Origin of the sequence: Archangium primigenium, assembly GCF_016904885.1 — a bacterium.
Lineage (GTDB): Bacteria > Myxococcota > Myxococcia > Myxococcales > Myxococcaceae > Cystobacter > Cystobacter primigenius.
The window spans coordinates 6,353,590-6,410,383 of the sequence record NZ_JADWYI010000001.1 but is presented as its reverse complement, the minus strand read 5'-3'; the positions used below and the strand labels follow the sequence as shown (position 1 = coordinate 6,410,383).

The window sequence follows — 56,794 nt, the reverse complement described above, 5'->3', positions numbered from 1 at the left end:
GAAGGACATGCTCCAACGGCTCTTCGCCCACGCGGGCTGGGAGACGCCCCGGGTGCTGGCCGAGATGGAGCACTCGCCGGACTTCTACCTCCAGGGCATCACCCAGGTCCGCATGCCCTGCTGGTCGCGCGGGCGCGTGGCCGTGGTGGGGGATGCGGCCTACGCGCCCTCGGGGGTGACGGGCATGGGCACCACGCTGGCCCTGGTGGGCGCCTACATCCTCGCGGGAGAGCTGGCGCGCTACCGGGGCAGCCACCAGGCCGCGTTCGCCTCCTACGAGGCCCTGATGCGCCCCTACGTCACGCGGACCCAGCACCTGCCGCCGGGCATCCCGCGGCTCGCCAACCCGAGGACCCGGCTCGGCATCAAGGTGTTCCACTCCGTGCTGCGCTCCGCCACCCATCCGCTGGTCACCCGCGCGCTGGGCAAGGTGCTCCGGCCGCCCGCGGAGACGCTCCAACTGCCCGACTACTCCGCGCAGGAGCGCCGGGCCGCCGCCTTCGAGCGGGCCGAGGAAGCAGAGGGGCTCTCCGCGGGCGCCTGAGCCGGGGCGCTACCGGCTCACCCGCCACACGGTGTTGCCCGCGTCGTCCGCCACCAGCAGGGAGCCATCCGGCAGGAAGGCCACGCCCACGGGCCGGCCGTGGACCTCGCGCTCGGCGGTGTCCTGGACGAAGCCCGTGAGGAACGGCTCGGCGGGCGCGGTGGGCTGGCCCTCGGGGGAGAAGGGCACGAAGACCACCTGGTAGCCGGAGAGCGTCGAGCGGTTCCACGAGCCGTGCTGGCCGATGAAGGCCCCGTGGCGGAAGCGCTCGGGGAACATCGGCCCCTCGTTGAAGGCGAGCCCCAGGCTGGCGGTGTGCGCGCCCAGCGCCACGTCCGGCACCCGGGCGCGCCGCACGAGCTCGGGCCGTTGCGGCTTCACCCGGGGGTCCACGTTCGCGCCGAAGTAGCTGTAGGGCCAGCCGTAGAACGCCCCGTCCTCCACGTGGGTGAGGTAGTCGGGCACCAGGTCGTCGCCCAGCTCGTCCCGCTCGTTCACCGCGGTCCACAGCGCGCGCGAGCCCGGCGCGAAGGCCAGGCCCACGGGGTTGCGCAGGCCGCTGGCGAAGACGCGCTCGCCCGAGCCATCCGGGTTGATCTCCAGCACGTTGGCGCGGCGCACCTCGTTGTCGAGCCCGTGCTCGCCCACGTTGCTGCCCGAGCCCACCGACACGTAGATCTTCGTGCCGTCTGGGTGGGCCAGCAGGTTGCGCGTCCAGTGGTTGTTGTAGCCGCCCGCGGGCAGGTCGAGGATCTTCTCGCCCTTGCCGGTGAGGGTGGTGGCGCCGGGCGAGTAGGGGTAGCGCCAGACGGCGTCGGTGTTGGCCACGTAGAAGAAGTCGCCGAGCACCAGCATGCCGAAGGGCTGGTTCAGGCCCTCCAGGAACACCGTGCGCGTCTCGGGCACGCCGTCATGGTCCGCGTCGCGCAGCAGGGTGATGCGGTTGGCGCTGGGCTCCGTGCGCGCGGAGGCGGCATAGCCCACCAGCTTCGCGCCGAGCTTCATCACGCCCTTGAGCTCGGTGTTGGCCTCGGCCACCAGCACGTCGCCCTGGGGCGTGACGTAGAGGTTGCGCGGGCTCACCAGGTCGGTGGCGTAGCGCTTGACCGTGAAGCCCTCGGCCACGGGCGCCTGGTCCTGGGCCCAGCCGCGCACCTTGCTGAACCTGCGCACCGAGTCCGTGGCGTACGGCCCCGGCAACTCCACCGTCTCCGTGCGGGTCACCACCTGGGACGGGGGCGTCTTCTCCGCGTGGGAGCAACCGCCCAGAAGCCCCACGACGCCTGCTGCCAGCATCCTGTTCATGGGCGCGGAGCATTCTTCAACCCGCGGCCCATGGCGAGGAGAACTCCTCCGGGCGGAGCGCCTTCGGGGCGGTGGGGCGCTACGGGCACTCGCTGGGATCGAACGAGACGACCTTCGTGGCCGTCGCCGTGACGCCGCACGAGTCCGTGACGACCACCTTCAGCTCGAAGCGCTTGAGGAAGCACGAGGCGCGGATTTCATTCACCGCCTCGAACTCGCCGCCCTGGTGTGACGAGGAGGGGCCCCAGACGCTGCCGTAGCTCGTCGTGCTCGAGCGGTAGGACCACGTGTAGTAGAGCGCCGGGGTGATGGTGCCCCCCACGGTGAGCGCCTGATAGTACTGGACGCCCCCATAGCGGGAGATCTGCGAGGGGCCCTGGATCGATACGGACAGGTAGGGGCACCCCGCCTGGGCCTGGGCGGGCACGGTGGCGGCGGCCATCAGACCAAGCAGGGCGAGGGAGCGAGAGAACGTCGGCATCGGAATCTCCAGGAAATTGGGAATCCGGACTATACCTGATTCGTCGAGAGCAAGGTGGACAGGAGGTCACTGCCGCGCAGCGTGTGGTAGGCCTTCGCGAGGTCGGCGGGCGGGGCCTCGGGCCGGGCCGTGGCGAGCAGCGCGCCCTCGCTCTGGCCCCGCAACAGCGCGCGCAGGGCGGTGGTCGCCGCGGGCGTCATGTCGAATCCCAGGTCATGTCCCGCCACCGTGGAGAGGCGGGAGAGCAGGGCACAGGCCTTCTCCATCGGCTCGGCCTCGGGGAACCGCGACCGCAGGGCCTCGATGAACCGCGACCGGTGCGTGCAGAAGAAGAGCAGGGCGGTCAGGTAGCGCAGGTCCGGCTCCCGGGCGATCGCGTTCTTCAAGCCGTGGAGGCGGTTGATGCGCTTCACGTCACGCAGCACCGGCAGCAGGGCGTCGAGCACCTCCTCCTGCTCGGGGTAGACGTCGTTCAGGATGTCCGCGAAGCCCTGCCAGTCATTCTGGAACAGGGGCCTGGATTCGAACACCAGGTGCGCGAAGGTCAGGGGATCCGCGGTCCGCAGCCCCGCCCGCAGCTGCTCGCGCATCCGCGGGGGATCCACCCGGTCCATCATCCGCAGGAGTTGGACCCGGCGCCGCAGCGGCTGCTCGCAGAAGCCCAGGTGCAGATAGGACAGTCCCGGCATCGCGTAGCTGTGCTGCGGGCCCGACGCCGGGACATCGGCGCGGATCAACAGCGTCACGGTGGGGTAATCCAGATGCAGGACGCTGTGGAGGAAGTCCGCCCCGGCGGCGAGGGGCTGGATGTCCCCGGGCGTCATGAGCCGCAGTGATTCCAGCGCGAGCTGGCCCTGGATGAGGCGCGGATGGAGGACGCGGCCCTTCTCGAAGGCGTAGACGCCCTGGAGGCTCGTCCCCTGGAGCACGGTGAAGGCGCCGCAGAAGGCGTGCTGGTGGATGTCGGTGTCCCCCTCCAGCCAATAATAGACATCGATGTGGAAGCCCTGGCCACGGAACACCGTCACGGGCGGATTGCCGAACCGGGCGGCGATGTCCATCTGCGCCGGGAGCGCGTCCGTGCCATGCACCCACTCGACGATGTCCATCGCCGAGAGGTGCTCGGTGGGTCGGCACGTCCGCAGCGCCCGGACCGCGGTCTCCGGAAAGGCGGCGAGGTCGAACGCCGACCGGCTCCAATCGCGTTCGACCCATTCGCCGAGATGCTTCAGGAATTGAGCGACCTGTTCCATGGCGATTCCCCGTACGAACAACCCCCGCGAGGAAGCCCGTCCGTACGGGCCCTCTCGCGGGGGAGACGCCGCTCAGGCCTGAAGCCTTGGCGGCGCGGGTGCCCTCAGCGCGTGAGCGCTCCGGGAGGGCCCGGAGGTCCAGGAGGGCCCGGAGGTCCCGCGTGCATCGGGGACACATCGCCGCGAACATCGTCCGCGGTGATCACTTTCTTCCGGGACTCCTTCTGCGCTCCGGCCAGGTGCTGTGCTGCGTGCATCGGGGACCTCCAGGGACTGCGGGGGGGACTGCGGCGCTGCCCTGCGCGGGCTCGCGCCCGTCACACTCTAGCAGGCACCGGACCTGCTTCATTGACCTGTCATTGACACGTCAGCGAGGCCCCTGGCTTGTGGATCCCGAGGGCGAGCTCATGGCAAGAGGGGAGGGATGAATCCGGAATCGGCTCTCGAGAACCTGCGGCGGTTGCTCCTGGGACAGCGATGGCTCGAAGGGGCGCGGACCCTCGAGCCGTCCTCGCTCCTGTCCCTGCTCTACGGTGATCAGGCCCGGGCATGGGGCCTGCCGACGAAGGGGCTGAAGGCCCTGAAGCGCTTTGGCGAGGAATACGGTGAGGCCGCGCCGCTCGCCGAGCTGGTGTTCCGCTACCTGTCCCAGGTGCACAACGGGGGGCACGGCCAGTGGTTTGGCAATGGCTACGCGACCGACCCCTGGAACGGGACCGACGTCGTGAACGTCCACGTCCGGGATTGGATGATCGACCAGTTTCGCGCGAGTCCCTGGACGAACCTGCCCGCGCTGTCCGCGGCCCTGGACATCTGCGCGCGGGCCCATCCCACCATGCGCGCGGAGGAACTCTCGCGATGGGATGACGCCTTGTCGGAGGTGATCGCCGAGGCGCAAGCCGAGCTGGATCGCGCGCTCGAGGCCTGGCTGGATTTGAAGGTGGAGAAGGTGGCGGAGCTGGAGGAGCGCTTCGACCGGGGCTCCGCCTTCGTGAGTCAGATCCTCGATGTCGCGGACGCCCCGCGCATCCGGCTGAGTCTGGCGGACATCGAGCGCATGAACCAGGTGGACCGGGCCTTCGCGAAGCTCTTCCGCCTGCCGACGCTGGAGGAGGTCGCCCACGAATGCGGCCTGAAGCCGGAGGAGATCGCACGGTTCTACGCATCGACGAGGGCCTTCCACGGCGAGCGGATGGTGAAGCCGGAGGAAGACCCGCCGCACGGCGTGTAGCTCAGGGCCCGGGCGTGAACCGGATCGCGCCGCCTTCCGAGAGCAGCGGCTCCTGGAAGGAGAAGGACGCACCGAGATCGCCCTCGGCGGACTCGAGCCCGATCTCGGCGGCGGAGCCGAGCACCCGAGCGCGCAATTCCTGGCTCGCCCCCGGGCCTGGCTCCAACTGGCAATAGCGGAACTCGATGGCCTGACGCTCGCGCAGCAAGGCGACCTGGAAGGACAGCCGGACCTCGGGGTTGGGCACCGTCTCCGACGGGACGCGCAGCGTGAAGTGCTGGTAGCCGATCACCAGCCGCTCGGTGGCGCCGGTCCCCGTCCTCAGCACCCGCACGTCACTCCGTCTGGCATCCAGGGGGGTGAGCCGTGAATCCCAGAAGGGCGCCACCCAGCCGTTGGGTATCCGCGCGTCCGGGGGCCGCTGGGGCGCTGGGCTGGTGGCGACGAACAGGGAGGCGCCGCCGAGGAAGATCAAGCCCTGCGCGGAGGCCACGAACCGGGTCGCGGGCTGTCCGAACAAGGCGAAGGGAAAGGGCAGGTCCGTGTAATCCGTCACCTGGGTGAACGTGCCGAACTCGAGCACCTCGGCGGAAGACAGGTCGTCGCAGGCGCTCGTCACCCGTTCCGCCGAGTAGGAGGGCGTAGGCTGTCCGTCGGGAGGCGTGGGCGGTTCCCCGGGTGGCTCCACCCCGGGGGGGGAGCAACCGGTGGCCAGCAGGACCAGGAGCGGGAGTCGGGCTGTTCGTGACATGTGCGGTCCCTTCACGACGCCTTCACGGTGGGTCGGCGCGCGGCGGGCAAGGCGGGACGATCAGGTTGTCCCACCCAAGGATGAGGGGCGTCCCGTCGTCCTGCCACCCGATGAAGAGCGCGATGGGGATGAGCGCCAGCAGTCCCGTGTTGCTGTCGTCCCCCCGCCCATTCGAGTAGGCCTCCACCGCGCGTCCAGGCACGGACCACCCGCCGCGGCTGAGCAGGGCCATGCGCAGCCAGGGGCGTTCGAGCAGCACCCGCGTGAACGGGCGCTCCTCCTCTCCGGTGTCCTCCGCGTCGGGGCGAGGCGCCCAGAAGTGCGGCGGGAGGGCGTTGCAGACCAGGTAGGGCCCCGCTTCTCCCTGACGTTGTCCGGCGGCGAAGGCCTTCTGCGCGGAGGCGAAGGCCACGCTCACGTCGCCCTGGTGGAAGGAGGAGAGGGTCGCCAGGGCCGCCTCGATGCGGCCGGGCTGCGCCGTCTGGAGCTTCCTCCATTCGGCCTCTCCGGACCGTCCCGCGGCGCGGGCCGCGTCGTAGGCCTGCTTGTAGGTGAGATACGTCTGGTACGCGCGCGTGGGCACGTGCTCCGCCGCATCCGTGTAGAGGAACTCCCGCGCGGAGGCCACGTGCGGAGGGACCTCGCGGGGCGGCTCCACGACCGTGGCGCCGAGGATCTCCGCGTACAGCGCCGAGACGGTGCGCCCCGTGGCGCGCCGCTCGGGTTCGAAACGGGGCACTTCGTCCGCGGCGCGGGCGAGGGCCTCGGGGGCCTGGAGTTCCTCGGCCGGACGCGGGGGCACCTCGAGGGTGACGTAGCCCAGGCCGACCTCGGACAGCTGCTCGTAAAGCGTGTCAATGCTCGTCATCGCCGTGCTCCTCGTGCTCGCGCGTGCCCACGTCGGCCCCTACTTCGGGGGGCAGGCGGGAATGACACGGTTCAGGTACGCGACCATCTCCAGGTCCGGCGTGTACAGCTCCGTCTGGTTGGAGGCCGACCACGTCGAGGAGGTCGTCTGGGTCGAGCCGCCGCCGCCGCCGAACTGGAAGGGCCCGATGCGGATGCCGCCGCCGGCCTGGATCGTCTGCGAGAACGTCTGCTTGTCCACGGCGCTCCAACTGGCGGTGGCGCGGACCTGGCGCGCCACGATGAAGGCGACCGGGAGCAGGGGGAAGACGCCCGTGTTGGACGGATCGATCTTGCCGGTCGAGTAGGCGCTCTTGCCCCGGCCCTCCACCCGCCAGCCCGTGGTGGTCAGCAGGTTCTCCTTGAGCCAGGCGCGCCGGATGTCCACCCGGGCGAACTGGAACGAGAGGCGCAGGTTGGTGGTGTCCTTGTGGAGGGTGTGGTTCGACCAGGCCCGGCCGCCCCCGCCGCCGATGCTGAACAGGCCGAAGTTGAGGCTGCCGCCCGCGTTCCACTTGCCGAAGTTCGAGCTGCTCGACGTGTGCATCTCGCTCGAGTTCAGGTCGACGGTCGAGTAGGCCTGCGTGGTGGCCCAGTTGGCGGGGAAGACCTGCACCGGCAGGTACGAGCTGAACCCCTCGCCTCGGGGCGCCAGCTCGAAGTTGCGCCGCGCCTCGGCGAAGCGGCGCACGAGGCTGGTCTGCGACGCCTGACCGAGGATGCTCTCCTTTTCCTTGATGACGCCGGGCTTGCTGGTCTCGTACTCCGCGTAGGCCATCCGCACCTTCGTCTGGAGGATGGGGGCGATGATGGCCCAGGCCTGCATGTCCTTGGTGCTGGTCTGGTCGACCTGCTGCCACTGGGCGAGGTACGAGGTCAGCGCGGCCTCGTACAGGAGGAACTTGTTCTTGTAGTTGGTGTAGGCCGGCGAATCCACCGAGTTGGGCACGGTCACCGGCTGACCCGTCACCTCGTCGTACTGGACGCCATCATCGAAGAGGAAGTTCTCCGCCGCGGCCACCGCGGCCTCCTGCGCCGGATTGGGCGGGGAGGGATCGACCTCGGCGCGCACGATCTCCTCGTAGAAGTCCTCGACGCGGCCAATCGGCGTGTACATGGGGTTGAGCGACGGGGCCTGCGAGACCAGCTCCGCCAGCGCGCGTCCCGCGACGTCGCTGCCCTCGGGGTTGACCGGGCTCCAGGCATTCGCATACAGCATCGGCTCGATGCGCAGGCCAGGCTTGAGCATGGTGAGGAAGCCGCTGGTCGGCGGCACCGAGCGCGCCGTGGTGAAGCCTGGCACGTCCCCCGTCAACGAGCCGTACAGGGCGTCGTAGATGGACTGCAGCATCTTGTTGCTATCAATTGCCATGGTGTGGACTCCTCGGACTGCGGGGTACTGCGTGGGTCCGCCTGTCACCCGTCGAGCGGAGGGCAGGCGGGAATGAGCTGGCTCATCTGGCCAATGGCTTGCAGGTCCGGCGCGGAGATGGTCACGCCGTCGAAGGTGGCTCGGGCCAGGGTCGGAGCCCGGGCGCGAGGCCTTTGGTACTGACCCGAGAGGGCGAAGGGGCCGAAGGTCAGGTCCTTCTGTTGGAGGCGCTCGCGGATGAATGTGACGTCGGCCTGGGACCAGGCGGCGGAGACCCGCAGCTCCCGGGCGACGATGAGCGCGGTGGGCAGCAGCGGGAAGATGCCGGTGTTGCCCGTGAGCGAGCCGGTGGACAAGGCTAGGCGGGGCCTGCCCGCCATGGCCCAGCCCCCGAGGGAGAACAGGGACGCGTCGAGCCACGGCCGCCGGATGGCGACACGCGCGAACTTGAATTGGACCCGGATGTCGAGTGACTCGCGCGCGACGGGCCGACGCAAGCGTCTGCCCTGCGCCTGGTATCCCCACAGCCCGGAGTTCAGGGGCGTGCGCGCGGCGAAGGGCAGGCCGCGGCCAGGGCCGCGGAGGGGCAAGGTCCGGCTGGTCCTGAGATCCACCTCGAAGAAAGACGCCTCGGGGGTGAACCAGTTCTGAGGTTGGGCGAGGGTCATGTGCCACGTGAAGCCGGGCCCCCACATGCTTCCGAGCGTGCTGAGCTCGAAGTTGAGCCGGGCCGTGGAGAAGAGCGCGGCGACGCTGGCGTTCTGGCCCTCGGCCTGGCCCGAGCCCACGGCGGAGACTGCCCCCTCGGCCTTCAGGGCCTGGGCCGTCACCTGGAGCTGGGCCTTCAGGTCCGCCGCGCTCGCTTCCCAGCGCTGCTTCTCGGCGGGATCATTCATGTCCACCTGCAGCAGCCGTGACATGTAGCGGGTCACGGCCTCCTCGTGAGCCATTCTCAGATCGAGCGCGTGGAGAGACGCCGGAGTCTCGACGAGCGTCTGGAGGAACCGTCCCCGTGGGGCGCGCATCGGGAGCGGAGGCGTCGTGGGTGTGTTGGCCTGGACGAGCTGTCCATAGAGCGTCTCGATGGATTGGCCAGTGGGGGTGTAGACGGTGGACACCTCGGGGATGGCATCCACCAGCGCGGCGAAGTTCTCCGCCGTCACGGGGTTTCCCCCGGGATTCAGAGGCGTCCAGGGATTGGCGAACTCGGTGGGATCCAACGGCAGACCCGGGATGCTCAAGCTCAACACCGTGGAGGCGGGGTCCATCACGGGCTGGCCGCCGGGCGGCGCGGTGGTCAGGGCGTCATGGATGAGGTCATGAATCGCCTGCGAGAGCTGTTGTGGATCGGCGGCCATGGTTTCCCCGGGCACGTGCTGTTCTGTCCATGGGAATGGAGGGGCGTCCCCCGGAGTGTGACGCGCGGGGGCTGGACGCTTCGGGCTCGCCTGGGTGAGGCTCGGGGCATGAGGAATCGTGCGCGAGGCGTGGTGCTGGGGGTCTTGCTCGCGGCGGGTGGCGCGAGTGCCCAGGCGGTGGAGACGGACCCCTACGCGCGGCCCGCGAGCGTGCGCTCCCCGGTGGAGCTCCCACCCGACACCGGGCGGCAGACCCCGGAGGAACTGGTGGGCTGGCTCGTGAAAGAGGAGCCGGCCCAGCGCCTGGAAGCGCTCCTCCGGCTGCTGCCCTGGGCCGACAAGCTGCTGCCTCGACTCGAGCAGCAGGCGCGCACGGCGCGAGACGACGCGAGCCGCGCCCGTCTCCTGGAGGCCCTCCGGGAGCTGACGCGCCATTGGGTGTCCCTGGAGCGGCTCGAGGCCCACCCCCACCTGAGGGCCTGGATGGCCGCCGAGGTGAAGCGGGGTCTGCGGCTCGTGGAGCCCTGGACGCGGGTCACCACCACCGAGGCGCTGATCGCCGAGCGCAGGCCCCCTGAGGGGGGTGGCGACGAGACCGGCCCGTGGGCCACGCTGTTGCCCGAGCGCGAGGACTTCGCGCGGTTGAGGAACGAGCTCGCGACGCTCGGAGGCTTCGCACGACCAGCGGTCGACCGCTTGCTGGAGTCCCCGTCACCCGAGGCGAAGCTGCACGGCTTCGCGCTGGCCGGGCTCCTGGATCTGCACCCCCGCTCGAAGCTCTTCCCCCGGCTGCGCGAGGACACCCACGCGGTGGAGGTCGAGAGCTACCAGGCGTCCGACTCGCCGACCCGGAGGGACGTGCGGCGCCACACGGAGCGCATCTCCGAGCGGATGCTGCAGTTGGAGGAGCGGTCCGAGCACGTGAAGAAGTCACCCGCGCTGGGGACCCGCATGTCACCCGACGATGCCCAGGAGCGCATCGTCGAGGTCCTCTCCGTCCTGCCCCGGCCAGGGGGCGAGGAGAAGAAGGCGCGGTCGCGCGGCCCACTGCTCATGGAACTCACCCACACGCTGCGCCAGGCGGGCGCGTCCGGTGCCAGGGACGAGCAGGATTGTTGGAACCGCATCCGTCCGTCATGGCGTGCCTGGTGGGGGAGGGGTGGCCTCTGGGCGACCCAGTAGGACGATTCCGTTTCACATCACAATATCTCTCGGGACAACTCCTGGCACCAAGGCCGTCCCCCCCCCGCTGGCGTGACGCTCACGGCCGCTCCTGATAAAATGAGGGGCTGGCTGAACGTGTGTTGGAAGGTGGGGCGTGTCGCCGCGACCCATCGCGATGGCCGGAGGGAGTATGAGCAAGAGGCGATCGGCATCACAGGACTGGATGGCGCAACTCGTCACCGTCTCCGCGGACGCCATCATCGTCATCGACGACACACAACACATCACCGAGTTCAACCAGGGCGCGGAGAGGATTTTCGGCTACACGGCCGAGGAGACGATCGGTCAGGGCCTCGAGTTATTGCTGCCCGAACGTTTCCGGCACACCCATCGTCGGCTCATCCAACACTTCGCCGAGGGCCAGGAGCGCTCTCGTCGAATGGGGGAGCGTCGGCACCTCGCTGGAGTGCGCAAGGGGGGCGAGGAGTTCTCCGCGGAGGCCACCATCTCCAAACTCACGGTGGGGGAGGACAGGTACGTCCTGGCGATCATCCTCCGGGACGTCTCCGAGCAGACGCAGCGAGAGGAGTCCCAGCGCTACCTCATGCACGCCGGAGAACTGCTCTCCTCCACGTCGCTGGACTACGACCGGACGCTCTCGCGCGTGGCACAACTGGCGACGGAGTCGCTGGCGGATTGGTGTCTGGTCTATCTCGGAGAGCCGCCCCAGGTGCGCATCGTGGAGGTCGCCCACCGGCGCCCGGTTCACCCGTCCACGTTGGACTCGATGCGGGGCTTCCTGCTGGACGCAAGCCAGCCCTACCTCGCACGGCAGACCATGGAAGGCCGCCAGCCCGTGCTCGTCCCGCACGTCTCGCCGGAGATGCTGCCGCTCATGGCCCAAAGCCGCAAGCACCTGGAGCTGCTTCACCAGGTCGCACCGCGCTCCTTCATGGGGGTGCCCCTGGTGGTCAACGGCCAATTGCTGGGCGCGTTGATGTTCATCTCCTCCGAGTCCAACCGGGTCTATACCGCGAGGGATTTGCAGACCTCGGTGCAACTGGGGCGGCTCGCCGGCCTGGCACTCGAAAACGCCAGGCTGTACCAGAGCGCCCGTCAGGCCATCGAGGCCCGTGATGTGGTCTTGAGCATCGTGGCGCACGACCTGCGCAATCCGCTGAGCGCCATCCTCATGGCGACGCGGTTGATGAAGACCAAGGCGGGGGACGCCGGGCCGATGGGTCTGGCCGAGAACTTCGAGAAATGGCTGAGCCGCATCTCCTTGTCCGCGCATCGGATGAAGCGGCTCACGGAGGACCTGCTGGACGTGTCCCGGCTGCAAGCCGGGCAATCGCTGTCCATGAACATGGGCATTCATTCCGCGGAAGCGCTCCTCCGGGAGGCATTCGATACGCTGCTTCCCCTCGCGAGTGATGTCCAACTGCGCCTCGATGACGTGGAGCAACTGCCTCTCATCCGGGGAGACCGTGACCGCCTGCTTCAGGTGTTCTCCAACCTGGTGGGGAATGCGCTGAAGTTCACGCCCACCGGAAACAGCGTGCGCTTGGGAGGACGCGTGGCGGGAGGTCAGGTGGAGTTCCTGGTGGCGGACACGGGTCCCGGGCTCTCCGATGAGACCCGCGCGCATCTCTTCGAGCGCTTCTGGCAGGCCAACCCGAATGACTGCCGAGGGATTGGCCTGGGTCTGTTCATCGTCAAAAGCATCATCGAGGCGCATGGAGGACACGTCCACGTCGAGAGCGGACCCGGCCAGGGGACGACGTTTTTCTTCGCCGTGCCTGTCGTCACCGGGAGTGGGCCCGCCGACTGAGGCGGTGCGCGGACGTTGCGCCGCGTCACTGCGGTGAGCGAGAACTGGAAGCTCAACGCCCCGCGTCCCCACGCGGGCACGTGCGCACCGCCGGAAGGGCCTCAGGGCTCCCCGAGATCCCTCCAGCACAGCTCGGCCATGCGCTCCAGCAACCAGCGGGTGGCCGGCCCCTTGAGCAACTCCGGGCGGTGCACGATGGACAACGCCAGCAGCCAGGTGTCCTCCCCCCAGGCGGCGACCTCGAGGCGCACCAGCCGGCCACTGGCGAGGTCCTCCTTCACCATGTGCTCGGGCATGTTCCCCCAGCCGAGCCCTCCGCGCAGCAGGGCGTGCTTGGTGCCCAGGTCCGCGACGCGCCAGGTGTTGGAGCACAGGATGGCCTGATCGTCAGTGGGCTGGGTGTGATCGCGCTCGCTCAACACGATGTGCACGTGGTCGGCGAAAGCCGCGGCCTCGAGCCGACCCGGAAGGCGGGCGAGGGGATGCTCCCGGGACACCACCGGGACCATCCGCACCGAGGTGAGGTGCTTGCGCTCCAACCCGCGCGCCTGGGCCGCCGGGCCAATCACCCCCACCTGGCACGTCCCGTCGAGCACCCGGGCGGAGACCGCCGAGAGCGTGTCCAGGGACAAGCGCAACTGGACGGTGGGGAACTTCACGGCGAACTCCCGGCAGAGATCGACGATGGCGCGCATCGGGAGGATGGCGTCGACGATCAGCGAGACGCTCGTCTCCAGGCCCGTCGCGAACGACTCGGCCACCCGCTTGAGCGCGTCCACCTCGGCGCAGATGCGCCGGGCGCCGGTGAGCAGGACGCGGCCCTCCTCGGTGAGCGTGGGCACCTTGGTGGACCGGTCCCACAACCTCACCCCCAACTGGCTCTCGAGGTTGGCCATGGAATGGCTGACCGCGGACTGGACGCGCCTGAGCCGACGTCCCGCGGAGGAGAAGCTGCCCTCATCCACGACGGCGATGAAGGTGCGGAGTTGATCCAGGGTGAGGGCGTCGAGCATCCCCCCATCTTCGCATCCCTACTTCGCGCGGGCGTAGAGCCATCCGTAGAGCAGCTTCGTCAGGCGCGGCATCAACACCCAGGTGAGCATGGCCACGGGGATCGCCGTGGCGAGCGACACCCGCACCAGCACTGGCAGCCCCGAGGGGATGATCTGCCCGAGCAGCAGCGCCTGCGGCAGCAGCGCGAGCCACGTCACCAGCGCCATCTTCCAGCGTGGTGGCGGCATCGGAGGGGCGGGCCGACCCGGGACCGTGAACCAGGTCTCCAGGCCGCTGCGCACGTGGGCCTGCCCGGACGCGAGCGCGTGCTCATCGCCCCGGTGCAGCAACTCCGCCGTCCCGGCCGAGGCCTGCCAGCGCTCGAGATCCCCCTGGGTCGCGAAGCGCAGGAGGATGTAGAAGTCGTCCTCTCCCACGGTGAACACACTGGAGCCCTGATGGTTCGGGGCACTCGCCGCCGCGGCCATCAGCTCCTCGAGCCACCGGGTGAATGCGGGCCGCGCGCCCGGCCGCACGCGCCGCTCCAACACGATCTTGGCGGGCCGCGCACAGTCCGCGTGCACCTTCGTGCCCTCCATCACGACTTCCCTCACGTCCAGACCTCCTCAGAAGACGAAACAATCACAGCCCCGGTCCCACGGCCCCGTCAACAGCGACCCGTGCGGGTGGGGATGCGGGTGCGGATGGGCATGGACGTGCGCATGCCCGGAGGGGGCGGGCCCCGCCGCCGAGGCGCCTCTTCCCCCGAGCGTCACCGGCGACCAGCCCGGGCTCACCGGCGGCAGGGGCGGGGCGAGCGGCGCGAACCCGCCCGAGCCGTGCACCACCTTGCCATCCACGAGCGTCAACACCGACTCCAGGTGCTTGATCTCCTCCTCGGGCACCGAGAAGTAGTCGCCGGAGAGCACCGCGAGGTCGGCCAGCCGCCCCTCGGCGATGCGTCCCTTGTCCTTCTCCTCGCCGGAGAACCAGGCGCTCCCCTCGGTGTAGAGGCGCAAGGCCTCTTCCCGGCTCATGCGCTGGGTGGGGGGGCGCAACGCCTGGCCCCCCACGGTGGTCCCGGTGACGAGCCAGTACAGGGAGACCCAGGGGTTGTAGCTGGAGACGCGCGTGGCATCCGTTCCCGCGCCCACGGGGATGCCCAGCTCGAGCATGCCGCGAATGGGCGGGGCGTGGGCCGCGGCCTCCGCGCCGTAGCGCGCGAGGAAATGCTCGCCCTGGAAGGACATCCGGTTCTGGATGGCGATGCCGCCCCCGAGCGCCCGCGTGCGCTCCAGGTTGCGCGGGGAGATGGTCTCCGCGTGGTCGAACCACCACTTGAGCCCCTGGAAGGGCACGTCCCGGTTCACCCGCTCGAAGACGTCCAGGAAGCGCGTGATGGACTCGTCATAGGTGGCGTGCAGCCGGAAGGGCCAGCGGTGCTCGGCCAGATGGCGCACCACCGCCTCGAGCTCGTCCTCGAGCGTGGCGGGCAGGTCCGGCCTCGGCTCGAGGAAGTCCTCGAAGTCCGCCGCGGAGAAGACGAGCATCTCCCCCGCGCCATTGAGCCGGTAGAACGCGTCCCCCTGGCCGGGGGTCGTCGTCGCCGTCCACCGGCGGAAGTCCTCGAGTTCCCCCTGGGGCTTCTGGGTGAAGAGGTTGTAGGCGATGCGCACGGTGAGCAGCCCCTGGGCGTGCAGCTCCTCGATGACGCGGTAGTCGTCCGGATAGTTCTGGAACCCGCCGCCCGCGTCGATGACGCTCGTCAGTCCGAGCCGGTTGAGCTCGCGCATGAAGTGGCGCGTGGAGTTGACCTGGTCCTCGTAGGACAGCCGCGGTCCCTTGGCGAGGGTCGAGTACAGGATGGACGCGTTGGGCCGGGCGATGAGCAGCCCCGTGGGATGGCCTTGCTTGTCCCGTTGGATCTCCCCGCCGGGCGGATTGGGCGTGTCCTTCGTGTAGCCCACGGCCCGGAGCGCCGCCCCGTTGAGCAGCGCGAGGCCATAGAGATACAGGACGAAGACGGGCGTCTCGGGCGCCGCGGCGTTGAGTTCCTCGAGCGTGGGCAGTCGCTTCTCGGCGAACTGGAACTCGTTCCATCCGCCCACCACGCGCACCCACTGGGGGGGAGGGGTCCGCTGGGCCTGCGCGCGCAACCGACGCAGGGCATCCGCCAGGGACGGCACCCCATCCCAGCGCAGCTCCAGGTTGTAGTTCAGCCCCCCGCGGATGGTGTGGATGTGCGAGTCGATGAGTCCGGGAATGACGGTCCGGCCGCCCAGATCGATCACCCGGGTGTCCGCGCCCTTCCAGGCCATGACCTCGGCCTCCGTGCCCACGGCGCGGAAGCGGCCGTCCTGGATGGCCACCGCGTCCACACGCGGCCGGTGGGGGTCTCCCGTCGCGATGCGCCCCTGCTTCAAGATGAGCTCCGCGGTGGCCATGGCGCTTGTCTCCCTCGGGGTAATGTCGGATTCCGAAAAACCTTAGTCGAGGGGAGGGGATTGGGAACCCCCCCTGTCTTCATGCGTTCCATCGACGGATGCGATGGACGGAGGGGCTGATTCGCGGCGAGCCGCGGGATATTCCCGGACCCTGCCGGGCGGTCATCGGCCCGGCCCCATCTGGAGGACACCTTGGACTTCGAACGGAATCGTGGATGGCTGCTCATGGGGCTCGTGCTCACGCTGGCAATGCCCGCTCGGGGCCTGGCCGATGCGCCGCCGGAGAAGCGTTTCGAGACCCCGCTGGGCCTCACCGTCTCCGTCAAGCAGATCGGCCCCGTCACCCAGACCACCGACCTGCAAATCCTCTGCATCCTCAAGCACGACCCGGCGGGAGACCGCTACATCGAGGCGATGCAGGACTTCAACGACAAGCAGGGAGGCCTCCTATCGGCCCTGCGCGAGCGCGGTGAGTTCGTGGGTGAGCTGGGCGAGACGCTGCTCTACACGCCGCCGGCCCGCTCCATCACGCCCAAGCGGGTGCTGTTGATTGGCGTTGGCGCCGCGAAGGAGCTGTCGCTCGACCGCCTGCGCCTGGCGGGACGGATCGCCCTGCGGGAGGCCGTGCGCCTGGGCGCGCGCAACGTCTCGTTCGCCCCGACGCTGCGCGATCAGGGCAGCGACGTCATCGACGTGGGGGAGGGGGACGGGGCGGTGGTGGAGGAGGTGTTGCTCGCCTACGACACCGAGAAGCGGCTTCAGCAGCAAGGGCTGGCGCCCCGGTTCACGCTCGCCTCCTGGGTCATCGAGGCGGGACCGAAGTACTTCGAGAGCGCCAGCACCCAGGTCGCCGCGGCCATCCAGAAGGCCGGAGAAGCGCTGAAGCAGCGGGACGGCTCGCCCTACGTGCGCGTCAAGGCCGCCCCCTCGAGCAAGTAACGAGGACCGCCGCCTCCCGCTCCTCATCAGGCTCCAGGCGGATGCCGGGACGCGCTCGGTGCCCGCTTGGGCGGCGGCCGCGCGCCCGTGAGCACGAGGTCCACCAGGGCTTCCAGGTTCAGCGCCCGCGTGCCTGGGGGCTGCAATAGCGCGAAGTTGATCACCGCCCCGAAGAGCACGCCGTGCAGGAAGCGCGGGTCCACGTCGGGCGGCAGCTCGCCCCGCGCGATGCCCCGCTCATATAGCTGCATGGCCTGGGCGTCCTTCTGCGCGCGCAGCCCGTGGACGAGCGCCCCCAGGGGCTCGTCCTCCCGCGCGTCGAACAGCAGCCGGAAGAGCGCGCGCAGCGCCGGATTGACGACCGTGCGCAGCAGGACGTCGAAGTGCGCGATCAGGTCTCCGCGGAGCGTTCCGGTGTCGGGCTCCTCGGGGGTCACGTCCACGGCGCGCCGGATGGCCGCCTGGACCAATTCCTGTTTCGTGGGCCAGCGCCGGTAGAGCGTGACCTTGTTCACGCCCGCCCGCGCGGCGACCTGCTCGATGGCGAGCTTCTCGTAGCCCACCCGGCACACCTCGCCCAACACCACCTCGAGCACCTTCGCCTCCAGGTCCTCGCCCCGCAGCTGCTTGGCGCGGGGCGCGGGCCCGGCCCCTCCACTGTCTCCACGGCTCATGGGAGGAACGCTACCCGACCCGGGAAAAATCGCAACGGGACCGTTGCATTTGGAAGCGCCCGGGGTTATCCCTGCAATGCAACGCAACCGTTGCTTTCGCCCAGGAGCCCTCCATGACCTCGCCCTCGAAACTCGCCCACATCGTCCTGCGCACCGGCCGCTTCCAGCAGATGCGCGAGTGGTACCTCGCCGTGCTCGGCGCGAGGGTGTCGTACGAGAACGGGCAGATCTGCTTCCTGGCCTACGATGACGAGCACCACCGGGTGGGCATCGTCGACACGGGGGCCACGGAGCAGCCCGGTCCCAAGACGCGAGGCCTGGAGCACATCGCCTTCACCTACGTGGACCTGTCGGCGCTGCTGGACACGTACGAGCGCCTCGCGCGGGCCGACATCGTGCCCTTCTGGAGCGTCAACCACGGCCCGACGACGTCGCTCTATTACCGGGATCCGGATGGCAACCACATCGAGCTGCAGGTGGACAACTTCGCCACGATGGAGGACGCGGAGCACTTCATGAAGTCGGAGCGCTTCAACGCCAACCCCTTCGGGGCGGACATCGACCCGCGCGAGCTGGCGAGCCGGCTGCGCGCGGGGGAGTCCGCCGCGGAGCTCGCGCGGCCCCACACCCAGACCCAGCCGCGCGGCTTCGACTCGATTCCCGCGGAGTACTTCCGCTAGCGCGACCCTCAGGGGTCTGCCCATCGTGGCCTGCCTGGCGGTCCCTTGAGGGGTGGGCCTCTTCCTCAGCCGCGGACTTCGCGGAGATACACTTCAATCTCACAGCACGATTGTATTTCCCCGTTCCCATTAAGCTGCATTTCAAGAATTCATTGATGGGTTTATCACGCGTCGGTACCTTGGGTTTCCCTCTCATCCAGGAGCACCCGCATGGCCTTGCGCAACTCCCTGTCCGTCGCCGCGTCATCGTTCATCTTCGGTTTGTCCTTCGTGGGCTGTGACGCGGGTCCCGAGGCCTGGGAGGACGGAGCGCCGACGGAGGGCGCGGGCGTCGAGCAACGGGAGCTGTGCTCGCGCCCGTCGGACTATCCGTGGGAGGAGCCGGACTTCGCCAACGTCAAGAAGGCGATCACGGTGGCGCGCGACCAGCTGTGCAAGCCGTACGTGCGGGGGAGCGCGGGCCCGGACGGGTTCGACGCCCCGGGTCTGGTCTATTACGCCTACAGCCAGGCGGGCTTCAATGTGCCGCGGGTGGACACCTGGGCCATCGACACCTGGGGCCGCAGGGTAAGCCCCCTGGAGAAGCGCCCGGGGGATCTCATCATCTACCGCGCCTGCGCCGCGGGGAACATCTCGCACGTGTCGCTCTACGTCGGGCGCAACAAGAGCACCGGCGCGGCGCAGGAGATCAAGGCCTTCCACGTGGAAGACGGCGTGGGCCTGTATGAGAACCCCTCGCTGTGCACCATCCCCTCCACCGCCGTCCGGGTGCAGGGCTGATCATTCCCAAGCCGTGCCCCCTTGCAGGTGGGACAGTGTCCTGCTGCTGGACGGCAAGGTCCCGGCGCGGTTCGCGGCGGACATGTCGGCCAGGGACACCTTCTCCAAGGGTCGAAGTCCCGCTGTGATGCGGTTCATACGGGGGGGGTAAGCCGTCTCACAAGCGTTACCCCTCACGAGTGGCACCGTGGTCTCACCGGGGGCGCCAGAGCGCGCTCCCAGGTGTACGACCCTGGGATCAGAACTCATGAGAACACCCGCCGTTGCCTCACGTCACTCCACGCTGTTCGCGACGATCTTGTGCTGGTCGCTCGTCGCGTGTTCCGAGTCGCGCAAGCCCACCGAGGAACTCCCTCCCGAGGCTCCACCGCCCACCGGGACCACCACGCCTCCCCCGAACACGCCTCCCTCGTCGGACACACGCGAGCGGACCTTCGAGTCCACCCCGTCACCCGCCGAGATGATGGAGCTGATCAGGGCCCATCTCCGCGATCCGGTGGATACGCCCGAGGAGGAGCAGGCGCTCGCCAACGTCGAGGAGGCCCTGAAGTCCTACCAGTATGTCCCCGCCCCGGAGATGGAGTCCTCCGGAATCGAGACGGAGGAGCCGATCAATGGCTCGTTCGCCACGGACCTCTCCGTGATGCGCGACCGTATCAGCCAGCACTTCGGTGACAAGGTCCAGGTGGGTTGTCTGGCACGGCCGTGTGTTTCCTATGGCGACTTCGATGGAGACTCCCGGGGCGACATGGCCGTGCAGGTCATGGACGTGGACGGCTATCGTCCCGGTATTGCCTTCGTACTGTCCAATGGGAACTACGCGCTGCTCGGGGCGGGTGCCTCCAGTGCGATCGGCGAGGATCTGATCTGGATGCGGAGTTGGCGGGTGGTGCCGGAGAGCGCGCCCGGAGGCAAGGCGGCGGCCCTCGCGCTGCTGGGCCGTCCGCAGGAGGCTCTCGTCCAGCTGGGGCGACCCCAGGGAGATGGCTCGCTGGAGATTGTGGCGAACTGGACCGTCAGCCCTCCGGCCCCGTCCCCCGAGGAGTAGTACCCCCGCTTCGCCCGCCTTGCCGGTGCGGTGTGTGCCGCCTGGCCCTGATCATCCGTGAGACTGCCCATGTTCGACTATCACCTTCGCAGCCGCTTCTTCGTGCTCCTGTCCTGCTACCTTGTCCTGCTGTTGCCCGCTGCGGCCTGGGCCTGGAAGCCAATCACCCATGTGTATCTCGCGGAAGAGGCGCGAGAGGATCTGATCAAACGAGCGGGCCTGCTCCAACTGAATGAGGTGGACTTCGCCGGAGCGAGCATCCTGCGGAGCCTGGGGACCTTCCAGGCCAGCCCCGGGAACTACGAGGCCCTGCGGGACCACCCCGCGGAGTACCGCGCCGGAGTGCTCGGGCCCGATGCATACCCGGACCTCATCTTCGGGCAGCAGACCATCCACCCCGACACGAATGATGAGAAGCTCAATGGGACCAGGGCCTGGCTCGAACTGCTGGCGTCCGAGGTCCAATCGCCCGCGGAGCGCTCCTTCTACCTGGGCTTCCTCGCGCACGCCGCCGGAGACATGTTCGGACACACCTTCGTCAACCATTACTCCGGAGGACCCTTCACCCTGTTGCCGCTGAACAATGCCACCCGGCATATCGCGGTCGAGGGGTACGTCGGCAATCATACGCCCCCGCTGCGAGGCCCAGGCTCGTATGTGATTGATACGGCACGGGTCAACGACTTCATCTACCGGACGATGATCGACGCGCGGAGGCCCCGCGACGGCCAGCTGAACAACAAGACCCTCCCGAAAGATCAGCGGCGCCAGATCCAGATTTGGCAGATGACGGCAAGCACCTATTACAAGAGCCTGCCTGGCATCTTCTCCCGCCTCCGGGCGGGGCTCGAGGACAAGGTGAGTGCCTATTATACCCACAAGCGCTGGTTGCAGGATCAGGTCGAAGATCGCAAAGCCCGTTGCATCTCGGCGCAGCTCATTGCCTGCATGGAGGTAGCGTACTACCGTACGGCACTCCTGAACCACCAGATCAGTGGGATCGGCATCGACTATATCGAGGCCTGGACCTTGGACATCGATCGGGGGCTGCGAGCTTGGCCCGCGACGAGCACAGAGGTGGCGCGAGTGCTCTTCATGAAGTCTGACCGCAGTATGGACCTGAGCGCCGCTCGCGAGGTGTTGCGAGGCTACCAGCGTCGATACCTCTGTTCGATGATTGGCTCGCCAGACATTGCCTGTACCCTCGGCTCGACGTTCACAAGTGTGATCGAGGAGATCACAGGCGCGCTTGGGCTGGATTTCATCAAGAAGCTCAAGGATGCGATCCTTGATCACCTCGTCAAATCCGCCACGGGGCACACGCCGGACGAGTGGAAGGAAGTGTTCAAGGCGACCGCGACGGATGTGGATCGCCAGCTGCCAGCCGCGCCCAGCACTAGCTCCCAGCTCAATGGACTGATGGGCCTGAAGGGTTCTCCGATGCTGTTCGACGTGGACCGCTTCGCACCGGCCTACAACACCCGAGCGGCCATCCAGTTCTCATTCCTGGACAACAAGACGTGGAAGCCCGTGTTGGGTGCGGTGGGTTGGGCTCATCCCGAGCCTGACATACAGCTGGCGCGCTATCTGCCGCAGGGCCAGTTCCTCCTGGGCTACATCGGCTCACTGGACGACTCCAACCAGTGGATCGTCTCGAGTCAGCAGCGAATGTTCCTCACGCGGGACTGTGGGCTCTTCTCCCGCTTCTTCATGCGCCAGAAGGGAGACCTCTGGGATGAACCCAAGCAAACCGCCATGGAGGCGGAGTGCGGCGAGGTGGCGAGACTCCGGGCCCAGGACGTCCAGAACGCGTGTGGCAACGTCGAGCTCGAGGTCACCCTGAGTCAGCCAGCGGGCGATCTGGGAGCTCTGGTGCGGCTGGACGGAGTGCCTGGCGTGGGTCACCCCAGGGCCACGAAGCCCTGGCATGTCTGGTTGCCCAAGGACGTGTCCCAGACGAAGCTCCGCTTCCCGCTGGAACCCGGAGCATCCCCTCAGCTCTCGGGCGTCCGTGCGCTTCAATCCATGCCGCTCGCGGTGGCCCAGACCGGCGCGTGCGAGGAGTGCTCGGGGGGGGCCTGTGGCCCGCCGCCCTGCGCGACGGGCTTCGCGCTGAACGCGGCCAACCAGTGTGTCCCGGTCAGCCCCCTTGAGTGTGGAGCGGACGAAGTGATGGTCGGAGTCTATGGGAAGAGCTTCGCCTGGGTGGATTCGCTGGGCATCCAGTGCGCGCGCAGGCAGGAGGACATGGCCGTGGGACCTGTGCGTGACGTGGGCCCGCTCGGGGGAACGGGCGGCGAGCCGTTCTCCTTGAGCTGCAATCCCGGAGAGGTGCTCTACCGGGTGAGTGCGAGCAATGGCTGGTCCACCTCCACGCCAAACGCCAGTTGGTGCAGCGCGACCGGCCTCTCGAAGCTCAGGATTTGGTGCAGAGAACCCGGCACGGGCGTGGTTCGAGAGCGAGGGCAACTGGAGGGAAAGGACGTTCAATGCGCTCAGCCACTCAGTCCCGAATTCGCTCTGCAGTGCGCCGCGGGCCAGTCGCTCCACGGGCTGATGGTGAGCAGCGTGAACACGGGAACGTACGTGGGGCACCTCCTCGATCGCACGTGCCGCTGAGCGGATAGGGAGAAGGACGAAGGGCCCGGAATCGCTCGATTCCGGGCCCTTTTCTCATCTGCGGGTCCGTTCCGAGGGGCGAGGGGGTCGGCGGGATTGAGCCGCGAACTGGCCATCCGGGTTCGGGTACAACTCGAGCCTGGAGGGGTGTTACCCCGCGAAGACGGAGCGGCGCTCCTTGAGCAGGGCCTGGAGCATGCCCTGGATGGACTCGCGGGTGCGCTCGGTGAGCCGCTGCACCTGGGACATGTCTTCGGCGGCCTCGGGGGGCAACTCGCCCATGCCGATGGGCTCGCCGAAGCGCAGCATCCAGCGCACGGGCAGGGGCGGCGACGTCACCGGCAGGTAGGGCAGGCCCAGGAAGCCCGCCGGGATGCGGCCCAGTAGCGGTGTCGTCTCCTCGGCGCCGACGATGGCCACCGGCACGATGGGCGCCCCCGTGCGCAGGGCGAGCTTCACGAAGCCGCCTCGGCCAAAGCGCTTGAGCTGGTAGCGCTGGGCGAAGGGCTTGCCCATGCCCTGGCTGCCCTCGGGGAAGACGATGACCGGGCGCAATTCGTCGAGCAGCCGCAGCGCGTTCTCCGGGCAGGCCCGCACCGCGCCCAGCCGGTTCATCAGCGTGCCCATCATGGGCGCGTGGAACACCTGGTCCTCGGCGAGCCAGCGCGCCTCCTGGAGGTCCGGCCGCTCGCGCGAGAGCGCCTGCTGGAGCATGGGCCCGTCGAAGGGCAGCGCCCCCGAGTGGTTGGCCACCAGCAGCACCGGGCCCGCGGGCACGTGGCTCGCGCCCTGGACCGACACCCGCCAGTAGCGCTCGTAGAGGAAGTCCAGCACCGGCCGCAGCACGTTGGCCAGCGTGGCGTCCTTGCCGTACTCGTCCACGGCGGTGCTGCCCGTGCCCAGGCCCAGGCTCGTGAGCGTCGCGCCCACCAAGCCTCGCGCCGAGCCCACCGTGCGGCTCAGCCGCTCGCTCGTGAAGGTCTGGAACGCCACGTCCCGCGCGAGCGACAGGAGGCCCGACATCTGGTCCCCCACGCGCGCGGGCTCGGCCCCGGGCGAGTCCGAGGTGAAGAAGATGTCCGAGGCGCTGTGCGTGGGCGTGGGCTCGGGCGGCGCCTCGAAGCCCGGCACGTCCACGCTCCCCGGGACGGCGATGGGCTCGCCCAACGTCTCCTCGAGCTCCCGCAGGGCCTCGTCCGCCACGCCGGCCTGGGTGGCCTCTTCCAGCAGGGAGGCCTGTTCCGCCACGGCCTCGGCGACCGCCACGGCCTCGGCGGCGGGGGACTCGACGACGGGGGCGGGGGCTTCTCCCGCCTGGGGCGCCGGGACGGGCGTGACGACGGGCTCGGCGGCCGGGGCGGGAATGCCCATCTCGGCGCTCGCGGCGAGCACCGCGGCGGGCGGCGGCGGCGTGGACTTCCGGTCGCGCGGGGGGGGCTTCGCGGACTTCGCGGCGGCCTTGGTCTTCGGCTCGGGCTTCGGGGGCGCGGCCCTGGCCTTCGGCTCGGGCTTCGGAGCGGCGGCCTTCGGGGGCGTCTTCTTCGCGGGGGGCTCGGACCGGGCCGGGGGTGGGGCGGCCTTCTTGCCGGCGTCCTTCTTCTTCACCGGGGCTTTCCCCGAGGCCTTGTCGGTCGCGGACTCCGGGGAGCGGGCGGCGGCGCCTCGCTGGAAGGGATCATTTCCGAGCACACCCTTGGCCATGATCAACTCCTCCGCATCGCCGCCACGGCATCCCGGGCGTGGAACATGGGAATGAAGCCGAGCTCTTCTTCCGCGCGCTCGCCGTTGGCCACCCAGCCGTAGTGCATGTAGTCGAGCAGGGCCACGGGGAAGCCCGGCCCTCCCAAGGTGATCATCGTCTGGAGCGCGGCCCGGAGCAGGGGGCCCGGCAGGGGCAGGGGCTGGCCGCCGGCCTGGCGGATGAGCGCGGAGAGGGGCAGCACGCCCCGGCCGACGATGTTGAACTCGCCCTCGGCGTTGGCGCTCAGGGCCTGGATGAGGGCGCGCGCGGCGTCCTCCTCGTGCAGGGCCTGCCAGAGCGGATCGTAGCCGAACAGGGTGGGCACCACGCCAAAGGCCAGCAGGCGCGTGGCGGGGTTGTCCATGCGCGGGCCGAACAGGGGCGCGAAGCGCAGGACGATGACGCGCGTCTCCGGGTGGCGCTCGCGAAAGGCGCGCACCTGCCGCTCCACCTCGACCTTGTCGGAGATGTAGCGGCTGCCGGGGCAGCCCGCGAGCGGCGTCTCCTCGGAGAGCAGGGCGGGGTGCTCGCCGCGCGCGCCATAGAGCGCGGTGAGCGAGGGCACGATGAGGCGGGGCACCCGGGCGCGGCCGACAGCGCTCAGCACGTGCATGGTGCCGATGACCTCCAGCTCGTGGGCGAGCGAGCCGTCGCGCACGGGGCCGTGGAGGAAGGCCAGGTGGTAGAAGACGTCCACGGGGTGCTCGGCGAGCGCCTCGCTCAGCTCGCCCTCGGCGTCGTGGCGCGTGAGGTCCACGCGGTGGAACTCCACCTTGTCGCCGGCGGGCTTGGCCACGTCCAGCACCAGGATGCTCTCCACGTCCGCGTCCTGCTCCAGCAGCGGCAGCAGCAGCTGGCCCAGCTCGCCGGCCGCCCCCGTCACCGCGACGCGCAGGCCGCCCTTGCTCGCTTGAGTGGCTTCCATAGGGGAGTGGGCGTGATAGCGCATCCGCCCGGCGCTTGTCAGCCGCGATGCGTCGGGTTTACTGGCCAACGTGCCGGGTCCCGCGCAGGATATGACCTCCCATGGCACGTATCGCCCGGCTCAGTGACGTCCTCATCAACAAGATCGCCGCGGGCGAGGTGGTGGAGCGCCCCGCCTCGGTCGTGAAGGAGTTGGTGGAGAACTCCATCGACGCGGGCTCGCGCACCATCCGGGTGTCCCTGGAGCGGGGGGGCCTCGGGCGCATCACCGTCTCGGATGACGGACAGGGGATGAACCCCGAGGACGCGCGGCTGTGCCTGGAGCGCCACGCCACGAGCAAGCTGCGCGAGCTGGACGACCTCTTCACCTTGAATACCAAGGGCTTCCGGGGCGAGGCGCTGCCGGCCATCGCCTCCGTGTCGCGCTTCACGCTCACCACGGCCGAGCGCGAGTCCTACGTGGGCACGCGCATCCTGGTGGAGGGGGGCGGCGAGCCGCTGGTGGAGGAGGCGCCGCCGCGGGTGGGCACGGTCATCCAGGTGGAGGACCTGTTCTACAACACCCCGGCGCGGCGCAAGTTCATGCGGCGCGAGTCCACGGAGCTGCAGCACGCCGAGGAGGCCGTCATCCGGCTGGCGCTCGCGCACCCGGACGTGGCGTTCTTCGTGGAGCACGGGGGCCAGGCGCTCTTCACCAGCCCCTCGGCGGGGGCGGACCCGCGCGAGCGCATCGCCGCGGCGCTGGGGCCCGGGGTGCACCCGCACCTGGTGGCGGTGGAGGAGCGGCGCCTGGGGGTGAACGTCACGGGCTACATCGCCTCGCCCGAGTACACGCTGCCCAACGCCCGGGGCATCTACACCTTCGTCAACCGCCGCTACATCCGCGACCGGGGGCTCAACAGCGCCATCCAGCGCGCCTTCCAGGAGTTCCTCGCCGCGGGGCGCCAGCCGGTGGTGGTGCTGTTCATCGACATGGACCCCCGGGCGGTGGACGTGAACGTGCATCCGCAGAAGCAGGAGGTGCGCTTCGCGGACGCCAAGGGGGTGGGGGACACGCTCAACGCGGCCATCTCCCGGGCGCTCCGGGCGGCGCCCTGGCTCGGGCCGCCGACGGCGGAGGGCGCGGCGGAGCAGCCCCGGCAGGCCGCGCACTACGCCATGGCGGTGGAGCGCTTCCTCACCCGGGCCCAGGACGCCGCCTGGGGCGCGCCGCTGCCCACGCTGCCCGGCACCCAGGACGCCGCGCTCCCGCCGCGCTCGACCGAGTCGCTCTTCGCCTCCCAGGATCCGGCGGTGGCCCTGCCCGGACGCGCGCCCGCCTTCGGCCAGGCCCAGCCCCAGCTCAACGAGGCCCCGCCCCCGGGCTACTTCGGCGCGCTCAAGCCCCTGGGGCTGCTCGGCGAGCGCTTCCACGTGTGCGAGGGCCCCGGCGGCACGCTGGTGGTGCTGGACGCGCACGCGGCGCTGGAGCGGGCGCGGCTCGTGGACTTCCTCAAGGCGCTCAAGCGCGAGGAGCCCCCCGTGCCCACGCTGTTTGGCGCCACCGTGGAGCTGACGGTGTCCCAGGCCCGCGCGCTGGTGGAGGGGCAGGAGGCGCTCGCCCGGCTCGGGCTGGAGGTGGAGCCCTTTGGGGGCACCACGCTCGCGCTCAAGGCCGTGCCCCCGGCCCTGGTGGGCGCGGAGGCCAAGGCGCTGCTCGAGGCCCTGGCGCGCGCGCTGCCGCCGCCGGGCTCGGCGCTGGATGCCGTGGCGCTCGCCGAGCCCCTGCGGGTGCTGGCCTGTCATGCCGCGCGCCACGCCGAGGGACAGCTGTCCGGGGGCAAGCTCCGGGCGCTCCTGGGGGAGCTGGACGCGGCGGACTTCCACGCGCCGTGCCTGCATGGGGTGGTGGTGGTGCTGGAGGTGCCGCTCCTGGAGCTGGAGCGGCGCGCGCTCCGGCCCGTGGGGACGCGGCTCTGACGGTCGGAAAGTTGACGCTCGGGATCCCGCTGCTACGGTGTGCCACGCCCCTGTAGCACCGGGGCGTGAGGAGACGCGGGATGCTCGGTGTCATCACCCTGAGGGACGTGCTGGATCACCTGGGCCTCATCCGTCGGGAGTTCGGCTCGCGGGGCGTGGTGTGGTGCCTGCTCGCCGCCCTGTCGCGCCGCCGCACCACGTTCCTCGAAGTCGCCTTGCGCCTGAAGGAATCCTGAACGATGTCGCGCCGTCTCGCCCTGTTGGCCCTCTTGCTGGCCGCTCCGGTGGCGTCCGCCCAGGAGGAGGATGACTCCGGCTCGGTCCCCCTGGAGGGCGTGGGGCGCATCTCCGTCCAGGCCGGCTGGCGGCTGACGTCCAACAACACCTTCTACAACAGCTTCTACGCGCTGCCCGCCTACGCCTGTGCCCAGAACTGCGCGCGCTCGTCCCCGGGCGGGCCCTTCTTCGCGGGCTCGTTCGGCTACGCCATCATGGAGTACCTGGAGCTGGGGATCGATCTGTTCGCCACCGGCGAGCGGCTCCAGCTGACCAACGCCCCGACGCTCACCAACTACACCTATGGCGCGCTCGTGGGCGTGCGCTTCCAGACCCTGCTGGACGTCCTCACCCCCCAGGGGGTGGTGCCCTTCATCGGCATCCAGAGCGGCCCCTCGCTCGTGTTCTCCCAGGCCGACGGCAAGGACGTGGGCCAGAAGGAGCTCATCCAGCAGCCCTGGGTGGGCACCGTGGGGGCGACCTTCCGCCTGACGCCCCGCTGGGGCTTCACCACGGAATACCGGCTGGCGTTCGCCCGGGGGCAGAGCCCCTACGCGGAGAAGAACAAGGGTCTGGCGTCCTACAACGCGGGGGGCAACTGGTTCGCCCTGGGGCTGACGTACTCGTTCCCGCCGGATCCCTCTCGGCCATTCCGTCCCTTGTAGTGTAAAGGCGCCCTCGACAGGCGCTCGTCCCCCTGGTCCCCGGGCTCCCCCGGAGGGGCGATGGAAATTCACCGGGGTGCACGGCCTGTTGGTCCGGCCGATGTCACACGACCGGGGGTCGTCAAGGCCGCCCGAGGGAGCCCTTAACGATGCGCGAAGAGGCCGAGAGCACCACCGGGCCCAACAGGAAGATGTCCATGGCTGCTGGCGACATGAAGTCCGATCACGACTCCAAGGAACTGAGTGAGATCCGCAAGGAGGTCATCGAGGCGCGCAACCTCGTGATCAAGACGGACAATCTGCTCAAGAACCTCCACGCGGAGGTGAAGGCGATTGGCAAGCGTCACGAGGATCTCCAGAAGCGGCAGTGGATCTCCTCGGGCGTGGCGTACGTGCTCTTCGCGGCGCTGTGCATCGGTGGGGCGGTGCTCGTGGGCTCCGCGCGCAGCTCCAACACGACGGCCGAGCGCGAGCGCCTGGAGAAGACCGTGGCGGAGCTGTCCGGCCAGCTGGAGAAGCAGCGCGCGGACCAGACCGCGGTGCAGACCTCCCAGCGCTCGGCCAACGAGGTCTACCGGCTCATGACGAACCTGCCCGGGGACGAGCGGCTCAAGGGCGTGGACGAGCTCGTCAAGCTGGACACCTCGCGCCTGACGCCCCTGGAGCGCGCGGCCCTCAACGACAAGGCGGCGGCGCTGCGCCGGGAGATCGGCGACTCGGCCTTCGAGCGCGGCAAGGCGGCCTTCCGGCGCAACGAGATGAAGACGACCATCGAGGAGATCTCGCGCTTCGTGGCGATGAACCCGCCCCCCGAGCAGTTGCTGGATGCCTCCTTCTTCCTGGGCGTGGCCTACAACAACGAGCGCAAGCACGAGCAGGCGGTGCCGCTGCTGGCGCGCTTCGTCGAGGGGGACCGCAAGTCCAAGACGCGCGACTACGCCATGCTGCTGCTCTCCCAGTCGTACCAGGAGACCAACCAGCTGGACAAGGCGCTGTCCACGGTGCAGGAGGCGCTCAACACCTACCCGAACAGCGAGTTCGCCCCGGCCATGCGCAGCCGCCAGTCGTCGGTGCGCCGGCAGCGCTCCGGGGCCACCGAGGCCGCCGCGGCCCCCGCCGCCCCCAAGCCCGCGCTGGTCCCGGTGCCGGTGCCCGCGCCCGCTCCGGCCCAGTGAATGTCCGCGAGGCCTCCTCCGGGAGGCCTCGCCCGGCGCGCGCCTGTTGCCAGGGGTCTCGGGGGTGACTAAGACACGGCCCGCGTGTCCGCTCCCGATCCCCGCTACCGTCCCTTCCGTATCGCTTCCTACGCGCTCTACATGACCGTCGTGGTCGCCTTCTGCATGGCGATCATCGTCGGCGTGACGCGCTCGGTGGTGGCGATGTCGCCGCCCCGGCAGCCCGTGGTGGAGCCCGTGCTCAGCTACCGCGAGTGCCTGGACGCGGCCAGCGCCCTGTGGACGGAGCTGGAGTCCGAGCGCGAGAAGCTGGTGCGGGCCTCCGAGCAGGCGCGCTCGGTGGACAAGCGCTGGATGGACTTCCGCACCCAGTGGCTGTCGCGGCTGCGCGAGCGCGAGGCGCACTGCGCGCTCGAGTCGCGCGCCAACGTGAGCCTCCAGCAGGTGTTCCGCCGCCTGGAGGACGTGCTCAACCTCTACACCATCCACGCCGTGCAGTACGCGGGGGAGATGGGCGGCTCGGTGGACGCGCTCCAGGGCGCCTTCTCCGCCGCGCGCAAGAACCCCGCCGCGGGCACGCTGCCCTGAGCCTCTAGCGCCGGGGCGAGCGCAGCCGCGCGTGCAGCGTGTCCGTCATCAGGAACCAGAACTGCACGTTGCCAAAGCTCAGGATGTCCCCGTCCTTGAGCACCGCCTCACGCGTGGCCAGCGAGTGGGCGTTGAGGAAGGTGCCGTTGGTGGAGCCCAGGTCGCGCACCGTGCAGCGCGCGGGCGTGTCGCTCCAGCGCAGCACCGCGTGGCGCTTGGACACCGACGCGTCGTCGATGAACACGTCGCAGTCGGGCAGCCGACCCACCCCCAGCTCCTCCGCGCGCGCCAGGGGCGGCAGCGTGGTGACGAGCAGGTCCTCGAACTCGAAGAGCAGCGTCAGCATGCCCTTCTCGATGGCGTCCGCGGAGGCCACGCGCGTGGGCTCGAGCACCGCGGACGCGGGCCGACCCGGCGGGCGCTGCACGAGCACGAAGGGGCCGAGTTGACGCCGAAACGCCCCGGGGGTCAGTGACGCGCCAAGCGCGCGCAGTTCCTGGATGGACAGCACGGCGCGTCAGCATGACAGAGATGTGCCGGAGGCTGGGCGGCTTTCGTTGACCGGGCACAAGCTCCTTCCTACAGTTGCCCTTTCGGCCCGGGTCGCCGGCCCCAAAGGAGGAGGGGCGGGCCTGGCGCCTGGACGTTCACCTCTTTGCGAGAGCAGTAAAGGAGTTGTGATGAGCGGCAGCGGGAACATTCCGATGACGCCCTCGGGGTTGCGGAAGCTCAAGGACGAGCTCAAGCACCTCCAGTCCGTGGAGCGCGGCAAGATCTCCCGGGAGATCGAGGTGGCGCGGGCCCACGGCGATCTGCGCGAGAACGCCGAGTACCACGCGGCCAAGGAGAAGCAGTCCCACATCGAGGGACGCATCCTGAACCTCAACGACTGGATCGCCCGCGCCGAGGTGATCGACACGGCCAAGCTGGGCGGTGACAAGGTCGTCTTCGGGGCCACGGTGGAGCTGCTGGACCTGGAGACCGACAAGACGGTCACCTACCGGCTGGTGGGCGAGCTGGAGGCCGATCTCAAGAAGCGGTGGATCGCCGTGACGTCGCCGGTGGCCAGCGCCCTCATCGGCAAGAAGAAGGGCGACACCGTGACGGTGCGCAGCCCGGGCGGCGAGCGCGAGTACGACGTGCAGGACATCCGCTTCGAGGACCCCGACGAGGGCGCGTCCGAGGGCTGAGACCCCGGACGACGAGCCGTCGAGCAGGGGAGCGCGCTCACGCCCGCTCCCCTGTGTCGTTTGAGTGGGCGGCAGGGGAGCGGCTCTTTAGGATGAACGCCTGGACCCGACCGTGAACCATCCGCTCGCCAGTCTCGTGGGACCCCTGCGCTACGCCTGCCGGGGCGACTTCGCCCACCTCTCCACCGTGAAGGATCTGCGCGGCCTGTTGGAGCGCACCCTGGCCGGTGCGACCGGGGTGAACGCGGAGGCGCTCAAGCACCTGCGCGCGGCGCTGCCGCATGTGGACGATGCCACCGTGGAGCGGCGCAAGGCGGCGCTCCGAGGCGTGGTGGCCGGCCTGCGGCTGAGTGGGGTGCCCCTGCCCGAGGAGCTCGCCCAGGTGGCCTCCACGGCGCCGTCGCCCACGTCCCGCCCGGCCCCGGCCCCCGCGGCATCCCCCCCGCTCGTGCCCGCGTGGCGCTCCTCCGAGCCCCTGCGGCCCGCCGCGCCGCGCCCCGCGCCCGCCCCGACGGCCCCCGCCGCGCCCCGTGCCGCGCCCGTCCGGGCGGCCCCGCCACGTCCGGCGCCCCCGGCTCCGGCGCCCCCGGGCGAGGACGCCGCTCCCGCCCGGCGCAAGAAGAAGCGCGTGGTCAAGGGCCAGGAGGAGTCGCGCGCCGAGGCGAAGCTCCTGTCCATCGCGCCGCGCTCGGGCCCGCTGTCCATTCCCCTCAAGACGATGGGCAAGCGGCTCGGGCCCCGGCTGCTCGCGGCGCTCAACAAGAAGGGCCTGCGGCGCGTGGGGGACATCCTCTTCCTGCTGCCGCGCTGCTACGAGGACCGACGCCGGCTGCACACCATCTCCGAGCTGGTGCCGGGCGAGCGGGGCGTCACGGTGGGCGAGGTGAAGGTGGCCGACTTCGTGCCCGGCCGCACCGGCAAGCGCATGTTCCGCGCCGTGGTGGCCGACCGCTCCGGGAGCATCGCCGCCACGTACTTCAACGCCGGCCCCTGGCTCAAGGCGCGCTTCCCCGTGGGCAAGAAGCTGGTGCTGTCCGGCGAGGTGCGCGCGTCCCTGTCCGGCCGGGAGATGTCCCACCCGGAGATCGAGTCCGCGGACGACATCGAGGGCGCCTCGGTGCACTTCAACCGCATCGTCCCGGTGTACCCGGGCTTCGAGCGGGGCGATCAGCGCTCGTTCCGCGAGCTGGCCTCGGTGGTGAGCGAGTCCTACGCGGACCACCTGGAGGAGCCGCTGCCCGAGTCCCTGCGCACGCGGCTCCAGTTGATGACGCTGCCCGCGGCCCTGCGCGCCATCCACTTCCCCGCGGGCGACGCCGAGCCGGAGCTGCTCGACAAGCACCTGAGCCCCGCGCACCGGCGGCTCGCCTTCGACGAGCTGTTCTTCCTGCAGCTCGGCATGGGGCTCAAGCGCCAGGACGTCAAGCGCGAGCAGGGCATCCGCTTCGACGTGTCGGCGCCGCGCCAGGACAAGGCCCGGGCCGCGCTGCCCTTCGAGCTCACGGGCGCGCAGAAGCGCGTCATCGGGGAGATTGCCCAGGACATGGGCCATGACGAGCCGATGAACCGGCTGGTGCAGGGCGACGTGGGCTCGGGCAAGACGGCGGTGGCCGCGGTGGCCGCGCTCCTGGCGCTGCAGGACGGCTACCAGGTGGCCGTCATGGCCCCCACGGAGATCCTCGCCGAGCAGCACGAGCGCACCTTCCGCAAGCTGCTCGAGCCCCTGGGCTACAAGGTCGGCCTGGTGAGCGCCTCGGGCCCCGCCAAGAAGAAGCGCGAGGTGCGCGACGCCGTGGGCCGGGGGGACATCCACCTGGCCGTGGGCACGCACGCGCTCATCCAGGAGGGCGTGGCCTTCCACAAGCTCGGCTTCGTGGTGATCGACGAGCAGCACCGCTTCGGCGTGCTGCAACGGCACACGCTCATGAGCAAGGGCGTGTCCCCGGACGTGCTGGTGATGACGGCCACGCCCATTCCCCGCACCCTGGCCATGACGCTCTACGGGGACCTGGACGTGTCCATCATCGACGAGCTGCCCCCGGGGCGCACGCCCATCAAGACGCGCGTCTTCAACGACAAGCAGCGCGCGCGCGTCTACGAGGCCATCGCCGGCGAGGTGGCCAAGGGCCATCAGGCCTACGTGGTGTACCCGCTCGTGGAGGAGTCGGAGAAGCTGGACCTGGAGGACGCCACGCGCGGGGTGGACAAGCTGCGCGAGGTGTTCCCCGGCGTCGCGGTGGGCCTGCTGCACGGCCGGATGAAGGCCGAGGAGAAGGACGCGGTGATGGGGGAGTTCCGCGCCGGCCGTGTCCAGATCCTCGTGTGCACCACGGTGGTGGAGGTGGGCGTGGACGTGCCCAACGCCTCGGTGATGGCCATCGAGTCCGCCGAGCGCTTCGGCCTGTCGCAGCTGCACCAGCTGCGCGGCCGTGTGGGCCGGGGCGCGGCGGTGAGCTACTGCTACCTCGTGGCCAACCTGGCGCGCTCCTCCATGGAGTCCTCGGAGCGGCTGGGGGTGATGGAGCACAGCAGCGACGGCTTCGTCATCGCGGAGAAGGACCTGGAGATCCGCGGCCCCGGTGAGTTCCTCGGCACGCGCCAGAGCGGCCTGCCGGAACTGGCCGTGGCCAACCTCGCGCGGGACGGCGACCTCATCTCCCTGGCCCAGCAGGAGGCCCGGCGCATCCTCGCCGCGGATCCCCGCCTGGAGGCCACCGCGCACCAGGGCCTGGTCAAGGCGCTCGAGGAGCGCTGGGAAGGCCGGCTCGCCCTGGCGCGCGTGGGCTGAGTCTCCCGCTTCGCCCCCCCAAACGCACGACGGCGGCCTCCCCCGAGGGGAAGGCCGCCGTCGCTACCACCCGGTGCGTCCGCCTACTGGGTGATGATCGTGCCCACCGCCACGTCAATGGGCGCCAGCGAGCCCGTCGCGGGCAGGGCGTGCGCCTTGAGGACGGTCAGGGGGATGCGCGTGCCCGCGGGGATGGACGCATCGACCTTCACGTCCACCGCCACGGAGAGGAGCGCGCCGGAGTACGGCGTCGCCGGGACGCTCGTGCCCTTCTGGAACACGCCCACGTCCAGCCGGCCACCCTGGGCGGCGCCCTTGATCAGCCGCGGCGCGGCGCCCAGCTCGAACAGGCGGTTGGTGACCCACTCCATGTCGGAGCCGGACACCTTGGCCCACGTCGCCTGCGCCGGGTTGAGCGTCAGCGTCAGGTCCACGCCCCGGCCGGACTGGCCGGTGGGGCCCACCAGATCCAGCACCAGGTGGGTGCCCGAGGAGGCCGACGTGTTCTTCACCAGCCGCCAGCCCGTGCCGGTGGGGTTGGTGTAGTCGCCGCCGCTCGCCACGGGGACCGTGACGGTGGCGGTGGCCGTCTTGCTCGGGACGGCGGCGCTGGCGGCCACCACGGTGAAGGTGCCCGGACGGGTGGGGGCCGTGTAGATGCCCGAGGAGGTGATGGTGCCGTTGCCGTCACCGCCCTCCACGCTCCAGAGCACCGCCTGGTTGGAGGTGCCCGTCACGCTCGCCGTGAAGGTGGTGGTGGCGCCCTGGGCGAGCGTCACCCAGGTGGGGGTGATGGCCACGCTCACCGCCTGCACCGTCACCTGCCCGGTGGCCTTCTTGTCGGGGTTGGCCACGCTGGTGGCCACCACCGTGTACGTGCCCGCCTGGGCCGGCGCCGTGTAGACGCCCGAGGCGGAGATGGTGCCGTTGCTGGCGCCGCCCTCGACACTCCAGGTCACCGCGGTGCTCGCGGTGGTGCCCGTCACGGTGGCGTAGAAGGCCGCCGTGCCCGACTCGGAGATGGTCTGCGAGGCCGGGGTGAGCGTCACCTGCACCGGACGCACGGTGAGCGTGGCGCTGCCCTTCTGCGCCGGGTAGGCCACGCTGGTGGCGGTGATGGTGACCGTGCCCTCCTGGGCCGGAGCGGTGTAGATGCCCGAGGCGGTGATGGTGCCGCCGCCCGTCACGCTCCACGTCACGCTGGTGTTGGACGTGCCGGTGACGTTGGCGGAGAACTCCACCACCGCGCCCTGGTCCACCGTGGCGCCGTTGGGCGTCACGGTGACGCCCGGGGCCTCGACCCGCACCTGGGCGGTGGCCGAGGCGCCCGGGTTGGACACGCTGGTGGCCACCACGGTGTAGAGGCCGGGCTGCGCGGGCGCGGTGTACACGCCCTCGGCGCTGATGCTGCCCGCCGTGGCGCCCTCGCGCACCGACCAGGTGACCGACGTGTCGCTGGCCCCCGTCACCTGCGCGCTGAAGGTGGCGCTGCCGCCGGTGGCGATCGTGGCCGAGCCCGGGGTGATGCTCACCGACACCGCCGTGGTGGACGTCACCGTGACGGTGGCCTGGGCCTTCTTGTCGGGGTGGGACGCGAGGGCGCCCACCACCGTGTAGGTGCCCGCGCGGGCGGGCGCCGTGTAGACACCCGCGGAGGTGATGGTGCCGTTGTCGTCACCGCCCACCACGCTCCAGAGCGCCGCCGTGTTGGAGGAGCCCGTCACCGTCAGGCGGAAGGTGGCGGTGGTGCCCGGGGTGAGCGTCACCGACTCGGGGCTGATGGTCACCGACACCGCGCCCACGGTCACCTGGGCGGTGGCCTTCTTGGCGGGGTTGGCCACGCTGGTGGCCACCACCGTGTACGTGCCCGCCTTGGCGGGCGCCGTGTACAGGCCGGAGGCGGAGATGGTGCCGTTGGCCGAGCCGCCCTCGACGCTCCAGGTCACCGCGGTGCTCGCGGTGGTGCCCGTCACGGTGGCGTAGAAGGCCGCCGTGCCCGACTCGGCGATGGTCTGCGAGGGCGGGGTGATGCTCACCTGCACCGGGCGCACGGTGAGCGTGGCGCTGCCCTTCTTCGTCGGATCCGCCACGCTGGTGGCGATGACGGTGATGGTGCCCTCCTGGGCGGGGGCGGTGTAGATGCCCGAGGCGGTGATGGTGCCGCCGCCCGTCACGCTCCACGTCACGCTGGTGTTGGACACGCCGGTGACGGTGGAGGCGAACTGCACCACCGCGCCCTGGTCCACCGTGGAGCCGTTGGGCGTCACGGTGATGCCCGGCGCCTCGACCCGCACCTGCGTGGACGCCGAGCGGCTGGGATCCGCCACGCTCGTGGCCACCACGGTGTAGGTGCCCGCCTGGTCCGGCGCGGTGTACACGCCCGCGGCGGTGATGCTGCCCCCGGTGGCGCCTTCCTTGACCGACCAGGTGACCGACGTGTCGCTCGCGCCCGTCACCTCCGCGCTGAAGGCGAGGCTGCCCGCGGTGGAGACCGAGGGCGAGGTGGGGGTGAGGGTGATGACCACGGCCGCGGTGACGGTGACCGCGGCGGTGTCCTTCTTGGTGGCGTCCAGCGCGTTGGTGGCCACCACCGTGTACGAGCCCGCCTGCGGGGGCGCCGTGTAGACGCCCGCGCTGGTGATGGTGCCCGAGCCTTCACCCTCCACACTCCAGAGGATCTTCGGCTCCTGGGTGCCTTCCACGGACGCGGTGAGGGTGGCGGAGTCGCCGGCCTTCACGGTGATGGACTTGGGCGAGACCGTCACCGGACCCGACCCAGGCGTGGGCTCGTTGCCGCACGCGGCGAGCACGCCGAGCAGCAGGGGAGCAATGAGCTTGGTCAACGTTTTCATGGGTTACCGTCCGAACTGGCTGACGAAGAGGGTGATGTCGGCGTCGTTCACGGCGCCGCTCGCATCGAAGTCGGCGTCCTCGCTGTAGTTCACGCCACCGGGGGTGGAGCCGTGGGCCTGGGCGAGCCGGCCCAGGTCCTCGCCGTCCACGCGGCCATCCCCGTTGAGGTCCGCGGAGTAGATGCGCGCGGTGGCCGTGGAGCTGGCGCGGGCATCCGACTTGAGGGCCACCTGCACGTGGCACACGCCGCGGCTGGCGGGCGACGTGTAGACGCCCGTGCCGGAGACCGTGCCGCACACGCGGCCTTCCTTGACGCTCCACTGCAGCGTCGCCTCCATGCCGCTGGGGGCGTCCGAGCTGAAGGCGAACGTGCTGTTCACCGCCATGACCACCTGGGCCGGGGTGATGGCCACGCCCTCGCGCCGGAACGTCTTGGTGGCCGAGGTGGAGTGGCCGTAGGCGTCATACGCCACCGCCATCAGCGAGTGCTCCCCGGGGGACAGGGGCAGGGTGCTGAAGGGCAGCCGGTAGGGGGCCTGCTGCACGCGGCCCTGGAACACGCCGTCCACGTAGAACTCCACGTGGGTGACGCCCGTGTCGTCGCTGGCGCTGGCGGTGAACACCGTCGACTCGTACACGCCCTCCACGTTCGCGCTGACCGTGGGCGCCGCGTTGTCCACCACGGTGGAGTTGAAGGTGTCGAAGTCCACCGTCGCCGTGCTCACGTTGCCCGCGGTGTCCGTGCCCTTGACCGTCAGGCGGTGCGGGCCGTTGGCGAGCGCGGAGGTGTTGTACGGCACCGTGTAGCTGCCACTGGGGTTGGTCTTCGTGTCCACCAGGACGTCGTCCACGAGGAACTCGAGCTTCTGCGTCCACACGTTGTCGCTCACGCTGGCGTTGAGCTTCACCGTGCCGTAGGTGCCGTTGACGCTCGCGGTGAGCGCGGGCGGCTGCGTGTCGGGCGTGGTGGTGGTGTAGAGCGTCACGTCATCCAGGAACCACTGCGTCACGCCACCGGGCACCAGCGCGGGCTCGAGCAGGTTCGCATCGAAGAAGAGCTGGATGGTCTGGCCCTTGTAGGCACTCAGGTCGAAGCGGTGCTCGAAGTACTGGACGCCCGTCTGATCCAGGTTGGAGAACGTCTTGAGCGTCTGCAGGTCCACGCCCGCCGAGCTGCGCACCTTGGCGGTGTAGGTGTGGTGCACCTTGCCGTCCATGAAGGCACCGTCGTAGATGCGCATCCAGAAGCTGTAGATGGCGGACTGGGCCGTGGCGGGGATGGTGATCTGCTGGCGCACGGTGGACTGGTTGGGGCCCACGTTCGTGTAGACGATGAAGAAGCGCGAGCCGGAGTGGGCGAACGAGGCGCTGTTGAGGATGCCCGCCGAGCCGGAGAGCGTCGTGGTGGAGGTCCAGCCGGTGCTCAGCTCGAAGCTCGGGTTGATGACGACCTGGCTGCGGCTCGCGTCCACGAAGAAGGACACGGGGGCGGACTGGCCCACGTTGCCCGCCGCGTCCGTGGCGCGGACCACCAGCGAGTGCGTGCCGTTGCCCAGGGAGGCCGCCGTGACGAGCCGGGCGAACGACGTGGGCGCCGTGCCCACGGAGGTGCCGTCCACGAGGAACTCCACCGCGCCGACGAAGCCGTTGTCCGACACGTCCGCGAGCAAGCCCACCACGCTGCCCGCGGCGTTGGTGGTGACCGAGCCCTTGATCAGGGGGGCCTCGGTGTCCGCGGCGGTGATGACGCGCAGCTGGAAGTCATCCAGCTTGAAGTTGGTGGCCAGCGAGTTGTTCTCCTGGCCGCGCAGGTAGATGCGCACCGTCTGGCCCGCGTAGGCCGTCACGTCCACGCTGCGCTGCACCCAGCCGAGCGTGGGGTTGAGGTTGGACCAGGTGGCCAGCGTGGCGAGCACCGTGTTCGAGGTGTCACGCGCCTGCAGCGTGAGCGTGTCGTTGGTCGCGGTGGTGCTCGTCTCGGCGGTGGTGATGTTGAGGTAGAAGGTCAGCGAGGCCTTGGTGGCGCCCGCCGGGATGGTGACGTCCTGGTACAGGTTGTCGTCGGAGGTCGTGCCGTAGCCGTTGAGCCACACGTAGCCCTGGCCCGAGCGCGCGCCGGAGACGGGGAAGTTGATGTTGCCGCGGGGGTTGGCCTCCCAGCCCACGCCGCCCTGCTCGAAGCCCGGGTCGCTCAGCAGCTGGGTGAAGCTGTTGGCCACGTTGAAGGTGACGGGCGCCGAGTCGGTCTTGTTGCCCGCCGTGTCGAAGGCGCGCGCCACCAGCTTGTGCGCGCCGTTGTTCAGCGGCGTCACGTCCAGCGTCGTCTGGAAGGGCAGGCTCACGTCGGTGCCCACCAGCGCGCCGTCCACCAGGAACTCCACGCGCGCCACGCCCACGTTGTCCGAGGCGACGGCGTTGAGCTGCAGGAAGGGCGCGCTGCCCGACACGCTCGCGCTCACCGTGGGCGCCGTGCGGTCGTCATAGCCGCTGGCCGTGTAGCCCACGTTGATGGCGCTGAAGGCGTTCACCACCGCGGTGTACTCGGCCGACTTCGCGCCGAAGAGGTCCGCGGCCGACTGCAGCGACGCGGTGCGCGCCGCCACGTAGTTGCTCGAGGGCACCAGGTACACGGTGATGGCGCGGTACCAGATGGCCGCCGCCTTGTCGTTGCCGATGCCCGTCATGCCGCCGGGCAGGTAGGGGCTGGAGTAGTCGTTCGTCGTGGCCGTGGACTGCGCGCCCGCGGACAGGAAGTAGAAGGCGCGGTTCATCGGGCCACTGCTGTAGTGGACGTCGACGGCCTCCAGGCTCGCGGACCAGGCGTCCGGGCTGATGCCGTCCAGGCTCGGCTTGTACATGACCCGCAGCGGCTTGACGTTGAGGTCCTCGCCGATGAGCCAGTTGCCGCCGGTGTTGCCAATGGTGGCGCCCCGGCCGTTGCGCACCCAGAACTCCGTCATGGCGCCGAAGATGTCCGAGTTGGACTCGTTGAGGCCGCCGGACTCCCCCGCGTAGATGAGCTGCGCCGTCTGCGACATGACGCCGTGGCTCAGCTCGTGGCCCGTCACGTCCAGGGCCTCCAGGGACTTGAAGCCCCCGGCCGCCGGGAAGGAGCCGTCGCCGTAGCTCATGCAGAAGCAGGCGTTGCTCCAGAAGGCGTTGTTGTACAGGTTGCCGACGTGCACCCGGTTGTAGGTGGGCGTGCCCATGCCGTCGATGCCGAAGCGCCCGTGGATCTTCTGGTAGTAGTCCCACGTGGCCTGCAGGCCGAAGTGCGCGTCCACCGCCGCCGTCTGGCCGTTGGCGTTGGTGGTGGAGCCGCCCGCGATGTAGTTCTGCCCGTCACCCCAGACGTTGTCCGTGTCCGTGTAGAGCACGAGCACGGCCGGAGCGCCGTTCTGCAACTCGGCGTGGTTCACGTCGTAGGTGCGCAGGCCCTCGCCGGCCGTGCGCGTCGTGTCGCGCAGCTCGTAGAGGCCCGCCGCGTTCTTGAAGGTGTCGAGCTGCACCTCGCCGCTGTACTGCGACAGGCCCCGGCCCACCGCCGCCTCGGTCTGCAGCGAGTTCCAGCGCTTGAGCACCACGCCCGTGTTGGCGTCCAGCAGGAAGTCCGTGTGGGCCACCCCGTCCTTGGGGTTGTCCAGCTCGGTGTGCACGTGCCAGGCGAGCCGGTAGCCCACCACCTCCTCGGTGAAGTCCACCGCGTTGAGCTTGGACAGCTCCTTGCCCGGCTCCCCGTTGACCCGCCGGGTCTCCGGATAGATGACGAGCTCGGCCGTGGGCTCGGCGCCCATCAGCCCGTTGGGCGACAGCTCCACCTGGGCGAGCGACATCGCGCTGGCCATGTCCAGCTTGGGCGACGTGGACAGGCGGACGCCCGGACGCACCGACTCCCCCGTCACCGGCAGGCTCTTGCCGGAGGGATCCAGGTGGGTGATGGCCATGGAGCCCCACACCGGCACGCCCTGGTGCAGCTGCTGGAAGTGGGCGTGCGTGAGGCCGAAGGCGTCCGTCTGCGCGCCGGTCAGCCGGAAGTCGTCGCGCTCGTTGAGTCCGAGCGCGCTCTTGAGCGTGCGCAGGGAGGAGAGCGACGTGGCGACGCGCGCGCTCTCGCGGGCGCGCAACTGGTCGAGCGCGTTACGGGACACGGGGGCGAGTTTTTCGCCCGCCGCGAGGACTGGTCCCGCCGTCAGGAACGAGGCGAGGAGCAGGGGCCAACGAGGCCACAGCTTGGACATGGGAGACACTCCAGCGGACTGCGTCGAGGAAGACTGCCGGCGGGCTGGCTTCCATCGACGAGCGCCAGGGCCGGGAACCACGGGGTCCTCCGCGCCACGCGAACGTCCTCGAAACCTCCTGGGCTGCTGGGTTCCGGACATTCCGCCTGCGCGAAGTCCGGTGACTATACACAACTGAAAACCCGTCGAATACCCAGCGGGTCCTCCCCCGGAGGAGCGTCCTCCCGAGGGAAAACCGCAATTCCTGTCATCCCGTGGCGGCGAGCATGGATGCCAGGGTTTTCATGAGCTGGGTGGGATCGATGGGCTTGGGCACGTGGACCTGGAAGCCGGCGCCCAGGGCGTGGGCCTGGTCCTCGGGACGGGTGTAGGCGGTGAGGGCGGCGGCGGGCACCTGGCCTCCGCGCTCGGGGGGCAGCGCGCGCACGCGGCGGATGAAGCTGTAGCCGTCCTCCTCCGGCATGCCGATGTCCGAGACGAGCAGATCTGGTGGGGCGCGCGCGAGCAACTCCAGCGCCTCGGCGGAGCTGGCGGCGGTCACCACGTGCGCGCGGCTCTCCTCCAGCAGGGTGCGGAGGATCTCCCGCGCGTCGTGCTCGTCGTCCACCACCAGGACGCGCACGCCGGACAGGTCGGGGGGCTGCTCGGGACGGGGGCCGGACACCGCCGCGAGCCGCGGCCGGGACGGCATGCGGGGGGTGAGCAGGGGCAGCCGCACGGAGAAGCACGCGCCCAGGCCCTCGCCCTCGCTGTGGGCGTGGACGGTGCCGCCCTGCAACTCCACCAGGTGGCGCACGATGGACAGGCCCAGGCCGAGCCCGCCGTGACGCCGGGTGGTGCTGCCATCGGCCTGCTGGAAGCGCTGGAAGACGTGCGAGAGGAACGCGGCGGGGATGCCCTGGCCCGAGTCCCGCACCTCCAGCTCCATCTGGGACGCGGTGCGCGCGAGCCGCACCCAGACCCGGCCGCCCGGGGGCGTGAACTTGATGGCGTTGGTGAGCAGGTTCCACGCCACCTGCTGCAGCCGCTGGGCGTCTCCGAGCACGCGGCCCGGATCCAACTGGGCCTCCAGCCGGATGTCGCGCGCGGCCGCCGCCGGACGCACCCCCTCCAGCACCGCCTCCACCACCAGGGCGAGCTCCACCGGCTTGCCCTCCAGGCGCATCCGGCCGGCCACGATGCGCGAGATGTCCAGCAGGTCCTCCACGATCTGCGCCTGGGCCCGGGCGCTGCGCTCCACCGTCTCCAGGGCGCGGCCCTGCTTCTCCGGGGACAGGGGCGTGGTGCGCAGGATGTTCGTCCAGCCGAGGATGGCGGTGAGCGGCGTGCGCAGCTCGTGGCTGACGGTGGCGAGGAACGCGTCCTTGGCGCGGTTGGCCTCCTCGGCCCGGTCGCGCTCCTGGCGCGCCAGCTCGAAGAGGCGCACGTGCTCCAGGGTGATGGCGGCGCGGTGGGCCAGCTCCTCGGCCAGCCGCAGGTCGTCGCCGTCGTAGGGCGGGTAGCCCTCGCCCGCGAGCAGCAGCAGGGCGCCGCGCACCTGGCCCTTGACGGTGATGGGCACCACGAGCCCCCGTCGGCCCAGGAGGATCCGCCGCGCCTCGCGCCGGGCGGCATCGGGCTCGGCGGCGAGGGCCTCCTCGCCGAGCGCGGCGACGCACTCGCCGCGGCCGTGGGCCAGCACCTGACGCACGGTGGGGGGCACCTCGCCCGGGGGCTCCACCTGGCGCAGCCGCGCGACGCGCAGGGGCTCCACGTCCGTGAAGGCCACGCGCTCGCCCGTGCCATCCTCGCGCCGCAGGTAGACGCCACAGGCCTCGGCCAGCCGCGGCACCAGACAGCGCGTGAGGCTCTCCAGGGCGCGGTGCAGCTCCCAGGTGGAGGACAGCGCGGTGCTCGCCTCGCTGAGCAGCTCCAGGGTCTGGCGCGCGCGGCGCTGGGCGGTGATGTCGGTGATGGAGCCCACCCACTCGCGCACGGAGCCGTCCAGCTCCAGCACCGGCACGCCGCGGGACACCACCGGCGTGTAGGTGCCATCGGCGCGCTGGAGCCGGTACTCCGCCTCGAAGAGCCCTCGGGTGGAGAAGGCGCGCCGCCAGGCCGCCGTGGTGCGCGCGCGATCCTCTGGGTGGATGGCCTCCCACCACCCCGAGCCATCGCGCCAGTCCTCGTAGCGCTGCCCGGTGAAGGCACACCAGGTGGGCGAGTCCTCGCGGAAGCACCCCGCGGCGTCCGTCGTCCAGAGCAGCGTGGAGGTGGCCACCACGAGCGAGCGGAAGCGCACCTCGCTCAGGCTCAGCTCCTCCGCCAGCCGCTCGGCGCGCCAGCGCCCGCGCACCACCTCCGTCACGTCGAAGGCGAACACCGTCACGCCGTCCACCCGGCCCCCGGCCCCCGGCAGGGGTTGGCAGGTGAGGTGGAAGACCCGCTCCTCGCGGGGGCCGCCCGGCGTCTCCACCGTGAGCGGCACCTGTTCCAATTCCAGCGCCTGACCCGTGGCGTACACCCGGTCGAGCACCTCCAGGAGGCCCCGAGGCACCCCGGCCAGCTCGCTCGCGGCGTGGCCCACCAGCTCCCGGCCCCCGTGCAGTCGCCGGTGGCGCTCGTTGGAGAGCACGAAGACGTGCCGGGGGCCGCGCGTCACGAAGGCCACCGCGGGGGCGCTGGCCACCAGCGCGTGCAGGCTCGCGGACTCCGAGGCCACCTGGGTGAGTGGCGTCACGTCGCGCAGGAGGAGCATCCGGCCCTCGCCGGAGGGAAACACCCGGATCTCCACCCAGGCGCCCAGCGCGGGGAAGAACTCCTCCCGGGTGGTGGCCGCGCGCTGCCCGAGCGCCTGCCGACACGCCTGGCCCCAGGCGGTGTGCGCCAGCGCGGGCACCTGGTCCCAGAGCACGTGGCCCAGCAGTCGGGCCCGCTCCACGCCGAGGAGGCGCTCGGCGCCCGCGTTGACGTACAGCGTCCGATCCTCCGCGTCGAGGGTGAGCACGCCGTCCGAGACCGCCTCGAGAAACTGCTCGAGCCGGGGGGGCACGGCGCCGTGCGCTTGCGTCAGGGGAATCATGCACCGGAGCGTGACAGGTCGGCCCCGCCCCCGCCGTCGTCCCAGAGGATGGGCGCCAGGAAGTGAACGGGCCCGGCCCTGATTCTCGTGGGCCGGTAACGCCAGCGTTCGACGCCCCACATCCCCGGTTTTCAGGTGCCCAGCAGGGAGGCCACCAGCGCGGGCCAGTCCGTCTGGGGCGGAAGCCGGCCCTCGGCGTGCTCGGGCCGGCCGCCGCCGCGTCCGCCCACGGCCTCGGCCGCGCGCTTGAGGAAGGCACCACACCCGAACGTCGCGCCCGCGCCCCGCGACAAAAGGACGGCGAGGCCCTCGGGCGAGCGGCCCGCGAGCAGCACCACGGCGCCCGGCCGGTTCGTCAGTCGCGCGGCCACCGCGCGCAGCTCCTCGGGCCCGGCACCCTCCAGCACCGCCACCACGCGCTGCTCGGGCGAGCGCTCCAGTTGTCCGGCGAGCTCGGCGGCGGTGGCCTCGGCGAGCTTCGCCCGGGCGGCGCCCAGCGCCTCGCGCGCCTCGGTGAGATCGCGCCGCAGCTTGTCCACGGACGTGGGCACCTCGAGCGGCGCGCACGAGAAGCCCCGGGCGAGCGCGCGCAGCGTGGCGGCCTCCTGCCACAGCTCGCTTCGGGCCCGGCCCCCCGCGGAGAAGAAGACGCGGCCCTTGCCCTTGTAGCGCTCCACGCCGAGCACCCGCACGAGCCCCACCTGACCCGAGCGCGTGCAGTGCGTGCCGCCGCAGGGGGACACGTCATAGCCGGTGATCTGCACCACGCGGATGTTGTCGGTGACCTTGGGGGCGCGGCGCAGGGGCAGGGTGGCGAGCTCCTCGGGCGTGGGGAAGAAGGAACGGATGGGCACGTCCGCGTCGATGAGGGCGTTGACCTGGGCCTCGGCCTCGGCGACGAGCCGCTCGTCGAGCACGTCCAGGTCCACGTCGATCGTGCACACCGTCTCGCCCAGGCGCGAGGACACGGTGTGGGCCTGGGCCACGTTCACCAGCGCGCAGGACAGCATGTGCTGCCCGGTGTGCAGCGCCATGTGGATGCGGCGGCGCACGGGCTCGATGTCCCCGGTGAGCGCGGTGCCCGGAGCGGGCAGGGGCGCGTCCCCAGCGGGCTCCAGCAGGTGGTGGACCACCCCCGCATCATCCACCTGCACGTCCCGCACGGCCCGGCCTCCGAGGACGCCCCGGTCGGCCATCTGTCCGCCGGCCTCCGGGTAGAAGGCGGTGCGGTCGAGCACCACGGACGGCTGACCATTCCAGGTGCCGTGCGCGACGACATGTCCAGTGAAGTGCGTGAGGAAGGGATCGGCGTAGTAGAGGCGCTCGGTGGCGGTCGTCATGGCGTCGGGGGACAGGGAAGGGGGTTAGCGCGGGCCGTAGCGCCGCTTGAGCTCGTCGGTGGACAGGCCGCTCCAGCGCGACAGCAGGGCGATGACGTCCCGGGCGTGGAGGAAGTGGAGCGTGTCGCCGTGGAAGACGGACAGGAAGACGCCGCCGCACCCGGGCAGCTTCGCGCCCATGGACTCGAGGTAGTCCACCAGCCGGGGCAGCAGGGTGTCGAGCAGCCAGGCGCGCACGTTGCCGTCGGGCAGGAGGACCTCGTAGCTGGTGGCGAGGCCATCGCCGCCCACCTCGGCGCGCATGCGGGTGATGGCCGAATTGGCCAGGTTGGCCGGGGATTGGGCGAAGGCGAGGTGGAGCAGTTCGTCGGTGTCGGTGTCCATGGACGTCTCCTCGTCGAAAACCCGCTCTTCCCACCATGCCGGCGGCGCGGGGGCAAGGGGCTCGCGTGTCGGGGGCTGCGGGTCACGGCGCGGCGGGTTAGGTTCGCACCATGAGCGACCGGGAACTCGTGGAGGGCCTGCGGCGAAATGGCATCGTCGACACCCGTGTCCTGGAGGCCATGAGCGGCCTGCGCCGGGCCGACTTCGTGCCCGAGTCGGTCCGGGGCTCGGCCTTCCTCGACGCGCCCCTGCCCATCGGCGAGGGGCAGACCATCAGCCAGCCCTACATCGTGGCCTACATGACCCAGGTCCTGGCCCCCCAGCCGGGCGAACGGGTGCTGGAGATCGGCACCGGCTCGGGCTACCAGGCGGCGGTGCTCGCGCGTCTGGGCGCGGAGGTCTTCACCGTGGAGGTGCGCCCGGCGCTGGCCCGTCAGGCGCGCGAGCGTCTGGAGCGCCTGGGCCTGGGCACCCTCCACTTCCGGGTCGGGGACGGCACCCTGGGCTGGCCGGAGGAGGCGCCCTTCGACGCCATCCTCGGCACGGCGGCCCCCGAGCACCTGCCCCCCGCGCTCTACCAACAGCTGCGGCCGGGCGGACGGTTGCTCGTGCCGGTGGGTCCCCAGGAGGGCAACCAGGAGCTGATCCGCGTCATCCGGCCCCCGGGGGACGCGGCGCCCCAGGTGGAGAAGCTGCTGGCGGTGCGCTTCGTGCCCATGACGGCGGGGGCCCCGGCCATTCTGCCGCATTGAATTGGGAAGGGCGGGGCCGCTAACCTCCCGACGCATGATCATCTGTCCCATCTGTGAGCACCAGCAGGCGCAGGGCACCGAGTGCGATGTCTGCGGCAAGAAGCTCGTCGCCGCCGCGCCGGTCGCCGTCGCCGTGGCGCCCATGCCGGACATGGAGACGACCCATGTGGCGGGAGGCCGGGCGCCGGTGGCCGTCTCCGCCATCGCGGACCTGGAGCTCACGCGCCAGCAGGCCGTGGGCGCCGTGGCCGTGCAGCCGGTGTCGGACCTGGACACGGGACGCTCGGCACCGGTGGGCAACATCGTGTCCTCGCCCGTGGATGACATGGACACGGGACGGGCGCAGGCGGACGGCCATCGCACGGCGGCGCCCACGGGTCCCGCCATCTGCCGCTACTGCCGCACGCCGCAGGAGTCGGGCCTCGTCTGCGACCGCTGTGGCATGCGCCTCATCAAGATGCGCACGCCGCCCCCCGCGCAGGCCAAGGGCGAGGCCCTGGTCCCCTCGGGCGAGTGGACCAAGTGCAGCAAGTGCCACACCAATGCGCGCGCGGGCCGGGCCTGCGTGTCCTGCGGCACGCCGGTTCCGGCGGCCGGGTAACCCATGAGCACCTCTGACTTTCAAGCCGCGTACGCCTGCAGCGAGGGATGTGGTTTCCGCGCCTCGCTGCTGGAGATCCTCTACCGCTGTCCCCAGTGCCAGGGCCTGCTGGAGGTGGCGCACGACGTGGCGGCCCTCAAGACGGTGCCCGCCGAGGAGTGGAAGCGCCGCTTCGGCCAGCGCTTCGGCGCCTCGCGGCTGCCCCACGCCTCGGGCGTCTGGGGCAAGCACGAGTGGGTGTACCCGCAGCTGCCCGCCCGGGACATCGTCTCGCTCGGCGAGGGCCGGGTGCCGCTCAAGCCCCTGCCGCGCATGGCCGAGGAGCTGGGCCTGGCGAGCCTGGACCTGAAGGAGTGTGGCGTCTCGCCCACGGGCAGCTTCAAGGACTGGGGCATGACGGTGCTCGTGTCCGCGGTGAAGCACATGCGCGCCCGGGGCGTGCCCATCCGCGCGGTGGCGTGCGCGTCCACGGGGGACACCTCGGCGGCGCTGTCGGCGTACTGCGCCGCGGCGGGCATCCCCTCGGTGGTGTTCCTGCCCAAGGACAAGGTGTCCCTGTCGCAGCTCGTGCAGCCGGTGGCCAACGGCGCGCGGGTGCTGTCGCTCGACACGGACTTCGACGGGTGCATGAAGCTCGTGCAGCAGGTCACCCAGGACGCGGGCCTGTACCTGGCCAACTCCATGAACTCGCTGCGCATCGAGGGCCAGAAGGTGGTGGCCATCGAGCTGTGCCAGGACCTGGACTGGGAGCCGCCGGACTGGGTGGTGATTCCCGGCGGCAACCTGGGCAACGCGAGCGCGCTGGGCAAGGGCTTCGAGCTGATGCACGCCCTGGGCGTCATCTCCAAGCGGCCGCGCATCGCCGTGGCGCAGGCCGAGCGCGCCAACCCGCTCCTGCGCTCCTTCCGGGGCGGCTTCGCGGAGCTCGAGCCCATGCAGGCCCAGCGCACGCTGGCCTCGGCCATCCAGATTGGCAACCCCGTGTCCTTCCGGCGCGCGGTGCGCATCCTCAAGGCCTTCGAGGGCGTGGTGGAGGACGCGACCGAGTCCGAGCTGGCCAACGCCGCGGCGCGGGCCGACCGCGAGGGCACCTTCACCTGTCCGCACACGGGCGTGGCGCTCGCGGCGCTGGAGAAGCTCGTGGCCCAGGGCGTCATCGCCCGGGGCTCGAAGGTGGCGGTGGTGTCCACGGCGCACGGGCTCAAGTTCCCGGACTTCAAGGTGGGCTACCACAAGGGCGCGCTGGCGGACGTGACGAGCCGCCTGGCCAACCCGCCCGTGGACCTGCCGGCGAACCTCGACGCCGTGCGCGAGGCGCTCGCGGACCTCTGAGCCCCGCGCGCCTGGGCCCTACGCGACGGGAACGAGCGCGTAGAGGCTGGTGATCTCCTTGGAGCGGGCGGCGTGGAGCGGGTCGCTCTTGTCCTTGGCCTTGCCGTGGCGCGCGGGCGCCGAGCGCTTCCACTTCACCGCGAGGCCCCGCTGGGCGAACTGCGCCTCCAGCCAGTCCGGGGCGCGCAGCCCGAGCAGCACCGCCAGGTCCGAGAGCACGAGCAGGCCCTGGCCTCCGGGGTTGAGGTGGGCCGCGAGCCCGTCCAGGAATCCGAGCAGGAAGCGGTTGTCCTCGTCGAACACGGCGCGGTCCACCCGGTTCTTGGGCGGCTCGGGGATCCACGGCGGGTTGCTGACGATGAGGTCCGCTTTGCCCGGCGGGAACAGGTCCGTCTCCAGCACCTGGAAGCGCTTGGCCAGGCCCAGCCGCTCGGCGTTCTCCCGGGCGCAGGCCACGGCGCGCGCGTCACAGTCCGTGGCCATGGCCGCCGCCGCGCCGCGCTGGAGCAGGAGGAAGGACAGCACGCCGGTGCCGGTGCCCACGTCGAACACCTGCTGGCCCTTCACGTCGGAGACGGAGAGCAACAGCTCCACGTAGTCGGTGCGCGTGGGCAGGTAGACGCCGTAGTGCGGGTGGAGCTTGCCCGTAAGCCCCGGCACGTCCAGGCCCTTGCGGCGCCACTCCGCGGCGCTGAGCATGCCGGTGAGCGTCTTGAGGGACACGAGCGTCTGCTCCGCCTCGGGCTCGCCCCACACCTGGCGGCAGGCCTCGGCCACGTCGGGGGCGCGCTTGAGCGCCAGGCGGTAGTCGCGGTCGAGCGCCACGAGGATGCGCGAGAGGGTCTCGTGCTCCAACTGACGGGCCCGGCGCTCGGCGCGGAAGGCGTCCAGGGGCGTGCGCGCCGACGCGGGAGGGGGGAGCCGGCGGGCCATGGCGCCCACGAGCTGCTTCGCGTTGTGGAAGTCGCCCGTGTAGAGCAGGGACTCGCCGCGCCGCACCCGCCGCAGGGCCGTGTCGGCCGTGAGGCGGTCATCGACCGGGGAGACTTTCGTGGGCGCGGGCTCGTTGCTCTCCGAACGCCAGTGCGTGGATTCCATCCCCGCGCCCTACACCGTCCCGGCCCGCCCTCGCAACGAGCCCGTCGTCACGAGGGGAGCGGCCGACTCGACGGGGCCCTGGTGTTCCGCTAGGGTCGCCGCCCCGTGAACGCCGATACGCAGAACCCCCGTGAGCAGCTCGAGCGCCTCCAGGAGGCGCTGTCCACCCGCCAGAGCACCTTGCTCTTCGCCCAGTCGGGCCTGTCCTTCGTCGTCGCCCTCATTCTGGGTGGCGCGACGGCCAAGCTCTTCTGGGACTCGACCCGGACGCCCTACCTGGCGTGGCTGGGCCTCGTGGCCTCCGTGGGGCTCGCCGTCTACGGCTTGCTGCGCCTGAGCAAGGGCCGCACGGTGCTGGCCGACGAGCTGGTGCGCTACGCGACCCTGCTGGAGCTGCGCCGCCGCCTGGGTCTGGACGCGCCGGCGGCGCTGCCCCGGTGAGCCCCGCCGCGAAGCCCCCGCCTCGCGGGCGGCTCATCGTCCTGGAAGGCCTGGATGGCGCGGGCACCACCACCCAGGTGGAGCGCCTGGCGACGGTGCTGCGCGCCGAGGGCCACGCCGTGCTCACCACCCGCGAGCCCTCGGACGGGCCCGTGGGCGTGCTCATCCGGCAGGCCCTCACCGGTCGGCTGGTGCTGCCAGGCGGGGCGGGTCCCCTCGCGCAGGAGACACTGGCGCTCCTGTACGCGGCGGACCGGACGGATCACCTCCGGGCCCGGGTGCTGCCCGCGCTCGAGGCGGGCCAGGTGGTGCTCAGTGACAGGTCGGTGCTCTCGTCGCTCGCCTACCAGGGCGCGTCCCTGCCCATGGAGTGGGTGGAGACGATCAACAGCCACGCGGTGCCCGCGGACCTGACGCTCTTCGTGGAGGTCTCCATCGAGGTGGCGGCCCGGCGACGCGCGGCCCGCGGCGGTCCGGAAGAGCTGTTCGACGCCGAGGAGAAGCAGCGGCGCATCTCCCGGCAGTACGCGGCGGCCATCAAGCTGCGCGGCAAGCGCGAGCACGTGGTGCGCATCGACGGCGACGCGCCCGTGGAGGCGGTGACCGAGGCGTGCCTCGTGCGGGTGCGCAAGCTGCTCGGACAAAAGCCCGGCCGCGAGGCGCCGGTGCGCTAGACTGCCCGCCCATGGAGCCCATGGGCGCGGCGGCGGTCATCATCGGCAACGAGGTCCTCACGGCCAAGGTGGTGGACGCCAATGGTCCCTACCTCATCCAGCGGCTGCGCGAGGTGGGCATCCCCCTGCGCTCGCTGGAGATCGTTCCCGACGAGGTGGACCTGATCGTCGAGGCGGTGGCCCGGGCGCGGCTGCGCGCCCGCTACGTCTTCACCAGCGGCGGCATCGGTCCCACGCACGACGACGTGACGGTGCGCGCGGTGGCGCTCGCCATGGGGCGCGGGGTGGTGCGGCTGCCGGAGATGGTGGAGCTGCTCAACCAGCGCGGTTCGGGGCGGCTCCACCCGGAGGTGATGCGGCTGGCGGATGCGCCCGAGGGCGCGGTGCTCGTGCCGCAGCCGGGGCACTGGTTTCCCGTGCTCACCGTGGAGGAGGTGTTCCTGCTGCCCGGGGTGCCCCAGCTCTTCCGGAGCCAGCTGGACACGGTGCTCGGGCGCCTGAGCGGCACGCCCGTGCATGTGCGCATGCTCTACCTGGGCGTGGGTGAGGGCGCGATCGCGGGCGTCCTGGACCGCGTGGCGCTGGACATGCCCCACGTGGCCATTGGCTCCTACCCCATGTTCGACGCCTCGCTGGACTACGCGGTGAAGGTGACGGTGGAGAGCGTGGACCCCGCCGCGGTGGAGGACGCGGTCGGCCGGCTCCAGCGGGGTCTGCCCGAGGGCGCGCTCTTGCGTACCGAGTAGCTGGCGCCGGGTTTTCCTCTCGAAGCGCCGATTTCCTGGCTGCACTTGTGTGCATTCACACAACCCCGTGGTCGCGTCCACGCGCGCGGCGCGGGGTGATGGACAGGCCCCGGGCGCCCCGGGTTTCATGGGGACGAGGCCTGCCCGAGGAAAACGAAACCATGTCCACTCCGCATGATGCGCGTCCCGATTCGCCCGACGAGGAGCTCTCGGACTACGCGAAGTTGGCGAGGCGCTGGGTGCAGCAGGGCTGGTCCCTGCGCGCCATCGCCCTGTGCAAGATCCTCCTGCGCCTCGAGCCGGGCCACGAGCCCTCCCGGCGGCTGCTGTCGGAGCTCGACGCGCGCAAGCTCGACCCCCACGCGCCCGTGGGCCCCGCCGTGCCCCGGCCCGTGTCCATGGACCCCCGGCCCTCTCCGGGGGCCTCGCTGTTCGCGAGCCTGGGCCACGGCGAGCTGGAGACGATGCTCGAGTCCCTGGAGCTGCGCGACTTCGAGGCGGGCGAGACGATCGTGGAGGAGGGCGCCCCGGGCGACTCGCTCTTCGCCATCGTGGAGGGCCGCGTGGAGGTGATGCGCACGCTCAAGACGGGGCGGCGGCGCACGGTGGCCGTGCTGGAGGAGGGGGACTTCTTCGGCGAGATGTCGCTCTTGTCGCACGTGCCGCGCATGGCGACGGTGCGCGCCTTCGAGAGCACGGCGGTGCTGGAGCTCACGCGCGAGCGCCTGGCGCGCATCGTCCAGCGGCACCCCTCGGTGGAGGCCGTGCTGCGCGAGTTCCACCGCGAGCGGCTGCTCGACATCGTGCTGCGCAGCAACCCGCTCTTCCGGCTGTTGACGCTCGAGCAGCGCGAGGTGCTCTCGCACGACTTCGAGCTGCGGGCCCGGCCCGCGGGCGCCACCCTGCTGGAGCAGGGGCAGCCCGCCGACGCGCTCTACCTGCTGCTCCAGGGGCAGTGCCAGGTGCTGCACCGCGACCCCGACCAGGGCGAGCGGCTGGTGCGCACCCTGGGCGAGGGCGACATGTTCGGGGAGATCGCCCTCATGTTCGGCCTGCACGCCACCGCCACGGTGCGCTCGGACACGCCCTGCCTGCTCTTGCGGCTGTCGCACGACAACTGCGAGCGGCACCTGCTCGCGCAGCCCGCCGTGCGCGAGGCCCTGGTGCAGATGGGCCACGAGCGCCTGCTGCGCAACGCCAACCTCCTGCCGCCGCTGCCGGACGAGGCCACGGGCTCCTGAGCCGGGGGCCTCCCGGGCCCTCCGGACTCAGCCGTGGGGGCCGCCCAGGTCCACCGGTGCCGCGCCGCGTCGCAGCACCGAGTGGCGGTAGCCATAGGCGAAGTAGATGACGAGCCCGATGGCGAGCCAGATGCCGAAGCGCTCCCACGCGTGCACGGGCAGGCCCTTCATCACGAAGAGGCAGGCCAGGGCGCCGCCGATGGACACCGGCCACACGAAGGGCACCCGGAAGGGCCTGGGGCGGTGCGGATCCTTGAGCCGCAGCACCGGCACCCCCAGACACACCATCATGAAGGCGGACAGGGTGCCGATGTTCGTCAAGTCGTAGGTGGCCGCGTCATCCGCCACCAGCGCGCCGAGCGCCACGAGCACGCCCGTGATCATCGTGGTGACGTGGGGCGTGCGGAAGCGCGGGTGGATGCGGGCGGCCCAGGGCGGCAAGAGCCCGTCGCGCGCCATGGCGTAGAAGATGCGCGGCTGGCCGTACTGGAACACGAGCAGCACCGCGGACATGGACACCACCGCGCCCAGGGCGATGATCCAGCTGAACTGGGTCAGCCCCGCCACGTCGAACGCCCGCGCCAGCGGGTCGGCCGCCTGCAACTGCTGGTAGGGGATGAGGCCCGTGGCCACCGCGCCCACGATGACGTAGATGAGCGTGCAGATGCCCAGCCCCAGCAGGATGCCCCGGGGCATGGTGCGCTGCGGGTCCTTCGTCTCCTCGGCCGCCGTGGAGATGGCGTCGAAGCCGATGTAGGCGAAGAACACGATGGCCGCCGCCTGGTGGATGCCGGTGAAGCCGTTGGGCGCGAAGGGCGTGTAGTTCTCCGGGCGGATGTGCGCGGCGCCCACGCCCACGAACAGCGCGAGCACCAGGAGCTTCACCACCACCATGGCGTTGTTGACGCGGGTGCTCTCCTTGACGCCCACCACGAGCAGCCCGGTGATGATCATCACGATGAAGAAGGCGGGCAGGTTGAGCAGCACGGGGATGCCCGCCAGGCGCGGGGCGGTGTCCAGGAGGGCGCGGAGGGCGGGATCCGAGCTCGCGTGCACGTTGTAGTAGCCGTGCGTGAGCCAGCCGGGCAGCTGCACGAAGGGGGACAGCAGCGAGTTGAAGTACCCGGACCAGGCGATGGCCACCGCCACGTTGCCCACGGCGTACTCCAGGATGAGGTCCCACCCGATGATCCACGCGATGAGCTCCCCGAGCGTCGCGTAGGAGTAGGCGTACGCGCTGCCCGCCTGGGGAATCATGGAGGCCAGCTCCGCGTAGCACAGCGCCGCCAGGGCACACACCGCGCCGAGCAGGAGGAAGGACAGCACCAGGGCGGGGCCGGCGCCATAGCGCACCACCTCGCCGGTGGGGAGCACCTCGCCGGCGGCCGCCGTGCCCAGCGTGGAGAAGATTCCGGCCCCGATGACCGCTCCGATGGAGAGCAGGACGAGGTCACTGGTGCCCATGACCCGCTTGAGCCCCCCGGCGGGGGACCCCTCGGCGGGATCGGAGATCTGCTTGCGCTGGAAGAGGGAACGCATGGAGGGCCGCCGGATTAGCACGTTCCGGACCCCCTGGGGGACGACACCTCCCGCGTCATGGGGCTTGTCCTCGGGCCGGGGGAGCGGCTAACTCCCGCCTTCTTCGCGGACTCGTACGAGGAAGGCAGGGCGCGTCATGCAGGTCGTCAGTGTGAAGAAGGCGCTGGAGGGCTCGATCGCTCCGGACACCAAGGTGGAGGTGAGGGGTTGGGTGCGCACGCGCCGCGACTCCAAGGCCGGCATCAGCTTCGTCAACGTGAGCGATGGCTCCACCTTCGATCCCATCCAGGTGGTGGCGCCCAACGCGCTGCCCAACTACGACAAGGACGTGCTGCGGCTGACCGCTGGCTGCTCGGTCATCTGCCGCGGCACGCTGGTCAAGTCCCAGGGCAAGGGCCAGTCCTTCGAGGTCCAGGCCGACGAGGTCCAGGTGCTGGGCTTCGTGGACGATCCGGACACCTACCCCATCCAGCCCAAGCAGCACACGCTGGAGTTCCTGCGCGAGGTGGCCCACCTGCGCCCGCGCACCAACACCTTCGGCGCCGTCACCCGCGTGCGCCACACCGCCGCCCAGGCCATCCACCGCTTCTTCCACGAGGAGGGCTTCTTCTGGGTCAACACCCCCATCATCACCGCGAGCGACGCGGAGGGCGCCGGGCAGATGTTCCGCGTGTCCACGCTGGATGCCGTCAATCCGCCGCGCACGGACGGGGGGAAGATCGACTGGAGCAAGGACTTCTTCGGCAAGGAGGCCTACCTCACCGTCTCCGGCCAGCTCAACGTGGAGGCGTACTGCCTGGCCCTGTCCAAGGTGTACACCTTCGGCCCCACCTTCCGCGCCGAGAACTCCAACACCACCCGGCACCTGGCCGAGTTCTGGATGATCGAGCCGGAGATCGCCTTCGCGGACCTCAACGACGACGCGAACCTGGCCGAGCGCTTCCTCAAGTACGTCTTCCAGGCCGTGCTCACCGAGTGCGCCCCGGACATGAAGTTCTTCGAGGAGCGCCAGCTCAAGGGCGTCACCGAGCGCCTGGAGAAGTTCATCCAGTCGAGCTTCGAGCGCATCGACTACACGGACGCGATCGAGATCCTCAAGAAGGCCAAGAAGAAGTTCGAGTACGCGCCCGAGTGGGGCAAGGATCTGCAGACCGAGCACGAGCGCTACCTCGCCGAGGAGCACGTGGGCCGGCCCGTGGTGGTGATGAACTACCCGGAGCAGATCAAGGCCTTCTACATGCGCATGAACGATGACGGGAAGACCGTGGCCGCCATGGACGTGCTCGCCCCGGGCATCGGGGAGATCATCGGCGGCAGCCAGCGCGAGGAGCGCCTGGACCGCCTGGACGAGCGCATGAAGAAGTTCGGCCTGCACCCCGAGGGCTACCAGTGGTTCCGCGACCTGCGGCGCTACGGCTCGGTGCCCCACGCGGGCTTCGGGCTCGGCTTCGAGCGGCTCATCGTCTACATCTGCGGCCTGCAGAACATCCGCGACGCCATCCCGTACCCGCGCGTGCCGGGCTCGGCGCAGTTCTGAGCCGGTGGCGCTCCGCTCACCGCGAGCGGAGCGCCCCGCGCGCTACTCGTCGAACAGCGTGAGCGTCTGGGGGTTGGGCGCGCACCCACCCTGGAGGCACACCGCGTCGACTTCCGGGTTGATGCCCGTGGCGGGGTCGCGGCACTGCGCGTCCGTCGTGCAGGGCACGGCGGGGGACAGCCCCAGCACCTGGTACTCGGCCGTGCAGGCGCCATCGCCGAACACGAGCGCGCCGCGGAACAGCACGCCCGGCGCCGACGGCGAGGAGTAGAGGTACACGTCGCTGAACTGGTAGTCGACCGTCTGGGCGGGCAGGGCGGCGCCGCTGCCGTCCGTCACCGCCCGCGCCGCCAGGGAGATGCGGCTGAACGACGGCACCCGACACACGTCCTGGGCATCGGGCTCGTTGGGGAACGACGTGGACAGGGCCGTGGCCCCCCGCGAGGCCTGGAGCGCCCCGGTGGGATCCGTGGGGCTCGTGGGGTCCGCCGGGGGCGTCAGGTCCACCCGGGGCTGCCGCACCCCCGCGGCGTCGACGTAGGTCGCCAGCGAGACCGCCGCCTGGGGCCTGAGCGCCATGCTCGACGGCGTGCGGGGATCCTCGCTCGCGGGAACCAGGAACTTGTACACCCCGAAGGTGTCGCTGGTGAGGCCTCCGCACGAGCTGCCGGCCTGGGCCGGGTTCTTCAGGAGGTAGACGACATGCCAGGGCCCGTCCTGCACCTGGCACCCGGGAGAGGGCTGCTCGGAGCAGCCCATCAGGAGGCCCGCCGTGCCCCCCAGCATCATCGCGGTCACGCTACGCATGTGCATGGCTCCAATCGTCCAGGGGACTAGAAGGTGTACTTGAGGCCCAGGCGGATCTGCCGGGGAGGCTGGTACGCGGTGGGCTGCTTGAAGTTCTTGTTCACGTCCGCCTCGGACAGCGTGCCCGAGGGCAGGCCCGTGGCCGGGTCGTAGGCGGTGACCTGCCCGGGGGTGAGCGTGCCTCCGGCCGGCTTGCCGCCCGCGACGGGAAGCACGCTGCGGAAGGTATAGGCCTCGTCCACCGTGGCCACCTGCTGGAAGTTGAACAGGTTGAACACGTCCACGCTGAGCGACAGCATCTGCGTCTTGTTTAGGCGGTAGTTCACCCCGAGGTTGCCGTCGATGTTGTTCACCCACGGCGTGCGGCCCGCGCTGCCCCGCTCCAGGATGAACGCCTCGTTGAGCCCGTAGATGGGGTGGCCCCCGAGGTAGTTGATGGGCACGCCGGAGTTGCCGCGGTACGACAGGCCC

The 56,794-nt window shown here is 70.6% G+C and carries 47 protein-coding genes (2 of these 47 running past the window's edge); 24 read left to right on the top strand and 23 right to left on the bottom strand.

From position 1 onward, the window contains the following. Positions 1-544, top strand: the final stretch of a protein-coding gene (locus tag I3V78_RS26065) for an FAD-dependent monooxygenase (protein ID WP_204491145.1). The gene continues 713 nt to the left of window position 1, outside the view; the window shows 544 of its 1,257 coding nt (coding positions 714-1,257); the start codon falls outside the window, past its left edge; the stop codon is at positions 542-544. Between the two features lie 9 nt (positions 545-553). Here the strand turns inward: I3V78_RS26065 and I3V78_RS26060 are convergent, their stop codons facing one another. The 3 genes from I3V78_RS26060 to I3V78_RS26050 form a co-directional block, all read right to left on the bottom strand. Next, the gene (locus I3V78_RS26060) at positions 554-1,849 is read right to left on the bottom strand and encodes a PQQ-dependent sugar dehydrogenase (RefSeq protein WP_420840429.1); all 1,296 of its coding nucleotides are present in this window, start codon (positions 1,847-1,849) and stop codon (positions 554-556) included. A 79-nt stretch (positions 1,850-1,928) separates the two neighbouring features. Further along, on the bottom strand, positions 1,929-2,330 hold the full coding sequence (locus I3V78_RS26055) for a hypothetical protein (protein WP_204491144.1): 402 nt from the start codon (positions 2,328-2,330) through the stop codon (positions 1,929-1,931). 29 nt (positions 2,331-2,359) lie between these two features. After that, complete coding sequence (locus I3V78_RS26050; protein ID WP_204491143.1) at positions 2,360-3,583, bottom strand: hypothetical protein; 1,224 nt, start codon at positions 3,581-3,583, stop codon at positions 2,360-2,362. 424 nt (positions 3,584-4,007) lie between these two features. Here I3V78_RS26050 and I3V78_RS26045 point away from each other — a divergent pair, with 424 nt between their 5' ends. Beyond that, positions 4,008-4,814 carry a hypothetical protein gene (locus I3V78_RS26045; protein ID WP_204491142.1) on the top strand — a complete coding sequence of 269 codons (807 nt, stop codon included), beginning with the start codon at positions 4,008-4,010 and terminating at the stop codon, positions 4,812-4,814. Position 4,815: 1 nt separating this feature from the next. On the opposite strand, the gene I3V78_RS26040 is transcribed toward I3V78_RS26045, so the two are convergent. The 4 genes from I3V78_RS26040 to I3V78_RS26025 all read right to left on the bottom strand — a co-directional run bounded on the left by I3V78_RS26040 (position 4,816) and on the right by I3V78_RS26025 (position 9,201). After that, a complete protein-coding gene (locus tag I3V78_RS26040; RefSeq protein ID WP_204491141.1) occupies positions 4,816-5,433 on the bottom strand; it encodes a hypothetical protein in 618 nt (205 codons plus the stop codon). Between the two features lie 154 nt (positions 5,434-5,587). After that, positions 5,588-6,433 carry a hypothetical protein gene (locus tag I3V78_RS26035; RefSeq protein WP_204491140.1) on the bottom strand — a complete coding sequence of 282 codons (846 nt, stop codon included), beginning with the start codon at positions 6,431-6,433 and terminating at the stop codon, positions 5,588-5,590. A 39-nt stretch (positions 6,434-6,472) separates the two neighbouring features. Next, entirely contained in the window at positions 6,473-7,843 is a 1,371-nt protein-coding gene (locus tag I3V78_RS26030) for a hypothetical protein (RefSeq protein ID WP_204491139.1), read from the bottom strand. 44 nt (positions 7,844-7,887) lie between these two features. Beyond that, on the bottom strand, positions 7,888-9,201 hold the full coding sequence (locus tag I3V78_RS26025) for a hypothetical protein (RefSeq protein WP_204491138.1): 1,314 nt from the start codon (positions 9,199-9,201) through the stop codon (positions 7,888-7,890). A 108-nt stretch (positions 9,202-9,309) separates the two neighbouring features. Between I3V78_RS26025 and I3V78_RS26020 the strand changes: the two genes are divergently transcribed. Next, positions 9,310-10,383, top strand: a complete 1,074-nt coding sequence (locus tag I3V78_RS26020) for a hypothetical protein (RefSeq protein ID WP_204491137.1) — start codon at positions 9,310-9,312, stop codon at positions 10,381-10,383. 172 nt (positions 10,384-10,555) lie between these two features. Continuing rightward, positions 10,556-12,196 carry a sensor histidine kinase gene (locus I3V78_RS26015; RefSeq protein WP_204491136.1) on the top strand — a complete coding sequence of 547 codons (1,641 nt, stop codon included), beginning with the start codon at positions 10,556-10,558 and terminating at the stop codon, positions 12,194-12,196. Positions 12,197-12,297: 101 nt separating this feature from the next. On the opposite strand, the gene I3V78_RS26010 is transcribed toward I3V78_RS26015, so the two are convergent. The 3 genes from I3V78_RS26010 to I3V78_RS26000 are packed head-to-tail and all read right to left on the bottom strand — an operon-like array spanning position 12,298 to position 15,633. Further along, entirely contained in the window at positions 12,298-13,209 is a 912-nt protein-coding gene (locus I3V78_RS26010; protein WP_204491135.1) for a LysR family transcriptional regulator, read from the bottom strand. Between the two features lie 18 nt (positions 13,210-13,227). Beyond that, positions 13,228-13,803, bottom strand: a complete 576-nt coding sequence (locus tag I3V78_RS26005; protein ID WP_338023748.1) for an antibiotic biosynthesis monooxygenase — start codon at positions 13,801-13,803, stop codon at positions 13,228-13,230. A 12-nt stretch (positions 13,804-13,815) separates the two neighbouring features. Beyond that, complete coding sequence (locus I3V78_RS26000; RefSeq protein ID WP_204491134.1) at positions 13,816-15,633, bottom strand: amidohydrolase; 1,818 nt, start codon at positions 15,631-15,633, stop codon at positions 13,816-13,818. Between the two features lie 192 nt (positions 15,634-15,825). Here I3V78_RS26000 and I3V78_RS25995 point away from each other — a divergent pair, with 192 nt between their 5' ends. Beyond that, on the top strand, positions 15,826-16,572 hold the full coding sequence (locus tag I3V78_RS25995) for a M17 family peptidase N-terminal domain-containing protein (RefSeq protein WP_239576610.1): 747 nt from the start codon (positions 15,826-15,828) through the stop codon (positions 16,570-16,572). Between the two features lie 26 nt (positions 16,573-16,598). Here the strand turns inward: I3V78_RS25995 and I3V78_RS25990 are convergent, their stop codons facing one another. Next, complete coding sequence (locus tag I3V78_RS25990; RefSeq protein WP_204491133.1) at positions 16,599-17,246, bottom strand: TetR/AcrR family transcriptional regulator; 648 nt, start codon at positions 17,244-17,246, stop codon at positions 16,599-16,601. A gap of 113 nt (positions 17,247-17,359) precedes the next feature. Here I3V78_RS25990 and I3V78_RS25985 point away from each other — a divergent pair, with 113 nt between their 5' ends. The 4 genes from I3V78_RS25985 to I3V78_RS25970 all read left to right on the top strand — a co-directional run bounded on the left by I3V78_RS25985 (position 17,360) and on the right by I3V78_RS25970 (position 22,373). Beyond that, positions 17,360-17,926, top strand: a complete 567-nt coding sequence (locus I3V78_RS25985) for a VOC family protein (protein ID WP_204491132.1) — start codon at positions 17,360-17,362, stop codon at positions 17,924-17,926. A 210-nt stretch (positions 17,927-18,136) separates the two neighbouring features. Continuing rightward, the gene (locus I3V78_RS25980) at positions 18,137-18,706 is read left to right on the top strand and encodes a C40 family peptidase (protein WP_204491131.1); all 570 of its coding nucleotides are present in this window, start codon (positions 18,137-18,139) and stop codon (positions 18,704-18,706) included. A gap of 247 nt (positions 18,707-18,953) precedes the next feature. Further along, positions 18,954-19,754 carry a hypothetical protein gene (locus I3V78_RS25975; protein ID WP_204491130.1) on the top strand — a complete coding sequence of 267 codons (801 nt, stop codon included), beginning with the start codon at positions 18,954-18,956 and terminating at the stop codon, positions 19,752-19,754. 69 nt (positions 19,755-19,823) lie between these two features. Beyond that, positions 19,824-22,373, top strand: coding sequence for a zinc dependent phospholipase C family protein (locus I3V78_RS25970; RefSeq protein WP_204491129.1), 2,550 nt, complete (start codon positions 19,824-19,826; stop codon positions 22,371-22,373). A 150-nt stretch (positions 22,374-22,523) separates the two neighbouring features. On the opposite strand, the gene I3V78_RS25965 is transcribed toward I3V78_RS25970, so the two are convergent. Both I3V78_RS25965 and I3V78_RS25960 read right to left on the bottom strand, forming a co-directional pair. Beyond that, entirely contained in the window at positions 22,524-24,074 is a 1,551-nt protein-coding gene (locus I3V78_RS25965) for a 1-acyl-sn-glycerol-3-phosphate acyltransferase (RefSeq protein WP_204491128.1), read from the bottom strand. Between the two features lie 2 nt (positions 24,075-24,076). Beyond that, positions 24,077-25,039 carry an NAD-dependent epimerase/dehydratase family protein gene (locus I3V78_RS25960; RefSeq protein ID WP_204491127.1) on the bottom strand — a complete coding sequence of 321 codons (963 nt, stop codon included), beginning with the start codon at positions 25,037-25,039 and terminating at the stop codon, positions 24,077-24,079. Between the two features lie 101 nt (positions 25,040-25,140). Here I3V78_RS25960 and mutL point away from each other — a divergent pair, with 101 nt between their 5' ends. The 5 genes from mutL to I3V78_RS25935 all read left to right on the top strand — a co-directional run bounded on the left by mutL (position 25,141) and on the right by I3V78_RS25935 (position 29,701). Next, entirely contained in the window at positions 25,141-26,997 is a 1,857-nt protein-coding gene (gene mutL, locus I3V78_RS25955; protein WP_204491126.1) for a DNA mismatch repair endonuclease MutL, read from the top strand. A gap of 80 nt (positions 26,998-27,077) precedes the next feature. Continuing rightward, a complete protein-coding gene (locus tag I3V78_RS25950; protein WP_204491125.1) occupies positions 27,078-27,233 on the top strand; it encodes a hypothetical protein in 156 nt (51 codons plus the stop codon). A gap of 3 nt (positions 27,234-27,236) precedes the next feature. After that, entirely contained in the window at positions 27,237-27,938 is a 702-nt protein-coding gene (locus I3V78_RS25945) for a hypothetical protein (protein ID WP_204491124.1), read from the top strand. Positions 27,939-28,135: 197 nt separating this feature from the next. Next, on the top strand, positions 28,136-29,113 hold the full coding sequence (locus tag I3V78_RS25940) for a tetratricopeptide repeat protein (RefSeq protein ID WP_239576608.1): 978 nt from the start codon (positions 28,136-28,138) through the stop codon (positions 29,111-29,113). Between the two features lie 84 nt (positions 29,114-29,197). Next, entirely contained in the window at positions 29,198-29,701 is a 504-nt protein-coding gene (locus tag I3V78_RS25935) for a hypothetical protein (RefSeq protein ID WP_204491122.1), read from the top strand. Between the two features lie 4 nt (positions 29,702-29,705). Here I3V78_RS25935 and I3V78_RS25930 read toward each other — a convergent pair whose 3' ends face one another. Further along, the gene (locus tag I3V78_RS25930) at positions 29,706-30,212 is read right to left on the bottom strand and encodes an FHA domain-containing protein (protein WP_204491121.1); all 507 of its coding nucleotides are present in this window, start codon (positions 30,210-30,212) and stop codon (positions 29,706-29,708) included. 169 nt (positions 30,213-30,381) lie between these two features. Between I3V78_RS25930 and greA the strand changes: the two genes are divergently transcribed. After that, on the top strand, positions 30,382-30,891 hold the full coding sequence (gene greA, locus I3V78_RS25925; protein ID WP_204491120.1) for a transcription elongation factor GreA: 510 nt from the start codon (positions 30,382-30,384) through the stop codon (positions 30,889-30,891). 112 nt (positions 30,892-31,003) lie between these two features. Continuing rightward, positions 31,004-33,679 carry an ATP-dependent DNA helicase RecG gene (recG, locus tag I3V78_RS25920; RefSeq protein WP_204491119.1) on the top strand — a complete coding sequence of 892 codons (2,676 nt, stop codon included), beginning with the start codon at positions 31,004-31,006 and terminating at the stop codon, positions 33,677-33,679. An 83-nt stretch (positions 33,680-33,762) separates the two neighbouring features. Here recG and I3V78_RS25915 read toward each other — a convergent pair whose 3' ends face one another. From I3V78_RS25915 to I3V78_RS25895, 5 genes are all read right to left on the bottom strand, one after another. Beyond that, positions 33,763-36,531 (bottom strand): beta strand repeat-containing protein, encoded by a 2,769-nt coding sequence (locus I3V78_RS25915; protein WP_204491118.1) that lies wholly within the window; start codon positions 36,529-36,531, stop codon positions 33,763-33,765. A 3-nt stretch (positions 36,532-36,534) separates the two neighbouring features. After that, the gene (locus I3V78_RS25910) at positions 36,535-40,770 is read right to left on the bottom strand and encodes a M4 family metallopeptidase (protein WP_204491117.1); all 4,236 of its coding nucleotides are present in this window, start codon (positions 40,768-40,770) and stop codon (positions 36,535-36,537) included. 247 nt (positions 40,771-41,017) lie between these two features. Next, complete coding sequence (locus I3V78_RS25905; protein ID WP_204491116.1) at positions 41,018-43,831, bottom strand: hybrid sensor histidine kinase/response regulator; 2,814 nt, start codon at positions 43,829-43,831, stop codon at positions 41,018-41,020. Positions 43,832-43,962: 131 nt separating this feature from the next. Further along, on the bottom strand, positions 43,963-45,171 hold the full coding sequence (locus I3V78_RS25900) for an alanyl-tRNA editing protein (protein WP_204491115.1): 1,209 nt from the start codon (positions 45,169-45,171) through the stop codon (positions 43,963-43,965). A gap of 24 nt (positions 45,172-45,195) precedes the next feature. Next, on the bottom strand, positions 45,196-45,555 hold the full coding sequence (locus I3V78_RS25895) for an STAUR_1299 family protein (RefSeq protein ID WP_204491114.1): 360 nt from the start codon (positions 45,553-45,555) through the stop codon (positions 45,196-45,198). A gap of 110 nt (positions 45,556-45,665) precedes the next feature. On the opposite strand from I3V78_RS25895, the gene I3V78_RS25890 reads away from it, so the two are divergent. Genes I3V78_RS25890 through thrC form a run of 3 tightly spaced genes read left to right on the top strand, consistent with a single transcriptional unit; the run spans position 45,666 to position 48,240 of the window. Next, positions 45,666-46,307, top strand: coding sequence for a protein-L-isoaspartate(D-aspartate) O-methyltransferase (locus tag I3V78_RS25890; protein ID WP_204491113.1), 642 nt, complete (start codon positions 45,666-45,668; stop codon positions 46,305-46,307). A 34-nt stretch (positions 46,308-46,341) separates the two neighbouring features. Further along, positions 46,342-46,908, top strand: a complete 567-nt coding sequence (locus I3V78_RS25885) for a hypothetical protein (RefSeq protein WP_204491112.1) — start codon at positions 46,342-46,344, stop codon at positions 46,906-46,908. A gap of 3 nt (positions 46,909-46,911) precedes the next feature. Further along, on the top strand, positions 46,912-48,240 hold the full coding sequence (gene thrC / locus I3V78_RS25880) for a threonine synthase (RefSeq protein ID WP_204491111.1): 1,329 nt from the start codon (positions 46,912-46,914) through the stop codon (positions 48,238-48,240). Between the two features lie 18 nt (positions 48,241-48,258). Here thrC and I3V78_RS25875 read toward each other — a convergent pair whose 3' ends face one another. Continuing rightward, complete coding sequence (locus I3V78_RS25875; protein WP_204491110.1) at positions 48,259-49,338, bottom strand: 50S ribosomal protein L11 methyltransferase; 1,080 nt, start codon at positions 49,336-49,338, stop codon at positions 48,259-48,261. Positions 49,339-49,443: 105 nt separating this feature from the next. Between I3V78_RS25875 and I3V78_RS25870 the strand changes: the two genes are divergently transcribed. From I3V78_RS25870 to I3V78_RS25855, 4 genes are all read left to right on the top strand, one after another. Next, a complete protein-coding gene (locus tag I3V78_RS25870; protein WP_204491109.1) occupies positions 49,444-49,779 on the top strand; it encodes a hypothetical protein in 336 nt (111 codons plus the stop codon). Continuing rightward, the gene (gene tmk, locus I3V78_RS25865; protein WP_204491108.1) at positions 49,776-50,453 is read left to right on the top strand and encodes a dTMP kinase; all 678 of its coding nucleotides are present in this window, start codon (positions 49,776-49,778) and stop codon (positions 50,451-50,453) included. The genes I3V78_RS25870 and tmk overlap by 4 nt, the downstream gene beginning before the upstream one ends. An 11-nt stretch (positions 50,454-50,464) precedes the next feature. Continuing rightward, the gene (locus tag I3V78_RS25860) at positions 50,465-51,199 is read left to right on the top strand and encodes a competence/damage-inducible protein A (protein WP_204491107.1); all 735 of its coding nucleotides are present in this window, start codon (positions 50,465-50,467) and stop codon (positions 51,197-51,199) included. 161 nt (positions 51,200-51,360) lie between these two features. Continuing rightward, on the top strand, positions 51,361-52,440 hold the full coding sequence (locus tag I3V78_RS25855; protein ID WP_204491106.1) for a cyclic nucleotide-binding domain-containing protein: 1,080 nt from the start codon (positions 51,361-51,363) through the stop codon (positions 52,438-52,440). Positions 52,441-52,467: 27 nt separating this feature from the next. Here the strand turns inward: I3V78_RS25855 and I3V78_RS25850 are convergent, their stop codons facing one another. Further along, positions 52,468-53,979 (bottom strand): amino acid permease, encoded by a 1,512-nt coding sequence (locus I3V78_RS25850; RefSeq protein WP_204491105.1) that lies wholly within the window; start codon positions 53,977-53,979, stop codon positions 52,468-52,470. Between the two features lie 136 nt (positions 53,980-54,115). Between I3V78_RS25850 and asnS the strand changes: the two genes are divergently transcribed. Beyond that, positions 54,116-55,516, top strand: a complete 1,401-nt coding sequence (asnS, locus tag I3V78_RS25845; protein WP_204491104.1) for an asparagine--tRNA ligase — start codon at positions 54,116-54,118, stop codon at positions 55,514-55,516. Between the two features lie 42 nt (positions 55,517-55,558). On the opposite strand, the gene I3V78_RS25840 is transcribed toward asnS, so the two are convergent. Continuing rightward, positions 55,559-56,323 (bottom strand): hypothetical protein, encoded by a 765-nt coding sequence (locus tag I3V78_RS25840; RefSeq protein ID WP_204491103.1) that lies wholly within the window; start codon positions 56,321-56,323, stop codon positions 55,559-55,561. Between the two features lie 26 nt (positions 56,324-56,349). Continuing rightward, positions 56,350-56,794 carry the 3' portion of a TonB-dependent receptor gene (locus I3V78_RS25835; protein WP_476756492.1) on the bottom strand. It continues 2,663 nt past the right edge of the window, so 445 of the gene's 3,108 nt are visible here — the last part of the coding sequence; its start codon lies off the right edge, out of view; the stop codon is at positions 56,350-56,352.

What these genes read in the sequence shown, in the direction of transcription:
- I3V78_RS26060 (WP_420840429.1), bottom strand. Translation starts at nt 1,849, where the DNA reads ATGAACAGGATGCTGGCAGCAGGCGTCGTGGGGCTTCTGGGCGGTTGC.
- I3V78_RS26055 (WP_204491144.1), bottom strand. Translation starts at nt 2,330, where the DNA reads ATGCCGACGTTCTCTCGCTCCCTCGCCCTGCTTGGTCTGATGGCCGCC.
- I3V78_RS26050 (WP_204491143.1), bottom strand. Translation starts at nt 3,583, where the DNA reads ATGGAACAGGTCGCTCAATTCCTGAAGCATCTCGGCGAATGGGTCGAA.
- I3V78_RS26045 (WP_204491142.1), top strand. Translation starts at nt 4,008, where the DNA reads ATGAATCCGGAATCGGCTCTCGAGAACCTGCGGCGGTTGCTCCTGGGA.
- I3V78_RS26035 (WP_204491140.1), bottom strand. Translation starts at nt 6,433, where the DNA reads ATGACGAGCATTGACACGCTTTACGAGCAGCTGTCCGAGGTCGGCCTG.
- I3V78_RS26030 (WP_204491139.1), bottom strand. Translation starts at nt 7,843, where the DNA reads ATGGCAATTGATAGCAACAAGATGCTGCAGTCCATCTACGACGCCCTG.
- I3V78_RS26025 (WP_204491138.1), bottom strand. Translation starts at nt 9,201, where the DNA reads ATGGCCGCCGATCCACAACAGCTCTCGCAGGCGATTCATGACCTCATC.
- I3V78_RS26020 (WP_204491137.1), top strand. Translation starts at nt 9,310, where the DNA reads ATGAGGAATCGTGCGCGAGGCGTGGTGCTGGGGGTCTTGCTCGCGGCG.
- I3V78_RS26015 (WP_204491136.1), top strand. Translation starts at nt 10,556, where the DNA reads ATGAGCAAGAGGCGATCGGCATCACAGGACTGGATGGCGCAACTCGTC.
- I3V78_RS26010 (WP_204491135.1), bottom strand. Translation starts at nt 13,209, where the DNA reads ATGCTCGACGCCCTCACCCTGGATCAACTCCGCACCTTCATCGCCGTC.
- I3V78_RS26000 (WP_204491134.1), bottom strand. Translation starts at nt 15,633, where the DNA reads ATGGCCACCGCGGAGCTCATCTTGAAGCAGGGGCGCATCGCGACGGGA.
- I3V78_RS25990 (WP_204491133.1), bottom strand. Translation starts at nt 17,246, where the DNA reads ATGAGCCGTGGAGACAGTGGAGGGGCCGGGCCCGCGCCCCGCGCCAAG.
- I3V78_RS25985 (WP_204491132.1), top strand. Translation starts at nt 17,360, where the DNA reads ATGACCTCGCCCTCGAAACTCGCCCACATCGTCCTGCGCACCGGCCGC.
- I3V78_RS25980 (WP_204491131.1), top strand. Translation starts at nt 18,137, where the DNA reads ATGGCCTTGCGCAACTCCCTGTCCGTCGCCGCGTCATCGTTCATCTTC.
- I3V78_RS25975 (WP_204491130.1), top strand. Translation starts at nt 18,954, where the DNA reads ATGAGAACACCCGCCGTTGCCTCACGTCACTCCACGCTGTTCGCGACG.
- I3V78_RS25970 (WP_204491129.1), top strand. Translation starts at nt 19,824, where the DNA reads ATGTTCGACTATCACCTTCGCAGCCGCTTCTTCGTGCTCCTGTCCTGC.
- I3V78_RS25965 (WP_204491128.1), bottom strand. Translation starts at nt 24,074, where the DNA reads ATGGCCAAGGGTGTGCTCGGAAATGATCCCTTCCAGCGAGGCGCCGCC.
- I3V78_RS25960 (WP_204491127.1), bottom strand. Translation starts at nt 25,039, where the DNA reads ATGGAAGCCACTCAAGCGAGCAAGGGCGGCCTGCGCGTCGCGGTGACG.
- mutL (WP_204491126.1), top strand. Translation starts at nt 25,141, where the DNA reads ATGGCACGTATCGCCCGGCTCAGTGACGTCCTCATCAACAAGATCGCC.
- I3V78_RS25950 (WP_204491125.1), top strand. Translation starts at nt 27,078, where the DNA reads ATGCTCGGTGTCATCACCCTGAGGGACGTGCTGGATCACCTGGGCCTC.
- I3V78_RS25945 (WP_204491124.1), top strand. Translation starts at nt 27,237, where the DNA reads ATGTCGCGCCGTCTCGCCCTGTTGGCCCTCTTGCTGGCCGCTCCGGTG.
- I3V78_RS25940 (WP_239576608.1), top strand. Translation starts at nt 28,136, where the DNA reads ATGGCTGCTGGCGACATGAAGTCCGATCACGACTCCAAGGAACTGAGT.
- greA (WP_204491120.1), top strand. Translation starts at nt 30,382, where the DNA reads ATGAGCGGCAGCGGGAACATTCCGATGACGCCCTCGGGGTTGCGGAAG.
- I3V78_RS25915 (WP_204491118.1), bottom strand. Translation starts at nt 36,531, where the DNA reads ATGAAAACGTTGACCAAGCTCATTGCTCCCCTGCTGCTCGGCGTGCTC.
- I3V78_RS25910 (WP_204491117.1), bottom strand. Translation starts at nt 40,770, where the DNA reads ATGTCCAAGCTGTGGCCTCGTTGGCCCCTGCTCCTCGCCTCGTTCCTG.
- I3V78_RS25905 (WP_204491116.1), bottom strand. Translation starts at nt 43,831, where the DNA reads ATGATTCCCCTGACGCAAGCGCACGGCGCCGTGCCCCCCCGGCTCGAG.
- I3V78_RS25900 (WP_204491115.1), bottom strand. Translation starts at nt 45,171, where the DNA reads ATGACGACCGCCACCGAGCGCCTCTACTACGCCGATCCCTTCCTCACG.
- I3V78_RS25895 (WP_204491114.1), bottom strand. Translation starts at nt 45,555, where the DNA reads ATGGACACCGACACCGACGAACTGCTCCACCTCGCCTTCGCCCAATCC.
- I3V78_RS25890 (WP_204491113.1), top strand. Translation starts at nt 45,666, where the DNA reads ATGAGCGACCGGGAACTCGTGGAGGGCCTGCGGCGAAATGGCATCGTC.
- I3V78_RS25885 (WP_204491112.1), top strand. Translation starts at nt 46,342, where the DNA reads ATGATCATCTGTCCCATCTGTGAGCACCAGCAGGCGCAGGGCACCGAG.
- thrC (WP_204491111.1), top strand. Translation starts at nt 46,912, where the DNA reads ATGAGCACCTCTGACTTTCAAGCCGCGTACGCCTGCAGCGAGGGATGT.
- I3V78_RS25875 (WP_204491110.1), bottom strand. Translation starts at nt 49,338, where the DNA reads ATGGAATCCACGCACTGGCGTTCGGAGAGCAACGAGCCCGCGCCCACG.
- I3V78_RS25860 (WP_204491107.1), top strand. Translation starts at nt 50,465, where the DNA reads ATGGAGCCCATGGGCGCGGCGGCGGTCATCATCGGCAACGAGGTCCTC.
- I3V78_RS25855 (WP_204491106.1), top strand. Translation starts at nt 51,361, where the DNA reads ATGTCCACTCCGCATGATGCGCGTCCCGATTCGCCCGACGAGGAGCTC.
- I3V78_RS25850 (WP_204491105.1), bottom strand. Translation starts at nt 53,979, where the DNA reads ATGCGTTCCCTCTTCCAGCGCAAGCAGATCTCCGATCCCGCCGAGGGG.
- asnS (WP_204491104.1), top strand. Translation starts at nt 54,116, where the DNA reads ATGCAGGTCGTCAGTGTGAAGAAGGCGCTGGAGGGCTCGATCGCTCCG.
- I3V78_RS25840 (WP_204491103.1), bottom strand. Translation starts at nt 56,323, where the DNA reads ATGCGTAGCGTGACCGCGATGATGCTGGGGGGCACGGCGGGCCTCCTG.